This is a genomic window from Cellulosimicrobium sp. MI9406, from assembly GCF_040595865.1.
GTDB classification, from domain to species: domain Bacteria; phylum Actinomycetota; class Actinomycetes; order Actinomycetales; family Cellulomonadaceae; genus Cellulosimicrobium; species Cellulosimicrobium funkei.
In genome coordinates, this window is sequence record NZ_JALIZI010000012.1 from 57,672 (window position 1) to 102,673 (window position 45,002).

The window sequence follows — 45,002 nt, forward strand, 5'->3', positions numbered from 1 at the left end:
CGGCGGCGGGCGGCGCGGCGACGGTCTGCGCGCCGAGCACGACGGCCGCGGCTCCCACCGCGAGCCCGCCGAGCAGCGCGCGGCGCGACAGCGCGCCCGCGACCACGTCGCGGAACGTCTCGTTCGCGCTCTCGTTGGGGACCGGGTGCGAGCACGCGTCCGCGCACTTCAGCCGGCAGGTGACGGGGCTGCGCTTGCCGCGCGCGTGCGGCGCGACGGAGAGCAGGGGGCGATGCTCAGGGGCAGGCGTGATCGTCATCGGTCGTCTCCACGGGTCGGGGGGCCTCCCCGTCACCGGGGAGTCGGCCCGACGCTAGGAACGATCGATGACCGGCCGGCCACCGCCCGGAGGACACCGGGTGAACTCTCGGCGCCGGCCGGGTGCTCAGCCCTGCGACGCCCGGTGCTCGCGCAGCACCTCGGCCGCCTGCGGCAGCACGTCCGCGAGGTCGCCGACGACCGCGAAGTCCGAGATCTCGAACAGCGGGCACTCCGGGTCGTTGTTCACCGCGACGATCACCTGCGAGGCCTGCATGCCGCCGCGGTGGTGCGGAGCGCCCGAGATGCCCGCGCCGATGTACAGGCGCGGCGCCACGGTGACGCCCGTCTGCCCGACGAACTGGTCGTGCCAGCCCTCGTACACGGCGTCGCGCGTCGCGCCCACGGCGGCGCCGAGCGCGTCGGCGAGCTCGACGACGGGGCCGAAGTCGCCGTTCGTGCCGCGGCCCCCGGCCACGACGATCGCGGCCTCCCCGAGCGCGGGGCGCCCCGCGCCCGCGGACGCGTCGACCGTGCGGGACACGACGCGCGCCGCGGTCGCCGCCGGGGTCAGCTCGACGCGCAGCGCCTCGACCTCGGTCGCGACGGCGGCGTCCGCCGGCTGCGGCACGACCGAGTTCGCGCGGAGCGTCAGCACCGCAGGGTCGGTGAGGATCTCGCTGCGCACGTCCCACGAGCCCGCGAAGACGCGCTTGTCGGCCACGAGGTGGGTGCCGTCGTCGTGCAGCGCGGAGGCGTCGACGACGAGGCCGGCGCCCGTGAGGAACGCGAGGCGCGCCGCGGCCTCCTTGTTCGGGAACGACGACGTCAGCAGGACGGCGTCGGCGTGCGACGCGCGCGTGGCGGCGGCGAGGACCTCGGCGACGACGGGCGTCAGGTGCAGCGCGTCGCCGGTGACGACCTCCCCGCCCGACGACGGCTCGGCCTGGCGCACGAGCGCGACGCCGTGCGCGCCGAGCTGGGCGAGGACGCCGACGCTCGGCGCCTCGAGCGCGACGGCCTCCACGCGCCCGAGCGCGCGGCCGAGGGTGATCAGCTCCAGCACGGGCGTCCGCAGCTCGGTGGCCGCGGAGTCGAGGAGGACGAGGACGGTACGGGCCCCGGGGGTGCTCATGTGCGGACGCCTCTCAGACCAGGTCGTTGCGGATGAGGAACTCGGCGAGGGCGCGGCCGCCCTCGCCCTTGTCGACGACGATCTCGGCGTCGGGGCGCGGCGGCCGCGGCGACGCGTCGAGCACGCGCGTGCGGGCTCCGGCGTCGCCGACGAGCGCGGCGTCGACGCCGAGGCCGGCGAGGCTCCACGCCTCCACGGGGCGCGTGCGCGCCGCCATGATGAGCTTGAAGTTGGGCATGCGCGGGTCGTTCGCGTGGTCGGTGACCGACACGACGGCGGGCAGCGGCGCCTCGAGGACCTCCTCGACGCCGTCGAGCTCGCGCGTGACGCGCGCGGTGCGCGCGCCCGGCTCGCCCTCGACCTCGAGCTTCCCGGCCAGCGTGAGCTGCGGCAGGCCGAGCTCGGCCGACAGGAGCGCCGGGACGACGGAGCCCAGGCCGTCGAGCGCGGCCATGCCCGTCACGACGACGTCCACCGGGGCCTCGTCCGCGAGGCGGCGCACGGCGGCGGCGAGCACCCGCGCGGTGCCGAAGTAGTCGGAGCCCGCGATCGCGTCGTCGCTCACGCGCACGCCGCGGTCCGCGCCGAGCTGGAAGGAGCGGCGCACGGCGCCGTCGGCGTCCGGCCCCGCGACGGTGAGCACGACCACCTCGCTGGTCTCGCGCTCCGCCTCCGGCAGCGCCTCCTTGAGGCGCAGCGCGGCCTCGACCGCGTTCTCGTCGAGCTCGTTGAGCGTGCCCTCGTCGGCCCGGCGCACCACGCGGCCGTCCTCGAAGCCCCGGTCGGCGTGGATGTCCGGGACGTACTTCACGGCGACGACGATCCGCATCGGCTGCTCTCCCTGTGCGCTGGGCGGTCGGCCGGAGAGGTACCCGGCCCGCTCCGCCGAAGCCTACCGGCGGGCGACCGGAGGAGCCGGTGACACCCGCCACAATGGACGGGTGCACGAGCCGTCGCCCGACCCGAGACCCGCCCCGCCGACCGCGCCCGGGAGCGTCGACCGGCACGCCCTCGTCCCGCCGCTCGGGGCGCGCCCCGCCGGGGACGGCGTCGACGTCGCCGTGCTCGCGTCGCACGCGACCGCCGTCGAGCTGTGCCTCGTGGACGTCGTCGACCCGGCGCTGCCCGCGCACGACCCGGCGCGCTACCGCGAGCGCCGGGTCCCGCTCGCCGGGCCGGCCTACGGCGTCTGGCACGCGCACGTCCCGGGCGTCCGCCCCGGCCAGCGCTACGGCTTCCGCGTCCACGGCCCGTGGGAGCCCGCGGCCGGGCTGCGCCACAACCCGGCGAAGCTGCTCGTCGACCCGTACGCGCGGGGCCTCGTGGGCGAGCTCTCCGACGACCCGGCGATCCGCGGCCAGGTCGGCGACGACCCGTACGGCGCGCCCGACCCGCGCGACTCGCTGCCGTTCGTCCCGCACTCGGTCGTGGTCGCCGAGCCGGCCGGGACGCTCGCTCCCCGCCCCCGCGTCCCGTGGCGCGACACGGTGGTCTACGAGGCGCACGTGCGCGGCCTCACGCAGCGCCTGGAGGCGCTGCCCGAGCACCTGCGCGGGACGTACGCGGGCGTCGCGCACCCGGTGACGATCGAGCACCTGCGGAGCCTCGGCGTGACCACCGTCGAGCTGCTCCCCGTGCACGCGAACGTGCCGGAGCCGCACCTGCTCTCGAGCGGCCGCACGAACTACTGGGGCTACTCGACGCTCGGGTTCTTCGCGCCCCACGCCGCGTACGCGACGCGCGCCGCGCAGGACGCCGGGCCGGCCGCCGTGCTCGACGAGGTGCGCGGCATGGTGCACCTGCTGCACGAGGCGGGGATCGAGGTCCTGCTCGACGTCGTGCACAACCACACGTGCGAGGGCGGGGCTGACGGGTACCACCTGTCGTGGCGCGGCCTCGACAACGCCGGGTACTACCTGCACGACGGCGGCACGCCCGCGCGCCTCGCGGACGTCACCGGGACGGGCAACTCGCTCGACTTCCGCCGCCCCGCGGTCGTGCGGGCCGCGCTCGACTCGCTGCGGTACTGGGCCGAGGTCGTCGGGGTCGACGGCTTCCGGTTCGACCTCGCCGTGACGCTGGGCCGCGGCGCGACCGGGTTCGACCCGGACCACCCGTTCCTCGTCGCGCTCCAGACCGACCCGGTGCTGTGCGGGCTCAAGCTCGTCGCCGAGCCGTGGGACGTGGGCCCCGGCGGCTGGCGCACCGGCCAGTTCCCGCCGCCGCTCGCGGAGTGGAACGACCGGTTCCGCGACGCGGCCCGCCAGTTCTGGCTCGCGGACGCGCGCGAGGCGTCGCACGGGCGCCCGGGGCACGGCGTGCGCGACCTCGCGACGCGCCTCGCGGGGTCGGCCGACCTGTTCGGCCACTCGGACCCGCCGCTCGTGCGCGGGCCGGTCGCGTCGGTGAGCTACGTGACCGCGCACGACGGCTTCACGCTCGCCGACCTGGTCGCGTACGACCACAAGCACAACCTCGCGAACGGCGAGAACAACCGCGACGGCACGGATGACAACCGGTCCTGGAACCACGGGCTCGAGGGCCCGGTCACCCCGGACGCCACCGCGGGCGGCGTGCTCGACGGGCTCGGCGTCGAGATCGCCCCGCTGCGGCGCCGTTCGATCCGCAACCTCCTCGCGACGCTCGTGCTCGCCGCGGGCACCCCGATGATCACCGCGGGCGACGAGATGGGCCGCACCCAGCGCGGCAACAACAACGCCTACGTGCAGGACGACGAGACGTCGTGGGTGTCGTGGGACCTGTCCCCGTGGCGCAAGGACCTGCTCGCCACCGCGCGCCACCTCCTCGCGCTGCGGCGCGAGCACACCGCGCTGCGCCCCGACGCGTTCTTCACCGGCCGCCCGCGCCCGGCGGCGCCGGACGGCCCAGCCGGTGCGGTGTCCGGTGCGGGGACTGGTGCGGCAGCCGGCACGGGGACCGGTGCGGAAGGCGGCACGGGGGCCGGCACGGCGGCCGGTGGGGAAGGCGGCACGGGGGTCGGCACCGCGGCCGGCGGCGGGCAGGGCCCCCGCCCGACGGCGGTGCCCGACCTGGCGTGGTTCGACGCCGACGGAGGACCGCTGGACCACGGGGCGTGGCACGACCCGGGCGTCCGGACGCTCCAGATGCTGCGCACCGCCCCCGAGCCCGGCGACGCCGACGTGCTCGTCGTGCTCACCGGGGCGCTCGACCCGGTCGACGTGACGCTCCCGGGTCTGCGGGCCGCCGCAGGCGGCGAGCCCGAGCGCTGGGAGCTCGTGTGGGACTCCGACTGGGAGCACCCGGACGACCCGGACCGCTCCCCGGGCGAGAGCGCCGCCCGCCCGGGCGACGTCGTCGGGCTCGAGGCGCTGAGCCTGCGCGTGTACGTGTCCCCCACCCCGCAGAGGTAGAGCCGAGGTCTCCCGAGGTAGAGCCGTGGTCTCGCGAGGTAGAGCCGTGGTCTCGCGAGGTAGAGCCGAGGTCGCCGAGGTAGAGCCGTGGTCGCCCCTGCCCGCCGGGGTCTGGACACGTGCTCTACTCTTCCCGCATGAGTGACAGCGCGGTCGACTCCTCCCCCACCCCGCCCACGATCGAGGACCCCGAGGTCGTCGTCGTGGGGGCCGGGCTCTCCGGTCTCGTCGCGGCGACCGAGCTCACGGCCGCGGGTCGCCGGGTGGTCCTGCTCGACCAGGAACCGGCGGCGAGCCTGGGCGGTCAGGCGTGGTGGTCGTTCGGCGGTCTCTTCCTCGTCGGCTCGCCCGAGCAGCGGCGCATGGGCGTCACGGACTCCGCCGAGCTCGCGTTCGACGACTGGCTCGGGTCCGCGCAGTTCGCGCCCGGCGCGGACCGCGGCGAGGGCCCCGACCGCCACGGCTACGCGTGGGCGCAGGGCTTCGTCGGCTTCGCCGCCGGGGAGATGCGCGGCTGGCTGCACGACAAGGGCGTGCGGTGGTTCCCGCTGGTGCAGTGGGCGGAGCGCGGCGGGTACCCGGTGCGCTCGGGCGCCGACGGGTCCGCCGCCGGCGCGCACGGCAACTCCGTGCCCCGCTTCCACGTCACGTGGGGCACCGGCCCGGGCATCCTCGAGCCGTTCGTCCGCGCCGCCCTGGACGCGCGCGCCGCGGGCCTGCTCGACGTCCGGTTCCGGCACCGGGTCACGTCGCTCGTCGTGACCGACGGCGCGGTGACGGGCGTGCGCGCGCAGGTGCTCGCGCCGTCGGACGCCGGGCGCGGGGTGCCGTCCTCGCGCGACGTCGTCGGGGAGGTCGAGATCGCGGCGAGCGCCGTCGTCGTGACCTCGGGCGGCATCGGCGCGAACCACGAGCTCGTGCGCTCCCGCTGGCCGCAGACGGCGGGCCGGCTCCCCGCCCGCATGCTGTCCGGCGTCCCCGACTCGACCGACGGGCTCATGATCGGCGTCGCCGCCGACGCGGGCGCGGCCCTCGTGCACGAGGACCGCATGTGGCACTACCCGGAGGGGATCGCGAACCACTCGCCGGTGTGGACGGACCACGGGATCCGCATCCTGCCGGGACCGAGCTCGCTGTGGCTCGACGCCGACGGCAACCGGCTGCCCGCCCCGCTGTTCCCCGGCTTCGACGCCCTCGGCGCGCTCCAGCACGTCACCGAGCGCGGCGACGACCACTCCTGGTTCGTGCTCAACAAGGCGATCATGGAGTCGGAGTTCGCGCTGTCCGGCTCGGAGCAGAACCCCGACCTCACGGGCAAGGACGTGCAGCTCCTCGCCCAGCGGGTGCTGCCCGGCGCCGTCGGGCCGGTCGCACGGTTCGCCGAGCAGTCGCCGGAGTTCGTGTGGGCCGACACCCCCGAGGAGCTCGCCGCCCGGATGAACGCGCTCGTCGAGGCGACGCCGGGCTCGCGCGGGCACGTCGACCCGGCGGCCCTGGCGCGCGTCGTCCGCCTGCGCGACGAGCAGGTCCGCACGGGGCTGGGCAAGGACCCGCAGGTCGTCGCGACGGCGATGGCGCGCCGCTACCGCGTCGACCGGCTCATCCGCGTGTCGCCGCCACGGCCTCTGACGACGCCGAAGGACGGGCCGCTGCTCGCCGTCCGCCTCTCCGTGCTGACGCGCAAGACGCTCGGCGGCCTGTGGACGGACACCTCCGCGCGGGTCCTGCGCGCGGACGGGTCCGTGCTGCCCGGGCTCTGGGCCGCGGGCGAGGCGGCCGGGTTCGGCGGGGGCGGCGTGCACGGCCACCGCGCGCTCGAGGGGACGTTCCTCGGCGGGTGCCTCTACTCCGGCCGTGTCGCGGGCCGCGCGGTCGCCGCCGACCTGGGCTGACCCGGGTAGGGTCGGCGACCATGACCGTGCCCGACGACGCGTCCCCGGCCCCCGCGCCCGGCGCCCCCGCGGCGGTCGACCACCTCGACGCCCCCGCGTGCGAGCGCCTGTTCCGCCGCAACGGTCTCCCGCTGCTCGTCGAGGGGCACTCGCTCGACCGCGACGTGTTCGGGCGGTCGGCGCCGTTCCTGCTCGTCGTGCTGCTCGCCGAGCTCTCCGGCGCGGTGCGCTCGGTCTGGCCCGCGTGGGCGAACGCGCTCGCGCTCCTCGGCGCAGCGGCCCTCGTCGCGGCCGCGTACGCGGGGCTCAACGTGGTGCGCGGCCGGCCGTGGTCCACGCTCCCTCAGTCGGTCGGCGTCCCCGAGCTCGCGTTCTTCGTGCTCGTGCCTGCCCTCCTGCCGGTCGTGTTCGGCGGGCAGTGGGGCGACGCCCTGCTCACCGTCGTCGGCAACCTCGTGCTGCTCGGGGTCGTGCGGGTCGTCGTCGGGTACGGCGTGCTGTCGTCGCTGTGGTGGGGGCTCGCGCGCGTCACCGACGAGCTCGGCGCCGCCCTGCTGCGGCTCGTGCGCCTGCTGCCGCTGCTGCTCGTGTTCTCCCTCGTGCTCTTCTACAACGCCGAGGTGTGGCAGGTGTTCGACCGCACGCACGGCGTCGCCGACCTCGTGCTCGGCGCGTTCTTCGCGCTGCTCGTCGTGCTGTTCGTCGGGCTGCGCTCGCCCGCGGAGGCGCGCGAGGCGCTCGCGGAGACCGCCGCCCGCCACCCCGGGCACGAGCGCGCGGCGCGCTTCAGCCGCGGCCAGACGGCGAACCTCGCGACGATGATCGCGACGAGCCAGCTCCTCCAGGTCCTCGTCGTGAGCCTCGGCATGGGCGTGTTCTTCATGGCGCTCGGCACGCTCACGGTGACCCCCGAGGTCATGGCGCTGTGGGACGTCGACGGCGGCACCTGGCAGCGCACGCTCTCGCTCGTCGGCGGGGGTGGCGTCGGCGGCGCGGACCTCGTCGTGACGCAGACCCTGCTGCGCGTCTCCGTCGCGATCGCGACCTTCACCGGCCTGTACTACGCGATCTCCGTGCAGGTCGACGCCGTGTACCGGGAGGAGTTCGTGGACGGCATCGAGACCCAGCTCGCCGACGTGCTGCGCGCGCGCTCGCGCTACCTCGACCTCCTCGCTCCACCCCCACCCGCGGGATAGAGGCCAGGTAGACCGAGGTAGAGGTCAGGTACGCCGGAGTAGAGGCCAGGTTCACGACCACGCCTCTACCACGACGGACCAGGGCTCTACCTCGGCGAGGAAGGTCGCGAGCTGCCTGCGCGGCGTCGGAGCGCGAGGCGACGCGACTCCGCGAGACGACAGCCGACCGCAACCGGGTCGCCCAGGTCCGCCCAGGTGAAGCGCACGACCGTCCAGCCCGCTGCCACGAGCGCCGCCTCGCGGACGTCCTGTGCGCGCCGGACCTCTGCCGGGTCCCCGTACTCCCCGCCGGAGTACTTCACCGCCCCGTCGAACTCGATCACCAGCCGGGCGTCGAGCCAGGCCAGGTCGACGACGTACGTCCCACGCGACGTCACCACCGGTACCTGCGGGCGAGGTGCGGGCAGACCGCCGAGCACGGCCGCGAGCCGCACGAGCGTCTCCCCCGGGGACTCCGACCTCGGGTCCGCAAGCTCGAGAGCGCGCCGCGCCCGCACGACGCCGCGCTTGCCGCGCGACTCCTCGACGATCGAGTCGACCACGTCCCGATCCGCACCCAGGCGCAACGCGGAGTCCACCACGACGAGGCTGCGCTCGAGCGGCAGCGACCGCGCACAGTCGACCAAGGTGCGCTCGAGACTGGTGACAGGGACGCCGTCGAGGACTGCGCGGTCACGGACCGGTAGATCGGTCCAGTGCCGACGCACGGCTGCGTCCCGTTCTCTCGTCACGTTCGGGTGGCCGAGCTGGGTCAGGTGCGCGAACGGCGGGAGCCGCCAGGTCCAGCAGCCCCAGAGCAGAGCCGCGGTGTCGTGGCTCACCCAGAACGGCGTCACGAGCCGGTCGACCAGTCCGCGCACCTCGCCGAGCAGCCACTCCTCGCGCTCCGACGGCGCGGAGTGCGCCGAGGGGAGGTAGACGCCGCGCCGTACCCGCACGAGCTCACCGGCGCGTGCTCGCGCTGCCAGCTCCGCGCGGCGTCGACGCACGTAGGGCACAGCAGGCGGAACCCTCCGAGGCCCGTTGCTGTCCGCGGTGTAGCGACCGGAGGGGCGGGTCGGGACCAGACCGGCCCCGAGCCTGCGCCGTGCTGCTGGGTCGTGGCTGGTCGGGAAGCTGCCCGTCGTCTCGTCCATCGGCCCAGCGTGCCGGTCGCCACCCCGTCGCGGGGCGAGTACGGCAGATCTGTGGATGACGAAGGCGCCGCCCCTGCACGACGGTCCGCCGCCGTCGACCTCCGTCCATGGACGGACGAGCCGAGAGGGCCTGGCCGACGACGGCCAGGCCCTCTCGCCATCGCATGACGCATCCGCCTCGCGTGACCACACCTCTACCTCGCGTGACCGCACCTACCTCGCGCGACCAGGACGCTACCTCGTGCGACCTCGGCTCTACCTCACGCGACCACGCCTCTACTTCGCGTGACCTCGGCTCTACCTCGCGCGACCAGGGCTCTACCTCGCAGCCGGAGGTTGTATCTCGGCGGCGGGGGGTCAGGCGTTGGTGACGAGGCCCAGCTCGGCGACGCTCGGGAGGCCGTCGTGGGTCGGGACGACGCGGACGGTGTAGCCGAACGGTCCGGACGCGTCGAGCACGACCTCGCCCGCGAACGCGTAGCGGCCGGCCTCGTACGTCTCGGCCAGCGCGAGCGGCTCGGCCGTGAACTCCTCGATGACGTCGGCCTCGCTGACGCGACCGTGCACGACCTGCACCTGGACGTCCTCGGGGCGCAGGTCGCCGAGCGACACGTACGCGCGGACCGTGAGGCGGTCGCCGACCTGCGGCACCTCGCCGATGCCGGCCGAGTCGACGTGGTCGACGCGCACGCGCGACCAGCCGTCGCGCACGGCGTGCTTCCACTGCGCGAGCTCCCGGGCGGGCGCGAGCCCGTCGGCGGCCAGCGCGCGCCCGGCCGCGGCGGCCGGGGCGTACAGGCGCGTGACGTACTCGCCGACCATGCGCGTCGCCTGGACCTTGGGGCCGAGCGTCGCGAGCGTGTGCCGCACCATCTCGAGCCACCGGCCGGGCACGCCGTCGGCGTCGCGGTCGTAGAAGCGGGGCGCGACCTGCTGCTCGACGAGGTCGTAGAGCGCGGCCGCCTCGAGGTCGTCGCGACGGTCCGCATCCTCGACGCCGTCGGCGGTCGGGATGGCCCAGCCGTTCTCGCCGTCGTACCACTCGTCCCACCACCCGTCGAGGATCGACAGGTTGAGGCCGCCGTTGAGGGCCGACTTCATGCCCGACGTCCCGGACGCCTCGAGCGGGCGCAGCGGGTTGTTGAGCCAGACGTCGCAGCCCGGGTAGAGCGACTGCGCCATGGCGATGTCGTAGTTGGGCAGGAAGACGATGCGGTGCCGCACCTCGGGGTCGTCCGTGAAGCGCACGAGCTGCTGGATGAGCCGCTTGCCCTGGTCGTCCGCGGGGTGCGACTTGCCCGCGACGACGAGCTGGACCGGTCGCTCGGGGTGCAGCAGCAGCGCCTTGAGCCGCTCCGGGTCGCGGAGCATGAGCGTGAGCCGCTTGTACGTGGGGACGCGGCGCGCGAACCCGATGGTGAGGACGTCGGGCGAGAGGACGTCGTCGACCCAGCCGAGCTCCGCCGGGGTCGCGCCGCGCTCGCGCCAGGACTTGCGCACGCGGCGGCGCGCCTCGTCGACGAGCCGGCCGCGCATCTCGCGGCGGATCGCCCAGAGCTCGCCGTCGCCGACGGCGCCCTCCCCGTCGCCGCGCAGCCAGCGCGACGACGCGTGCTCGGCCGTGAGCTCGTCGAGCCCGAGCCGCTCGGCCTCGAGGGCCGCGAGCGCCGGGTCGACCCACGTGGGCGAGTGGACGCCGTTCGTCACCGAGGTGATCGGGACCTCGCGGGCGTCGAAGCCCGGCCACAGGCCCTCGAACATGCCGCGCGACACCTCGCCGTGCAGGAGGGAGACGCCGTTCGCCCGCCCGCCGAGGCGCAGGCCCATGACGGCCATGTTGAACACGGTCGGGTCGCCGCCGTCGTAGTCCTCGGCCCCGAGGGCGAGGACGCGCTCGACGGGCAGGCCGTCGACGGCCATGTCGCCGCCGAAGTACTGCGTGACGAGGTCGCGGCCGAACCGGTCGATGCCGGCGGGCACGGGCGTGTGCGTCGTGAAGACCGTCGCGGCGCGGACGGCCTCGAGCGCCGCGTCGAACGTGAGGCCCTGCTCGACGAGCTCGCGGATGCGCTCGACGCCGAGGAACCCCGCGTGGCCCTCGTTGGTGTGGTAGACCTCCGGCTCGGGCGCGCCGGTGAGGCGCGACCACAGGCGCAGCGCGCGCACGCCGCCCACGCCGAGCAGCAGCTCCTGCTGGAGGCGGTGCTCGCCGCCGCCACCGTAGAGGCGGTCGGTCACCTTGCGCGCGGCCTCGTCGTTGCCGGGCACGTTCGAGTCGAGCAGGAGCAGCGGCACGCGGCCGACGGCCGCGACCCACACGTGCGCGTGGAGCGTGCGACCCCCGGGCAGGGCGAGCGAGACGCGCGCGGGCGTGCCGTCGTCGTCGCGCAGGAGGGTGAGCGGCAGGCCGTCCGGGTCGAGCAGCGGGTACGTCTCGACCTGCCAGCCGTCGCGCGTGAGCGACTGCTTGAAGTAGCCGGCGCCGTAGAGGAGCCCGACGCCGACGATCGGCACGCCGAGGTCGCTCGCGCTCTTCAGGTGGTCGCCCGCGAGGATGCCGAGGCCGCCGGAGTACTGGGGAAGCACGGACGTGATGCCGAACTCGGGCGAGAAGTACGCGATCGCGGCCGGGAGAGATCCACCGCCCTCCGACGCCTCCGCGGCACGCTGCTGGTACCACAGCGCGTCGTCGAGGTAATGGCGCAGGTCGGCCGCCGCGGCACGCACGCGCTCGACGAAGGCGCCGTCGGCGGCGAGCTCCGCGAGGCGCTCGGGACCGAGCGCACCGAGCAGCGCGACGGGGTCGCCGTGGACCGCCGCCCACGTCTCGGGGTCGATACCGGCGAACAGGTCGCGCGTGGGCGCGTGCCAGGACCAGCGCAGGTTGTGCGCGAGCTCGTCCAGGTCGCGCAGCTCGGCGGGCAGCAGGGTGCGGACGGTGAACCGTCGGATGGCTCTCACGGGGACGAGACTACGCAGCCTGGCGCCGGTGCACACCCCCGCGCCGCAACCTGTGTGTAACGCTTGCATGAAATTTCACCCGGGTATCGTGCGCGACCCGTGCGCGACGCGCCGACCCCTCCCCCAGGTGCCTGGCCCCCGTGCCCCTCGATACGTTGTGCGTGTGACGTCGACCCCTCCGGCCCTCGCGCCGCACCGCCCCCGCGCCACCGGTGCCCCTCGCCCCCGAGGCGGCGCCCCCGCCCCCGCCCCCGCCGCACCCGTCGGACGCATCCCCGTGCTCGAGGTGTCGCCCGTCGTCGAGGGCGGCCGGTGGCCCGCCAAGGCCGTCGTCGGCGAGATGGTACCGATCGAGGCGACCGTCTTCCGGGAGGGCCACGACGCCGTCGCCGCGACCGCCGTCCTCGTCGCGCCCGACGGCTCCGAGCGCACGGCGCCCATGGTCGACGTCGCCCCCGGCCTGGACCGGTTCCGCGCCACGCTCCACCCGGACGCGGTCGGCGACTGGTCGCTGCGCGTCGAGGCGTGGAGCGACCCGTACGGCACGTGGGCGCACGACGCGACGGTCAAGGTCGCGGCGGGCGTCGACGTCGAGCTCATGCTCGCCGAGGGCGTGCGGCTCTTCGAGCGCGTCCTCGCCGACGCCGTCCCCCTCCCCGGGCGCGACGGCACGCCCGGCCTCCGGACCCCCGCGGACGAGCGCACGCTCGCCGACGCGCTCGCCGCCCTCGCCGACGCGACCCGCCCGGCCGAGGCCCGGCTCGTCGCCGCGACGTCGCCCGAGGTGCGCGGCGTCCTGGAGCGCGCCCCCCTGCGCGACCACGTCACGGCGTCGGCCACGTACCCGTTGCGCGTCGAGCGCCCGCTCGCGCTCGCGGGCGCGTGGTACGAGATGTTCCCGCGCTCCGAGGGCGCCCGGCGGCTCAAGGACGGGCGCTGGCGCTCGGGGACGTTCACCGCGGCCGCGCGCCGTCTGCCCGCGATCGCGGAGATGGGCTTCGACGTCGTCTACCTGACCCCCGTCCACCCCATCGGCACGACGCACCGCAAGGGCCGCAACAACTCCCTCACCGCGCTCCCCGGTGACCCGGGCAGCCCGTACGCCATCGGGTCGAAGGACGGCGGCCACGACGCGATCCACCCCGAGCTCGGCAGCGAGCGCACGTTCCGCGCGTTCGTCAAGGAGGCCCGGCGGCACGGGCTGGAGGTCGCGATCGACCTCGCGCTGCAGTGCTCGCCCGACCACCCGTGGGTCGCCGAGCACCCCGAGTGGTTCACGACGCGCGCCGACGGCTCCATCGCCTACGCCGAGAACCCGCCGAAGAAGTACCAGGACATCTACCCGCTCAACTTCGACAACGACCCCGAGGGCATCTACGCCGAGGTGCTGCGCGTCGTGCGCGTGTGGATCGACCGCGGTGTCACCGCGTTCCGCGTCGACAACCCGCACACCAAGCCGCTCGACTTCTGGGAGTGGCTGCTCGCCGAGGTGCGCGCGACGAACCCCGAGGTCGTGTTCCTCTCCGAGGCGTTCACCAAGCCCGCGATGATGCACACCCTCGCGCGCATCGGGTTCCACCAGTCGTACACGTACTTCACGTGGCGCAACACGCGCGACGAGCTCGCGGAGTACCTCACCGAGGTCTCGGGCGAGGCCGGCGCCTACATGCGCCCGAGCTTCTGGCCCACGACCCACGACATCCTCCCGCCGTACCTCCAGCACGGCGGCGTGGCGGGCTTCGCCGTGCGCGCGGTGCTCGCCGCCCTCGGCGCCCCCACCTGGGGGATCTACTCCGGGTACGAGCTCGTCGAGAACGTGCCGCGCCCGGGCGTCGAGGAGCAGATCGACAACGAGAAGTACGAGTACAAGCCGCGCGACTGGGCGCTCGCCGACGAGATCGGGATCTCGACGCTGCTCGCGCGGCTCAACGAGATCCGCCGCGACCACCCCGCGCTGCGCCAGCTCCGCAACCTCACGGTGCACCCGACGACGAACGACCAGGTGCTCGCGTTCTCGCGCCACCTGCCGGCCGAGCACTCGCCGACCGGCGAGGCGGACACGGTCGTCGTCGTGGTGAACCTCGACCCCCACTCCCCGCAGGAGTCGAACGTGCACCTGGACCTCGCGGCCCTCGGCCTCCCCCCGCTCGCGGACGGCCAGGACCCCTGGGCGCCGTCGTTCGTCGCGCACGACGAGCTGACCGGCGAGAGCTACGGCTGGGGGCAGGACGTGTACGTGCGGCTCGAGCCGCTGCGCCAGGTCGCGCACGTCATCCACGTGAGGGCCTCGTGACGCTCCCCCGGGACGCGGCCCCGGTCCCCGTGCGGGGACCCGCCGCCGGTCCCGCTCCCGTGCCCCCGCTCACCGCGCCCGTGCCCGTCGCGGCGCTCCCGCCGCGCCGCCAGCCGGCGCCGCCCGTCGAGACGCGCCCCGGGCTGTCCGACGACCCGGACTGGTACCGCACGGCGGTGTTCTACGAGGTGATCGTCCGCGCGTTCTCCGACTCCGACGGCAGCGGGACGGGCGACCTGCGCGGGCTCATCGACCGCCTCGACTACCTCCAGTGGCTCGGCATCGACGCGCTGTGGCTGCCGCCGTTCTACCCGTCGCCCCTGCGCGACGGCGGCTACGACGTGTCCGACTACACCGCGATCGCGCCGCAGTACGGCTCGACGTCGGACTTCGCCGAGCTCGTGAGCGAGGCGCACGCGCGCGGGATGCGCGTCGTCATCGACCTCGTCATGAACCATACGAGCGACCAGCACCCGTGGTTCCAGGCGTCGCGCGCCGACCCGGAGGGCCCGTACGGCGACTTCTACGTGTGGAGCGACGACGACACGCGCTACCAGGACGCGCGCATCATCTTCGTCGACACGGAGACGTCCAACTGGACGTTCGACCCGGTGCGGCGCCAGTTCTTCTGGCACCGCTTCTTCTCCCACCAGCCCGACCTCAACTTCGAGAACCCGCGCGTCGCCGACGCGATGCTCGACGTCGCGCGGTTCTGGCTGCAGATGGGGGTCGACGGGTTCCGCCTCGACGCGGTGCCGTACCTCTACGAGGCCGAGGGCACCAACTGCGAGAACCTGCCGCAGACGCACGAGTTCCTGCGCCGGGTGCGGCGGATGGTGGACACCGAGTTCCCGGGTCGCATCCTCCTCGCCGAGGCGAACCAGTGGCCGCGCGACGTCGTGGACTACTTCGGCACCGAGGAGGAGCCGGAGTGCCACATGTGCTTCCACTTCCCCGTCATGCCGCGCATCTTCTACGCGATCCGCGACCAGCGCGCGAACCAGGTCCTGGAGATCCTCGCCGACACGCCCGACATCCCCCCGGGCGCGCAGTGGAGCACGTTCCTGCGCAACCACGACGAGCTCACGCTCGAGATGGTCTCGACGGAGGAGCGCGCGTCCATGTACGGGTGGTACGCGCCCGACCCGCGCATGCGCGCCAACGTCGGCATCCGCCGTCGGCTGGCGCCCCTGCTCGACAACTCGCGCAAGGAGGTCGAGCTCGCGCACGCGCTCCTGCTCTCGCTCCCGGGCAGCCCGTGCCTGTACTACGGCGACGAGATCGGCATGGGCGACAACATCTGGCTGCCCGACCGCGACGCCGTGCGCACGCCCATGCAGTGGACGCCCGACCGCAACGCCGGATTCTCCACCGCGGACCCGGGCAAGGTGTACCTGCCGCTCGTGCAGTCGCTCGTGCACCACTACGGTTACGTCAACGTCGAGGCGCAGCTCGAGCAGTCGACGTCGCTGCTGCACTGGGTGCACGGCATGCTCAAGGTCCGGCGCCGCCACAAGGCGTTCGGCACGGGCGACTTCGTGGCGCTCGAGTGCGACAACGAGTCGATCCTCGCGTTCCTGCGGCGCACGCCCACGGAGACGATCCTGTGCGTGGCGAACCTCTCCGCGACCGCCCGGTCCGCGGCGGTGCACCTGCCGGGGCACGCGGGCGCGACGCTCACCGACGTGTTCGGCGGCGCGCACTTCCCGGCGGTCGGGGACGACGGGCGCGTCGTCATGACGTGGGGGTCGCGCGACTTCTACTGGCTCGTCGTCGGGGGTCCCGAGGGCACGACCCCCTGACGCCCGGCGAGATCGGGCGCGTCGTGGTCGGATGGAGCCTGCCGCCGTCGTGACCCGACGGCGGGCCCCCGGGCACCCCCGGGGCCACGACCTGCCGACGACCCGACGACCCAGCCACAGGGAGGCGCGCATGACGCTCCGACGGACGGACCTTCCCTCCTCGGAGCTCATGACGCTCCTCGACGCGTGGCTGCCGGAGCGCCGGTGGTACCCCGTCAAGGGCGTCGCGGTGCGGCACGTGCCGTGGCTGTCGTTCGCGCTCGATGTCCCGGCGACGGCCGGGCAGGACCCGGCGCGGGCCCCGCGCGTCGTCCTCCACCTGCTGCGGCTGCTCGGGGACGGCGTCGACCTCGTCGTGCAGGTGCCGCTCGTCCTCGAGCCGGTCGACGCGGCGCCCGCGGCCCCGGGCGACGTGCACACCCCTGGTGGCGCCGCCCCGTCCGCCGGTCCGGGGCGCGCGCCCGCCGCGCCGCTCGGGACGGTGCACGACGCGGGGGGCGGCGCGACCACCGGGACGGCGTGGCTCGTGCACGACGGCGCCGCGCACCCCGCGTGCTGGGCGGCGCTCCTGGCGGTCGCCCACTGGGAGACGACCCCCGCGGCCGGGGGCGCGGGCACCGACCCGCTCGACCTCGCGGGCGGGCGCGCCCTGAGCGTCGAGCAGTCGAACAGCTCGGTGCTGCTGCCCGGCGTCGCCGGCGGCACGATGCTCAAGGTCCTGCGGGCCATCGCGATCGGCCCCAACCCGGACGTGACGATCCCGCGCGCGCTCGCGGCCCAGGGGTGGGCGGGCGTCCCGCGACCGCTCGCCTGGCTCGAGGTGGGGTGGGACGCGACCGACGACCCGGCCGCTCCCGGGCACGCGCCCGACCCGGCGTCGCCCCGGTCGGCGCACCTCGCGATCCTCAGCGAGTTCGTCGACGGCGCGCGCGACGGCTTCGACCTCGCGTGCGCCTACGCCGGGCAGGGGTCGTCGTTCGCCGACCTCGCCGCCGACCTCGGCCGGGTCCTCGCCGACCTGCACGCCGCGCTCCGACGCGCGTTCGACGTGGGCTCCCCCGTCGACGCGCGCTGGCTCGTCGCCGACCTGCGGCGCCGCTCGGACGACGCTGTCGCGTCCTCGAGCGCGCTCGGCCGGCGCGCGACCGAGATCGCCGCGTTCTGGGACCGCACGGCGGCGCGCCTCGCGTCCGTCACGCGCGTCCCCGACGTCCTCCCGCGGCTCCAGACCGTCCACGGCGACCTGCATCTCGGGCAGGTGCTGCACGCCCGCCGGTTCGGCTGGAAGGTGCTCGACTTCGAGGGCGAGCCGCTGCGGCCGGTCGCGGAGCGCACCCGCCCCGACCTCGCCCTGCGCGACGTCGCCGGGATCGTGCGCTCGTTCGACTACGCGGCCGCCGTCGGGCGCGCTCCCGACGCCGCGTGGGCCGTCCAGGCGCGCGCCGCGTTCCTCGACGCGTACGAGCGCGCGGACACCGCGGGCGTCGACCACGCGACCTCGGAGGCGCTCGTCCGCGCGCTCACGCTCGACAAGGCGCTCTACGAGGTCGTCTACGAGTCGCGCAACCGTCCCGACTGGGAGCCCATCCCCCTCGCCGCCGTGGACCGCCTCCTCGCGGGCAACGCCTGACGTGCGCGGTCGCCCGACCGCACGCACCGGACCGTCCGGCGAGCCCGTCCTGTGAGGGTGCGCGGGACGTGGAAAGGTTGCCCCATGACCGGGCCCGCCGCTTCCGCCACCCCGCCCCCCGTCGTCGTGCCGCAGGACGCCCTCGCCGCGGCCGCGGGCGGGCGCACGTTCGACCCGCACGCCGTGCTCGGCCCGCACCTCGCGGACGACGCCGCGGACGCGCGGGCCGTCGTCCGCGTCCTGCGCGCGCTCGCGGACGAGGTCGTCGTCGTCACCGCCGACGGCGAGCACCCGGCGGTGCACGAGCAGGACGGGGTGTGGGCCGCCGTCGTGCCGGTGCACCAGGACGCCGACGGCACCCGGCACGCCCCCGACTACCGCGTCCGCGCCCGCTACGGGCACGAGTCCACGACCGTGGACGACCCCTACCGGTTCCTGCCCACGCTCGGCGACGTCGACCTGCACCTGATCCGCGAGGGCCGGCACGAGGAGCTGTGGCGCGCGCTCGGCGCGAACGTCCGCACCTACCCGAGCGCGCTCGGCGACACGACCGGCACGGCGTTCGCCGTCTGGGCGCCCAACGCGCGCGCGGTCCGCGTCATCGGCGACTTCAACGGCTGGGGACCCACGCACCCGATGCGCTCGCTCGGGTCCACCGGGGTGTGGGAGCTCTTCGTCCCCGGCGTCGTCGCGGGCGCGCGCTACAAGTACGAGATCCTCGGGCCCGACGGCTCGTGGCGCCAGAAGGCCGACCCGCTCGCCAAGGCGGCCGAGGTGCCCCCGGCGACGGCGAGCGTCGTCGTCGAGTCCCGGTACGAGTGGTCCGACGACGCGTGGCTCGCCGAGCGCGCGGCGCACGACCCGCACACGCAGCCGCTCAGCATCTACGAGGTGCACCTCGGCTCGTGGCGCCAGGGCCTGTCCTACCGCGACCTCGCGGAGCAGCTCACGGCGTACGTCGTCGAGCAGGGGTTCACACACGTCGAGCTCCTGCCCGTCGCCGAGCACCCGTTCGGCGGGTCGTGGGGCTACCAGGTCACGGGCTACTACGCCCCGACGTCCCGGTTCGGCCACCCCGACGACTTCCGCTACCTCGTCGACCGCCTGCACGCCGCCGGGATCGGCGTCGTCGTCGACTGGGTCCCCGCGCACTTCCCGCGCGACGAGTGGGCCCTCGCCCGCTTCGACGGCACGCCCTGCTACGAGCACGCCGACCCGCTGCGCGGCGAGCAGCCCGACTGGGGCACGTACGTCTTCGACTTCGGCCGCAACGAGGTCCGCAACTTCCTCGTCGCCAACGCCACCTACTGGCTCGAGGAGTTCCACGTCGACGCGCTGCGCGTCGACGCCGTCGCGTCCATGCTCTACCTCGACTACTCGCGCGGCCCCGGCCAGTGGCACCCCAACGTGCACGGGGGCCGCGAGAACCTCGAGGCCATCGCGTTCCTCCAGGAGGCCAACGCCACCGCGTACCGGCGCACGCCCGGCGTCATGATGATCGCCGAGGAGTCGACCGCGTGGCCTGGCGTCACCCGGCCCACCTCCGCGGACGGCCTCGGGTTCGGGCTCAAGTGGAACATGGGCTGGATGAACGACTCCCTGCGCTACGTCGCCGAGGAGCCGATCAACCGCCGGTACCACCACCACGAGATCACGTTCTCCATGGTCTACGCGTACTCCGAGCAGTTCGTGCTCCCCATCAGCCACGACGAGGTCGTGCACGGCAAGGGCTCGCTCTACGGGAAGATGCCCGGCGACGACTGGCAGAAGCGCGCCGGCGTGCGCGCGTTCCTCGCCTACCAGTGGTCGCACCCTGGCAAGCAGCTCCTCTTCATGGGCAGCGAGATCGGCCAGCACTCCGAGTGGAACGAGGGCCGGTCGCTCGACTGGGACGGCCTCGCCGCCGACCCGGGCCGGCAGGGCGTGCAGCGCGTCGTGCGCGACCTCAACGCGCTGTACCGCGCGACCCCGGCCCTGTGGGAGCTCGACCACGACCCCGCGGGGTTCGAGTGGCTCGACGCCGACGACGCCGACCACAACGTCCTCGCCTACGTGCGCCGCGGGCGCGACGGCGGCGAGGTCGCCGTCGTCGTGAACTTCGCCGGGACGCCGCACGAGGGCTACCGCGTCGCGCTGCCGTCCAGCGGCGCGTGGCGCGAGGTCCTCAACACCGACGCGGAGGTCTACGGCGGCTCCGGTGTCGGCAACCTCGGCGAGGTCGCGGCGGAGCCCGTCCCGTGGAAGGGGCGCGCGTACTCCGCGGTCCTGCGCGTCCCGCCGCTCGGCGCGCTGTACCTCGTCCCGTCGCCGAGGTAGAGGCCCGGTCCGCCGAGGTAGAGGTCTGGTCTACCGAGGTAGAGGCCTGGTCCGCCGAGGTAGAGGTCTGGTCACCCTGGGTGGTGGGTGGGGTGGTGGCGCCACCGCCCCACCCACCCGGCTTCGTCTCGCCTCATGCGGGGGGTCATGAACGACGGCGGCCGGTCACCTCACGGTGACCGGCCTCCGTCGTGCGTGCGCGGGTTCGTCGGTAGAGCGCGGGTGCGTCAGTAGAGGCTGATCGCGAGGCGCTGGCGGGCCTTGCCGACGCGGGGGTCGGTGGGGCCCACGACCTCGAAGTAGTCGAGGAGGCGCACGCGGAGCTTCTCCTTGCCGTCCGCGTCGGCCCCGGGCAGCAGGTCGAGGAGCCGGTCGAGGGCGTCGTCCACGTGCCCGCCGAGCAGGTCGAGGTCGGCGATGGCGAGCTGGGCGTCGACGTCCTGCGGTGCGGCGGCGGCCGCGGCGCGGACCGTCGCGAGGTCGGCGTCGCGGGTGCGCTGGAGGAGGCGGACCTGCGCGAGACCCGCGACGGCGAGCGCGTCGCGCGGGTCCTGCTTGATCGCCTTCTCGTAGGCCGCGACCGCGGCGTCGAGGTCGTCGCGCTCGATCGCGTCGTACGCCTCCTGGTGCAGCGGCGGGAGCTCGGGCTCCGGCTCGGAGGCGGGCTCCGCGGGGCGCTCGGGCTCGCCGTCGGCGCCCTGGGCGGGCGCACGACCGGTCACGCCGTTCGCCTCGGCCGCCTGGAGCACCTGGTCGAGCACGGCGCGCACCTGCTCGACGGGCGCGGCACCCTGGAACAGCGGCACCGGCTGACCCTGGAGGATCGCGACGACGGTCGGCACGCCCTGGACCTGGAACGCGGCCGTGATCTGCGGGTACGCCTGGGCGTCGACGCGGGCCAGGAGGAAGCGGCCGGCGTACTCGTCGGCCAGCGCGCCGAGGTCGGTGCCGAGCTGCGCGTTCGCCTGGTCCGTCGGGATCCACAGGAGCACGACGACGGGGTACTGCGCCGAGTCCTGGACGAGCTGACCGAACGTCTCGTCCGTGACGTCGACGACGTACCCGCCCGCGGCGGGCGCGCCGCCCTCCTCGCCGGGCGGGCGTGACTGCGGCCTGGTCAGCGCGGACAGGTCGACCGCGCCGCGCACGTCGAACGTGGGCTGGGTGGGTTCGCTCATGGTCGCAATCCTACGGAGCGTCAGGAGTTCGCGACCGACGTCGCGACGTGCTCGTTGCCCACCACGCGGATCTTCTCCTCCGAGCCCGCGGGCGGCACGTAGAGCGCGACGACGTCGACGTAGCCGACCTTCAGCACGTTCGTCGGGGCCGCGTCCCCGTACAGCGCCTTGATCGTCTCGGTGTCCGGCGGCACCTGCGCGCCCTCCTCGGCGGTCATCGACTCCTGCGAGGTCATGGCCCCGACCACGAGGGCGCCGCCGTCCGCGGTCCGGACCGCGCGCACAGGCTCGTCGGGGTTGGGCGTGAACGTCAGCGCGTAGGCGCCCGCGGCGGGCTCGAGCGCCGTCGTCCAGTCCTGCGCGCGCTTCGCGAGCAGGGCGCGGAACGAGTCCTCCTCGAAGGAGCCGGCGAACCCGGAGCCACCACCCAGGTTGAGCACGTCGGCGTACTGCGCGACGGCGTCCGTCGGCGTGACGAGCAGGCTCGAGTCGTCGGGAGCGACGTCCTCGCTGCCGATGCTCGGGTCCGCGAAGCTCGGCATGGTGACGCCCGGCAGGAGGCGGACCCAGGCCCAGAGCTGGTAGTCGCCGCGCGCGGTGTCCTGCTCCAGCACGGACAGGCGCGGCGTCTGCAGGTTCTCGGGCTGCACGCTCACGGCGAACGACGTGCGCGGCCAGGTCTGCGTCGTCGGGATGACGACCTGCTGCGCCTCCGTCGGGAGCTCGGTCACGAGGTCGGCGTTGCCGCGCGCGGCGGCGACGGCGAGCTGGCTCGTGCGGATCGCGAGCGCCGGGCCCGTGACGCGGCCCTCGAGCTGGGCCGCGTCGTTGGTCTCGCTCGCCGCCGCGAGCGCGGCGGCGACCGCGTCGAGGACGGCGGTCTCCTGCGCCTCGGTGAGGACGGGCGCGGGCGGGTCCTGCGTAGGGTCGGGCTCGGGCGTCGGGAGGGGTGCGGAGCAGGCGGCGAGCAGGAGCGCGCCGACCAGTCCCCCGGCCACCCCGCCGAGGTGACGACGGGCGCGGCGGGCGCGGGCCGTGTCGCGGGCGGTGCTGGTCATCGGGTGCTGTCCTTCGTCTCGTCCGGGTCGCTCTCGGGTGCGGGCGCCGGGGCGCTCTCGTCGCTGCCGGGCGTGAAGCCCCACGCCCGGCGCCAGGCGTCGGCGCGCGTGGTCGCACTGTCCTCCGTGGTCGGGTGCGCGCTCGCGTCGACGGTCGGCTGGGCCGCGGTGCGCGGGCGGCGCTCGCCGCGCGCGACGATCGGGATCTGGCCGGTGAGCCACGCGCGGCGCGGCTTCTGGGCGCGGGCCTGCTGCTGCGCGAGGCGGTCGGCCTCCTCGCGCTCGCGCAGCTCACGCCGCGTGAGCATGCGCACCTGGGCCGTGTCGGTCGGCACCTCGCCGTCGGGCGCGTCGCCGTCGTCCGACGACGTCCCCGCCGTCGTGCCGGCCGGCGCGACCGCCGGGGTCGCGGAGGTCGTGGTACCGCCCGACGGCCCGCGGCGGCGCGGGCGCAGGCTCGCCGCCCCGATGCCGAGGCCGAGGAGGATGAGGACGGCACCGCCGATGACGCCGGGCCACAGGAACGGCGTCTCGACCTGGCGCGGCCACGAGAGCTCGACGGTGGGGGCGACGGCGTCCTCGCCCACGCCGGCGGCGAGGAGCTGCCAGCGGCCGGGCTGGTCGGACCAGCGCAGGCTCGCCGAGCCGGCGCCCGTCGCCTCCTCCAGCCACATGTCGGAGCCGGCGGGGTCGACACCGACGACGGGGGCCTCCGCGGCCGCGTCGCCCTCGGCGGGCGTCTCGCCCTCCGCCGGGCTCTCGGCGTCGGCAGGTGCCTCGGCGTCGGCCGGGCTCTCGCCGTCCGCGGGTGACTCCCCGTCCGCGGGCGCCTCGCCCTCCGCGGGCTCGTCCTCCGCGACCGGTGCGTCGACGGCGCGCGTCGCGAGCGCGTCCCAGTCGGACAGGCCGGTGACCAGGCCGTGCGGGTCCTCGCCGACCCACCCGGTCACGTCGGCCTCGCGGCCGATCGCGAGGGTGACCTGCTGCTCACCGGGTGCTGTCGCGCGGATCGTCACGTCCTCGGCGACGAGGTCGAGGACCCCGGGCGCGGTGACGAGCACCGTGCCGTCGCCGGTGTACGCCGTGGTCGCCACGACCGTGTCGCTGTCCCGCCAGACGGTGGCGGACGCGACACCGAGGCCGACGGCGACCAGCCCTCCCACGAGCAGGAGGGCGGCGATGATTCGTTGCAGCACCGAGGTTCCCTTCGTCGATCGACGTTCAAGGATAGGTGCGAAACCCCTCGTGGATCGACCGAGACGCCTCGCCTGTGGATCCTCACGAACCGTTCACGTGCCCCTCCCGGGACGGTCTCACCGCTCCCAGGGAACGTCGTGCCCGGCGGCCGAGAGGGCCGCCGTTCCCGCGAGGGAGGACCGCGCGCGCAGCACTGCGACCATCGTCTCACCCCCACCAATCCGGGTATTCAGGACAGCGTGATCCCCGTATCCTGGTCGGAGCACGGCGGGGCCGTGGCACGACCGCCGCGCCCTCCCTCCCCGGGAGGGGACGCCGACCGGCGGCGGAAGCCGCGACGACTCAGCACCGGAGGTCATCGACGTGTCCGACGAGCGCACGCTCTTCCCCATCACGATGCGCGGGTACGACCGCGTCCAGGTCGAGGCCCAGCTCGCGAGGCTGGAGAAGGCCGTGGAGGACGCGCGGGCGCGCGTCGAGGCGGCGGACGCCCGCGCCATGCAGCTCACGAGCGAGCTCAACGACGCCCAGCGCCAGCTCCGCGAGGCGGACCGGCCGTCGTACGCGGGGCTCGGGTCCCGCATCGAGCAGCTCCTGCGCTCGGCGGAGGAGCAGTCGGCGGACATCCTGTCCCAGGCCAACGCCCAGGCGGCCGACATCATGGCCCGCGCGAAGCTCTCGGCGGGCCAGGTCCGGTCCCGCGCCGAGAACGAGGTCGCCGAGCTGCTCAACAGCGCACGCCTGGAGTCGGAGGAGATCCGCTCCACGAGCGCGTCCGAGGCCGAGGGCACGCTGCTCAGCGCCCAGCGCCGCGCGGAGGAGCTGGTCGGCTCCGCGGAGCGCGAGGCCGCGCGCATCCACAGCGCGCTCGCCACGGAGGAGAGCGAGCGCCGCGCGTCGCTCGAGCGCGAGCTCGGCACGCTGCGCGCGACGGCGGAGCGCGAGACCACGGAGCTGCGCGTCACGACCGAGCGCGAGGCCGCGGAGCTCCGCGCGCGCGTCGCGGCGGAGACGGCGGCGCAGCGCGAGGCCGCGGAGCGCGAGTCGGCCGAGCTGCTGGAGAACGCGCGTCGCGAGGCGCAGCGCCAGGTGGACGAGGCGCAGCGCAAGGCGACCGAGGCGGCGAACGCCGTCACGTCCGAGATGGAGACGCTGCGCGACCAGGCCCGCACCGCCCTCGCGGACGCCGAGCTCGAGGTCGTGCGTCGCCGCGAGGAGGCGGAGCGCGAGAACGCCGAGCGCCACGCCGCCGCCAAGGCGGAGACGGAGAAGCTCGTCGCGACGGCCGAGGAGCACGCCGCGGAGGCGGAGAAGCGTGTCGCCCACGCGCTCCAGCAGGCGGAGAAGGTCCGCAGCGAGTCCGACGCGTACGTGAAGGACCTCCTGTCGACGGCGCGCCGGAACGCCGACCAGGTCGTCGCCGAGGCCCGGGCGTTCGCCGACCAGACGGTGAGCGACGCGAAGGCCGAGGCCGAGCAGCAGCGCAACGTCGCCCAGCGCCAGCTCGAGGACCTCACGCGCCAGCACGACTCGATCAACACCTACCTGGACGAGCTCCGTGGTCTCCTCGGCAGCGAGAACGAGGCCACCAAGGCCCCCGCGAAGAAGGCGGTGCCCGCGGGGACGCCCGCCCAGCAGGCGCGCGCCGCGACGCTCATGACGGCCGAGTTCCCGGTCGTCCCGGACGAGTCCGGACAGCGGGTCGGGACGGTCGAGGCGCCGGCAAAGGGCGGCTCCGCGGCGTCCGCCGACGCCCGGCCCGCCGACACGAAGCCGACCGACACCAAGCAGGCCGGCCCGAAGTCGAGCGGCACGAAGACGGCCGACGCGAAGCCCGACGCCCCCGCCTCGGCCTGACGCCGTGCCGGCCACCGCGGGCGAGTCGGGTCCCTCGGGGTCCGCTGCCGACGACTGGCGTCGGCAGCGGACCGAGGCCGCCGCGCACCAGCAGCGCGAGCTCGACCGGCAGCGCGCCCGCGAGAGCGACGCGGCCCGGGCCCTGCTCGCCGACTTCGTCGCGCGGGCGCGGGCACGGGGCCTCGCTCCCGAGCCGCTCCGCGCCCGCGCGTTCGACGGCACCGCGACGTACCGCACCCCGCTGCGCGGGTGGTACCTGCGCCGCAACCACAGCGTTGCCGTCGGCGAGGACGGCGAGTTCTACGTGCTCTCGGTGCCCGGCGGCGTGCGCGCGCGCCTGCGGGGCGTCGCGGTCGAGCCGTCCGACCCGCCGCTCGTTCTGGGCAAGGGCGGCCGGGACGGCGAGTCCATCGACCTCGCCGACGCGCTCGCGCTCGTGCTCGACGGGCGCTGACCCGCGGTCAGCGGCTCAGACGGTCGCCCGCGCCAGGAGGTCCGCGAGCGCGTCGGCCACCGCGGCGGGGTCCTCGACCGCGCTCATGTGGCCCGCGCCCGTCACCTGCACGAGCTGCGCGGTCGGCGCCGCGGCGACCATGTGCTCCGCCTCCGCCACCGGCGTGACCTGGTCCTCCTCGCCCACGACCACCGCGACCGGCCCCGCGAAGCCCGCGAGGACGGACGTGCGGTCGGGGCGTGCCGCCATCGCCCGCTGCGACCACGCGACGCCGTCGGGCCGCTGCGCACGGATCCACTCCTCGAGCCGCGCGGTCAGGTGCGGGCGCGCGGCCTTGCTCGTCTCGCCGAGGAGCACCCCCGGCATGCCGAGGACCGGCTCGACGGTCTGCGTGCTCTCCGCCTCGTCGGCGATGCGCAGGCGGTTCGCGCGCGCGTCGTCGGAGTCCGCGGTGGACTTGGTGTCCACCAGCCCGAGCCCCGCGACCAGCTCCGGCCGGCGCTCCGCGAGCGCGAGGGCCACGTAGCCGCCCATCGACAGGCCCGCGACGACCGCGCGCGTGATCCCCGCCGCGGCGAGCGCGTCCGCGGTCGCGTCGGCCGCCGCCTCGATCGACGGCGGCTCGCCCCGCAGCGGGCTCGCGCCCAGACCAGGGAGGTCGACCGCGACGACGGTGTGCTCGCCCGGCAGGGCCTCCGCGACGTCCGCCCACATCCGGTGGTCGAGCGGGAAGCCGTGCAGCAGCACGAGCGGTGTCCCGTACCCCTCGCGCAGCGTGAAGGTCTTGAGCGGTGCCGTCGTCACGTGGTCCTCCTGGGGTCGGTCGGGTGCGCGCGGCCGCGCGCCGCGGCGGTGGGTCAGTCGACGACGCCGTCGGACCGGCTCGCGTCGTAGCTCGCCTGGTCCGAGTCGGCCGTGTCGCGGTCCGCGGTCGCGCCGGCCTCGCCGTCCCACGTGGTCGGCAGCGGGAGCGGGAAACCGGGACGCACGTGCCCCACGATCTCGTCGAGCACGCGCCGCACGGACGACTCCCCCACCCACAGGTGCTTCGCGCCCTCGACGCCGATCACCTCGGCGTTCCGCACGCGCGCGAAGCGTCGGCGCGCCTCGTCGGGGCGCAGGTAGTCGTCGAGCTCGGGCACGAGGACCACCAGCGGCTTGCCGAACGCGTCCCAGCGGTCGAGGTCGTCGTCCGTCGCGCGGTGCAGCGGGGGCGAGAGCAGGATCGCGCCCTCCACCGCCGGGTCCGCGCCGTGCTTGAGGGCGAGCTCCGTGCCGAACGACCACCCCACGAGCCACCGGTTCGGGAGGTCGTGGAACTCGGCGAACTCGATCGCCGCCGCGACGTCGAAGCGCTCGGCCTCGCCGCCGTCGAACGCACCCTCGCTCGTCCCGCGCGGGGACGACGTGCCGCGCGTGTTGAACCGCAGCACGGCGAGGTCCGCGAGCGCCGGCAGACGCCACGCCGCCTTCCGGTAGACGTGGGAGTCCATGTACCCGCCGTGCGTCGGCAGGGGGTGCAGCGTGACGAGGGTCGCGACCGGGTCGCGGTCCGCGGGGAGCGCCAGCTCGCCGACGAGCGTGAGGCCGTCCGCGGTGTGCAGCTCGACATCCTCGCGCCGCGCGGGCAGGACGCTGAGCGACCGGATGGGGGTCGGCTCCGTCGAGGCTCGGGCGGGATCGGGCGCGGTCTCGGGTGCGGTGCTCATCGTCCCGAGCCTAGTGCGTCTACCGCGGCCGACGGCGGCCGCGCGCCTCCCAGCACGACCTGTGCCAGTGGCGACGGTGGTCGAGCGCGGTCTCGGCCCCGAAGAAGGAGTCGTCCTGCCACGCCACGACGTGCCCGGTGCCGGGCGGGATCTCCTGCTGGCAGCCCGGGCAGAGGTAGGTCTTCGCACCGCCGCGCACCGTGCGGACCTGCCACTCGCCGTCGGCTCCCGACTCCCGGCGCGCACCGCCGAGGGCGCGGTCCAGGTCGAGGGGCGCGGGCTCCGCGCCCCAGGGTCGCTTGCGGGACGGTCGACGGGACGGCATGGGCCCATTCTCCCCCGCGGCACCGCCGGGGACCTCCTCGCGGGGCGCTCGCCGGACCACGGAGCGCCGGGCGGCACCGGCCCCGCGGAGCGGCAGGGCACCGGGCCCACGACTCCCAGCGGGCGTCCAGCCGCGACCGCTAGAGTGTCCGAGCCGGTGCTGCACCCGGCGTCCGACCGCGAGGTGGCCCGTCCCCGGGCGCCGACGACCGCCGTCGTGCGGGTGCGGCCCAGACCCGACGGCCCCGCCGTCCCCCCGACCGAAGGACCCTCCTCGTGAAGCACCGCACCCTGCGCGGCGTCGCCGCGCTCACCCTGGGCGCCGCCCTCGTCCTCTCCGGCTGTTCGTCGGAGGGCGGCGGTTCCGACGACGAGACGTCGGCGAGCCCGTCCGCCTCCGACGGCGCGACGTCGTCGCCCGAGGACGTCGCGGCGCTCGAGGCCGTGACGGTCACGGGCGACCCCGGCAGCGAGCCGACCGTCGAGTTCGAGGCCCCGCTCGAGGTCTCGGGCCCGGTCGCGCTCTCGCTCGGGGACGGCGACGGCGACGAGATCGCGAAGGGCCAGGAGGTGACGCTGCACCAGGCCGCGTACTCCGGCACGGACGCGTCCAAGCTCGGCTCCACGTGGGAGGACGACTCGGCGCAGCAGATCGTCCTCGACGACCAGGTGTACCCGCAGCTGCTCGAGGCGCTGGTCGGCAAGAAGGTCGGCACGCGCTTCCTGTTCGCCGCACCGGGGCAGGACGGAAGCGCCGTCCTCACCGTCGCCGAGGTCACCGAGGTCCGGGACGCCCCGGTCGCGCCGGACCCCGCCGACGTGCCGGACCGCGCCGAGGGCGAGGCCGTGACCCCGGCCGAGGGGCTGCCCGTCGTCACGCTCGACGACACGGGCAAGCCGTCCGTCGAGATCCCCGAGGGCTACACCGCGCCGACCGAGCTCGTCGTGCAGCCGCTCATCAAGGGCACAGGCCCGGAGGTCACCGAGGACCAGACGGTCATCGCGCACTACACGGGCTGGAAGCTCGACGGCGAGCAGTTCGACTCGTCGTGGGACCGTGGTGAGCCCTCCACCTTCCCGCTGAGCGGCGTCGTCGCCGGCTGGACCCAGGGCCTCTCCGGCCAGACCGTCGGGAGCCAGGTGCTCCTCGTCATCCCGCCGTCGCTCGGCTACGGCGAGAAGAGCGACACGAACACGAACGAGCTCGCGGGCGAGACGCTCGTCTTCGTCGTGGACATCCTCGCGGCCTACTGAGCCGACGCCGCGTCACGGAGGGCCGCACCCCGCTCGGGGTGCGGCCCTCCGTGCGTCCGGGGCGTGTCGGGCGGGGCGTGGGCGGGTCGTAGGCTCGACGCATGACGGACGCCTCCACGACCTCGGTCCCACCCGTGCCCGACGACGCCCCCACGCCCCCCTCGGCCGCCCCGCCCGAGCGCGAGGTGCTCACGTGGGAGACCTTCGGCGTGGCCTCGCGCGAGCTCGCCGAGAAGGTCGTCGCGAGCGGGTTCCGCCCCGAGGTCGTCGTCGCGGTCGCCCGCGGCGGTCTCCTGCCCGGCGGCGCGGTCGCTTACGCGCTCGGGACCAAGGGCGTGGGCACGCTCAACGTCGAGTTCTACACCGACATCGGCCAGACCCTCACCGACCCGCGGGTGCTGCCGCCCCTCATGGACACGTCCGACCTGCCGGGCGCGCACGTGCTCGTGGTCGACGACGTCGCCGACTCCGGCCGGACGCTCGCCCTGGTCATGGACATGCTCAGCACCCACGGGGCCGAGGCCCGCTCCGCGGTGCTCTACACGAAGCCGCGCACGATCATCCAGCCGGACTACTCGTGGAAGGACACCGACCTCTGGATCACGTTCCCCTGGTCGGCCGACCCGCCCGTCGAGGGCGCGCAGTCCCGGCCGAACGACTGAGCGGACGGCCGTCGTCGGTCAGCGGACGCGGAAGGGCGCGAGCGTCGCGCGGACGGCGTCCGCCGCACCCCAGTCGGGGTCGAACTGCGCGACGACGGCCAGGTGCTGCCGGAGCTGGACGACGGGCAGGCGCTCCCGCCAGTCGTCGTCGAGGCCGGTGAGCTCCGCGTAGAGCCCGAAGAAGGCCCCGGCCTCGGGCGGGGGCGCGGTCGTCCACACGTGGGCCAGGTCGACCTCCGGCCACGTGTAGGAGACGGCCGGGTCGATCAAGGCCGGGCGTCCGTCGGCGGTCGCCATGACGTTCGACGCCCACAGGTCGCCGTGCGTCAGGCGGGCCGGACCTCCCGGCAGCACCTCCGGGAGCCGCGCGCACAGACGCTCGAGCGCGGCGCGGTCCGCGGCGTCGAGGGCGGCGTCGACCCGCGGCTCGTCGAGCCAGCGCAGCAGGCGGTGCTGCGCGAAGAAGTCGAAGCCGTCCTCCGTCCAGGTGTTCACCTGCCGACGGCGACCGAGCCAGCCGTCCCGGTGCCAGCCGAAGCGCTCGCTGCGGGTCGTGGTGTGCACGTGCGCCAGCGAACGGGCGAGGTCTTCCCAGAAGGCCGGCGTCGAGGGCCGCGGGGCGAGCGCGGACAGCACGAGCAGGTCCGGGCCCGCGTGGACGACGTCCGGGGTCTCCAGCCCGGCGGCACGGAGCGCAGCCAGGCCCTCGGCCTCGACCGTGAAGACGTCGTCACCCGGTGCGTCCGTGTCGAACGCCTTGACGAACAGCGGCGCGCCGTCGACGCGCCGGGCCAGGCCAGCCGTCGCGGCGAGCCCGCCGCTCACCGGCTCGACCGAGGTCACGTCGTCGAGCCCTGCGGCGCGCAGCCGCTCCCTGAGCATGCCCATGGCGGGACTATGCCAGACGCCGAGGGCCCGGACCCGCGGCTCTGCGCGGACCCGGGCCCTCGGCGCGAAGGCGGACGAGGGTCAGAAGTCCCAGTCGTCGTCCTCGGTGTTCACGGCCTTGCCGATGACGTACGACGAGCCGGACCCGGAGAAGAAGTCGTGGTTCTCGTCGGCGTTCGGCGACAGCGCCGAGAGGATCGCCGGGTTGACGTCCGTCTCGTCCTTGGGGAAGAGCGCCTCGTAACCGAGGTTCATGAGCGCCTTGTTGGCGTTGTACCGCAGGAACTTCTTGACGTCCTCGGTCAGCCCGACGCCGTCGTAGAGGTCCTCCGTGTACTGCACCTCGTTCTCGTACAGCTCGAAGAGCAGCTCGAACGTGTACGCCTTGAGCTCGTCGCGCTCCTCCGGGGAGAGCTTCTCGAGACCCTTCTGGAACTTGTAGCCGATGTAGTACCCGTGCACGGCCTCGTCGCGGATGATGAGGCGGATGAGGTCGGCCGTGTTCGTCAGCTTCGCGCGCGACGACCAGTACATGGGCAGGTAGAAGCCGGAGTAGAAGAGGAACGACTCGAGCAGCGTGCTCGCGACCTTGCGCTTGAGCGGCGAGTCGCCCTTGTAGTACTCCATGACGATCTCGGCCTTGCGCTGGAGGTTCGGGTTCTCCTCCGACCAGCGGAACGCGTCGTCGATCTCACGCGTGGAGCACAGCGTCGAGAAGATCGACGAGTAGCTCTTGGCGTGCACCGACTCCATGAACGCGATGTTGGTGTACACCGCCTCCTCGTGCGGCGTGATCGCGTCGGGGATGAGCGACACCGCGCCGACCGTGCCCTGGATCGTGTCCAGCAGCGTCAGGCCGGTGAACACGCGCATCGTGAGCTCCTGCTCCTGCGCGGTGAGCGTGTTCCACGACTGGATGTCGTTCGACACCGGCACCTTCTCGGGCAGCCAGAAGTTCCCGACGAGGCGGTCCCACACCTCGAGGTCCTTCTCGTCCTCGAGACGGTTCCAGTTGATCGCGCTCACGCGATCGATGAGCTTGAGCTTCCCCGTGGGCGACATCTGCCTTCTTCTCTCCTGCTGACCCCGGACCGACCGGGACGACTTCGTGGGACCGGACCCCGCGCCGTCGGCCACGCCTCTCCGGGAGGGTGGCCGACGGCACCGGGCATCGAGGCAACCGGTGGCTGCCTCAGGCGACTACAGCATGCAGCTGACGCAACCCTCGACCTCCGTGCCCTCCAGGGCCATCTGACGGAGGCGGATGTAGTAGAGCGTCTTGATGCCCTTGCGCCACGCGTAGATCTGCGCGCGGTTGACGTCGCGCGTCGTGACCGTGTCCTTGAAGAACAGCGTGAGGCTCAGACCCTGGTCGACGTGCTGCGTCGCGGCGGCGTACGTGTCGATGATCTTCTCGTAGCCGATCTCGTACGCGTCCTCGTAGTACTCGAGGTTGTCGTTCGTCAGGTAGGGCGCCGGGTAGTAGACGCGCCCGATCTTGCCCTCCTTGCGGATCTCGATCTTCGACGGCACCGGGTGGATCGAGGACGTCGAGTTGTTGATGTAGGAGATCGAGCCCGTCGGCGGGACGGCCTGGAGGTTCTGGTTGTAGATCCCGTGCTCCATGACCGAGGCCTTGAGCGCCGCCCAGTCGTCCTGGGTCGGGATGTGCACGCCGGCGTCGGCGAAGAGCCGGCGCACGCGCTCGGTCGCGGGCTCCCACACGCGGTCGGTGTACTTGTCGAAGTACTCCCCCGTCGCGTACTTCGAGTCCTCGAAGCCGCCGAACGCACGCCCGCGCTCGATCGCGAGGCGGTTCGACGCCGCGATCGCGTGGTAGGCGACCGTGTAGAAGTAGATGTTCGTGAAGTCGATGCCCTCCTCGGACCCGTAGTGGATCCGCTCGCGCGCGAGGTAGCCGTGGAGGTTCATCTGGCCGAGACCGATCGCGTGGCCGGACTCGTTGGCACGCTTGACCGAGGGCACCGACTCGATGCTCGTCTGGTCGGAGACCGCGGTGAGCGCGCGGATCGCGGTGTCGATCGTCTTCGCGAAGTCGGGCGAGTCCATCGTCTTGGCGATGTTCAGCGAGCCGAGGTTGCAGGAGATGTCGCGGCCGACGTGGTCGTACGAGAGGTCCTCGTTGAACGTCGACGGCGTCGAGACCTGGAGGATCTCCGAGCACAGGTTCGAGTGGGTGATGCGGCCCTTGATCGGGTTCGCCTTGTTCACCGTGTCCTCGAACATGATGTACGGGTAGCCGGACTCGAACTGGAGCTCGGCGATCGTCTGGAAGAAGTCGCGCGCCTTGATCTTCGTCTTGCGGATGCGCGAGTCGTCGACCATCTCGTCGTACTTCTCGGTGATCGAGATGTCGGCGAACGGCTTGCCGTAGACGCGCTCGACGTCGTACGGCGAGAAGAGGTACATGTCCTCGTTCTTCTTCGCGAGCTCGAACGTGATGTCCGGGATCACGACGCCGAGCGACAGCGTCTTGATGCGGATCTTCTCGTCGGCGTTCTCGCGCTTGGTGTCGAGGAACCGCATGATGTCGGGGTGGTGCGCGTGCAGGTACACGGCACCGGCGCCCTGGCGCGCGCCGAGCTGGTTCGCGTAGGAGAACGAGTCCTCGAGCAGCTTCATCACGGGGATGACGCCGGACGACTGGTTCTCGATGTGCTTGATGGGCGCGCCGTGCTCGCGGATGTTCGACAGGAGCAGCGCGACGCCGCCGCCCCGCTTGGAGAGCTGCAGCGCGGAGTTGATGCCGCGCGCGATGGACTCCATGTTGTCCTCGATGCGCAGCAGGAAGCAGGACACGGGCTCGCCGCGCTGCGCCTTGCCGACGTTGAGGAACGTGGGGGTCGCGGGCTGGAAGCGGCCCGAGATGACCTCCTCGACGATGTCCAGCGCGGCCTGCTCGTTGCCGTCGGCGAGGCCGAGCGCGACCATGCAGACGCGGTCCTCGAAGCGCTCGAGGTAGCGCTTCCCGTCGAACGTCTTGAGCGTGTACGACGTGTAGTACTTGAAGGCGCCGAGGAACGTCTCGAAGCGGAACTTCTTCGCGTAGGCGAACTCGAACAGCGACTTCACGAACTCGCGGTCGTACTTCGCGAGGACGGCCGGGTCGTAGTACTTGTTCTCGACGAGGTAGTCCAGCTTCTCCGCGAGGTCGTGGAAGAAGACGGTGTTCTGGTTGACGTGCTGCAGGAAGTACTGCCGCGCGGCCTCACGGTCCTTGTCGAACTGGATCTCGCCGTTCGGGCCGTAGAGGTTGAGCATCGCGTTGAGCGCGTGGAAGTCGAGCTGGGTGCTCGCGAGCGGCACCTCGGTGACCGTGCCACCGCCTGCCACGCTCACGCCGGAATCCGTGACTGTCGTTGCCAAAATCGTCCCAATCCGTCGCGGACGCGCGCGGCGTCCTCGGCTGTTCCCAGGAGTTCGAAGGCGTACAGGTAGGGCACCTGGCACTTCGCGGAGATGATGTCGCCGGCGATGCAGTAGGCCTCGCCGAAGTTGGTGTTGCCGGCGGCGATGACGCCGCGGATCAACGACCGGTTGTGCACGTCGTTGAGGAACTTCACGACCTGGCGCGGGACGGCACCGCCCTCGTTGCCGCCCCCGTAGGTCGGGACCATGAGCACGTACGGTTCCTCGACGCGCAGGAAGCCCTCGGTCGGACGCAGCGGGATGCGCTGGACGTCCATGCCGAGGGCCGGCAGGTCGAGCCGCTGGACGAACCGGTGCGTGTTCTCGCTGACGCTGGAGAAGTACACGAGCGACCCCACGGGGACGCACCTCCGTCCTGCCCTGCTCCGCCTGCTTCCGTACGGGTTTCCGGGCGCCTCGCGGCGCTCCGGGGAGGCCGGTCAGGCGACGACCGGCGAGACCTTCTGCGCGAGGGCGGTGATCTGGTCGGGGCGGAACCCGGACCAGTGCTCGTCCCCGGCGACGACCACGGGAGCCTGCAGGTAGCCGAGCCCGCGCACGAGCTCGAGCGCCTCGGCGTCCTGGGTGATGTCCACGACGGAGTACTCGATGCCCTTCTTGTCGAGAGCGCGGTACGTCGCGTCGCACTGGACGCAGGCCGGCTTGCTGTAGACCGTGACGCTCATGGGGGTGGCTCCTCGTCTCGCGCTCTCGTCCGGGACGGTCCTCGGGGAGGGAGAAACATCTCTGACCTCGAAGGACACCGGTGGAACTACGTCTGTGTGATTCGCCAGGAGGCCTCCGGCCCCCTGGGTGTGCAACCACTATACCTAGTGGTCGAGACCGTGCCACTGCACTAGATGTCGTGGTGGAACTTCACCCCGGCGGGTGTGCTAGGCGCCATGGATCCATGGTCCCAGGACCCTCCGACACTCCCCCGGAGTGCTCGTCCACAGCCCGTCGTCCACCGATCCGACCGGCCCGGAACGGCGTCTTCCCGCGGACGGCACGACGCCGTCCACAGGGTGGGGACGACGTCGGTCCACACCCTGTGCGGAGCGCCGGCACCCCGCCGCGCGGGCTCCTGCGGGGCGACTCCCCACCGGCCGGCACGTCGACAAATCCCCCCAATCCGGACGGCCGATCTGTCGAACTCGTCGGCGTGTCGCACCGTCGGCGTGTCGTACGCCATGCCCGACAGCCACGCCGCAAGTCACCCGGAGCAGGTGATCCCCGCAGGAAGGCGCACGGAGGACGATCGGCACGTCGGAGGTCCGCGACGGCGCCGAGGAGGCGGTCGAGATGCACCCTGAGCACGCAGCAGTGCGCCGCGACGACGCGGAGCGGGCGGCATGAGCGCGGCGGAGGCCGCCGCCGAGGGGCCGGCGGTACCGACGACGAGGGCCAGGGCGCGCGCCGCGGTCCCGGCGAGCAGCTACATCTCGTGGATCGCGCTCGCGATGATGACGACGAGCTCCGTCGCGAGCCTGCGCGCCGCGCCGACCATGGCCGTGTACGGGCTGGCGTGCGTCTTCCTCTACCTCCTGCCCGCCGTGGTGTTCCTCCTGCCCACGTCGCTCGTCTCGGCGGAGCTCGCCTCCGGGTGGAGCGGCGGCGTCTACAAGTGGGTGTCCGAGGGGATCTCGAAGCCGATGGGCTTCCTCGCGGTGTGGTGCCAGTTCGCGATGACGATCTTCTACTACCCCAGCCTGCTCGGCTTCGTCGCGAGCACGCTCGCCTATGTCATCAACCCGAGCCTCGCGAGCAGCGGCGTGTGGACGGCGATCGTCATCGTCGTCGTCTACTGGTCCGGCGTCTGGGTGTCGTCCCGCGGCACCAAGGGCGTGGCCGGGCTGGCGAGCGGCGGTCTCATCATCGGCACGCTCGTCCCGGGCGTGCTCCTCGTGACGCTCGGCGTCGTGTTCCTCGGGCAGGGCAACCCGTCCGCCGCCCCGATGGACGCCGAGCACCTGCTCCCCGCGTGGGCCGGGCTGTCGAGCCTCGTGCTGATCGTCAACAACTTCCTGTCGTACTCCGGCATGGAGATGAACGCGGTGCACGTGGGGTCGCTGCGCAACCCGGCGCGCGAGTTCCCGCGCTCGATGTTCCTCGCGATGGGGATGGTGCTGCTGATCTTCATCCTCCCCGCGCTCGCGATCAGCTGGGTCGTCCCGGCCGAGCAGCTCTCCCTCACCGCGGGCATCATGCAGGCCTTCGACGCCGTGTTCGCCTACTTCGGCTCCCAGTGGCTCACCCCGATCATCGGGATCATGCTCGTCACGGCGTCGGTCGCCGGCATGCTCACGTGGCTCGCCGGCCCCTCCAAGGGGCTCCTGCTCATCTCGCGCCAGGAGGGCTACCTCCCGCCGTTCCTCCAGCGGCTCAACAAGAACGGCGTCCAGCAGAACATCCTCGTCACGCAGGGCGTCGTCACGACGCTCATCGCCCTCGGCTACGCGCTCATCCCGAGCGTGTCGAGCGCGTACTGGATCTTCTCGGTCATCACGACGCAGGTGTACCTGATCATGTACCTGCTCATGTTCGTCGCCGCCGTCCGCCTGCGCCGTCAGCAGCCCGACCACGCGCGCGGGTACCGCGCCCCGATGCTCGGCGTGCTGTGCGGCGTCGGATTCGTCGCGTCGCTCGCCGCCCTGCTGGTGGGCTTCGTCCCGCCGTCGCAGTTCGGGTCGGGGAGCCCCGGCTCCTACCTCGTCATCGTCGCCGGCGGGGCCCTCGGCCTGGGCCTCCTGGTGCCGTACCTCTTCTACCGGTCACGCAAGCCGTCGTGGAGGCTCCCGGACACGACGACGCAGGAGTCGGAGGCGAGCGCGCCATGAGCGAGGTCACGGAACGTCAGCCGCGCCGTGAGCGCCGGACCATCTACGTCGTCGCGGCCGTGGTCGTCGTCGCGCTCGTCGTCGTCGCGCTGGTCGCGCGCGGCTCGCAGGAGACGACGACGGAGGCCGAGCAGAAGGCCGATCAGCTCCTCGTGGCGTTCGCGGCCGCGGGCGTGCCGACGCCGGACGTGGAGCAGGTCGTGCGCGTCCTGGGCGACGACGGCGGGGCCACGTGCGAGGACCCGGGCGGCGCGCTGAGCCGTGCGACGCTCCTGGGGCAGCTCGTCAACGGGGCCGCCGGGCCGGGCATCCGGCCGGTCGTCGCCGACAACCGCGTCGTCCGGGGGCAGCTCCTCGTCATCGAGATCTACTGCCCGGACGAGCTCGCGGGCTTCCGGGACCTCGTGGACGGCCTGCACCTCGACGACACGGTCCGGGGCTGACCGCGCTCAGTCCGCCGACCGCGCGCCCACGGGCGTGGCCGACGTGGGCAGGGTGTGCGTCACCGCGGCGGCCGCCGAGGCGGCATCGTGCACCGTGCCGCGCTCGGCGCGGTACCGCCGGCCCATGACGACCGCCATGACGACCCCGAGCGCGCTGGTCCCCGCCATGACCCACGACGCGGTGCCGAGGCCCGCGGCGAGGGAGTCGGCGGTCGAGGCCCCCGCGGCGGTGCGGTCGGCGACGACGGCGGCGTAGATCGAGGCCACGACCGCCGTCGCGACGGCGGCGCCGACGTAGCGCGCCATGTTCGACACGCCCGACGCCGCACCGACCTCGTTCGCGGAGACGCACGCCGTGGACGCCGAGGACGCGGGGCCGTTGGACAGGCCCATGCCGACGGCGATGGCGATCAGCGGGAGGACGAAGGCGCCGTACCGCCAGTCGGCCTGGACGACGCCGACGACGCCGAACCCGACCGCCGTGAGCAGGAACCCGAGGCCGATGACCTGCCGGCCGCCGACCTTCGCGGCGAACCCTGGGACGAGCGGGGCCACTACGACGAGCCCCGCGGTGGCCGGGAGCGTCGCGAGCCCGGCCTCGAGCGGGCTGAGGCCCAGGGTCGCCGGGTCCTGGAAGTAGATGCTCAGCAGGTACATGAGCCCGTTGATGGTGCCGGAGCCGATGAGGATGGCCACGGTCGCGCCGACGAGCACCCGGTTGCGCAGGAGCGCGAGGTCGAGGAGCGGGACCGCGACGCGGCGCTCGACCACGACGAACAGGCAGCCCGCCACGACGGCGACCGCGAGGCTGCCGAGGGTCGCGAGCGAGCCCCACCCCCAGTCGCTGCCCTTGCTCAGCGCGAGGATGAGGGGCGCGAGGGTGAGCGCGACGAGGACGGTGCCCGCGTAGTCGATCGAGCGCGAGCGGCCGGGATCGCGCGACTCCGCCACCACGACGTACGTGAGGACGACGCACGCGGCGGCGACGACGGCGTCGACCCAGAACAGCCCCTGCCACCCCGTGAGGTTGACGAGCAGCCCGCCGAGCAGGGGCCCGGCCGCGGCGCCGACGGCGGACGCCGCGCCCCACAACGAGACCGCCCGGAGCTGGGCGTCGCCGCTGTTCGCCACGGAGAGCAGGCTCAGGCCGCACGCCACGATGGTCGCCCCGGCCGCGCCCTGGACGAACCGACCGGCGATGACCATGCCGCCCGACGGCGCGAGCGCGATGAGCACGCAGGACGCGACGAACAGCAGGAGCCCCAGCTGGAAGACCCGCTTGCGCCCGAAGACGTCCCCGAGGGCCCCGGACGTGACGATCACCGCGGCCCCGACCAGGGAGTACCCGGTCACGGCCCACTGGAGCGTCGTGACGCTCGTGCCGGTGTCCTCGCTGATCGCGGGGAGCAGGATGCTCACCGCCGACGTGTTCGCGTTGACCACCAGCGTCGACAGGCACGCCGCGGCGAGGACACCACCGGTCCTGGCCCTGACCTCGACATCGCTCATGGCTGCGACGCTAGGCAAGACCGCCGGGGTGCGCCTCACCCCGTCCGGGCGAGGCGCGGCGGGACCGCCGACCCGCGCGCGGCGAGGGCCCGCCCGGTGCGACCGGACGGGCCCTCGCGGGTGGAGCGGTGCGTCAGGCGGTCTCGTCGGCCGTGGGGAGCGCGTTCGACGTCGCGAGCCGGCGGTACCAGTGCGCGGAGTCCTTCCACGTGCGCTCGAGCGTGTCGTAGTCGACGCGGATGATCCCGAAGCGGCGCTCGTACCCGTAGCCCCACTCGAAGTTGTCGAGCAGGGACCACGCGAAGTACCCGCGCACGTCGGCGCCCGCGTCGATCGCGGCACCTACGGCGTCGACGTGGTCGTGCAGGTAGGCGACGCGGCGGTCGTCGTGCACGCGGGGGGTCCCGTCGGCGTCGACCGTGACCTCGTCGGCGAACGCGGCGCCGTTCTCGGTGACCATCATCGGCTGGTGCGGGTACGTCGTCGCCACGGACACGAGCAGCTCGGTCATGCCGGCGGGCTCGATGTTCCAGCCCATCGCGGTGTACGGGCCGGGCTGCTGGACGAACTCCACGTCGTCGACGCCGATCCACGGGCTGTGGCTCGACGCGCCGTGGCCGTCGTTCTCGGACCGCTCGCCCTCGCCGGAGAAGTGGCGCACGCGCACCGTCGAGTAGTAGTTGACGCCGAGGATCGACAGCGGCTGGCGCACCGTCTCGAGGTCGCCCTCCTGCACGAACGACCAGTCGCTCACGTGCGCGGTGTCGGCGAGCAGGTCGGCGGGGTACTCGCCGTCGAGCATGGGTGCGAGGAACGCGCGGTTGGCGAGCGCGTCGATCTTGCGCACCGCGTCGAGGTCCGCGGCCGACGACGGGTCGTCGGGCCGGATGACGTGCAGGTTGAGCGTGACGGACGTCTTCGCGTCCTCGCCGAGCTCGTCGCGGATCGCCTGGACGGCGAGGCCGTGCGCGAGGTTGAGGTGGTGCACGGCCGCGAGCGCCGCGGCGGGCTCGGTGCGGCCGGGCGCGTGCACGCCGGAGCCGTAGCCGAGGTAGGCGGAGCACCACGGCTCGTTGAGCGTCGTCCAGGTGTCGATCCGGTCGCCGAGCTCGCGCGCCATGTGGCGGGCGTACTCGGCGAACGCGTACGCGGTGTCGCGGTTCGCCCAGCCCCCGGCGTCCTCGAGCTCCTGCGGGAGGTCCCAGTGGTAGAGCGTGACGACGGGCTTGACGCCCTTCTCGAGCAGCGCGTCGACGAGGCGCGAGTAGAACGCGACGCCCTCGGGGTTGAGCGGGCCGGTACCGCCCGGCTGGACGCGCGACCACGAGATGGAGAACCGGTACGCGCCGAGGCCGAGGTCGGCGATGTGCTGCACGTCCTCCTGCCACCGGTGGTAGTGGTCGTCCGCGACGTCGCCCGTGTCGCCGTTGAGCGTGCGGCCCGGGGTGTGGGAGTACGTGTCCCAGATGGACGGTGTGCGGCCGCCCTCGGCGGCGGCGCCCTCGATCTGGTAGGCGGCGGTCGCGGAGCCCCAGAGGAAGTCGGTCGGGAACGTGCGGCGGCCCGACGACGCGGGCGCGGCCTGCGCGTCGACGGCGACGGGGGCGGTGGTGTCGGTGGTCACGAGGGTCCTCGCTGGTCGGTCGTCGGACGACGTGGTCCGCGACGGTGGTCGGGTCGGTGGCCGGCGCGACGACGCCGGGCGGACGCGCCATGGGAGCGCTTCCATGGTGCGTCCGCCCAGGATACGTCCTCAGCCGAGGTCGAGAGTCACGCTCGTCGCGCCGTGCGCCTCGGCCGTCGCCGCGCCGGCCCGCACGGACCAGGCCGCGGGGGCGTCGTCGGACGAGACGGTGAGGGTCGCGCCCGACCGGCGCACCCGGAACGTGGCCCCGGGCGCGCCGTCCGACGGCGGGACGACCACGAGCTCGTCGTGCCCGTCGGGCAGCTCGAACGCGTGCAGCGTGACGCCGTCGGCCCAGGCGTAGTCCGGCCGGTCGGTGCGGGCGCCGACCGGCAGGACGGTGCCCGGGCGCACGAGCACCGGGAGCGAGTCGAACCCGTGGGTCTCGGTGACCCAGCGCGGGCCGGTCACGGTCTCGCTCAGGGCGGGGCCGTCGTCGGGCTGGACGAGACGCGTCCACGTGCCCTCCGGCACGTAGTACTCCACGCGGCCGTCCGCGCGGAACACCGGCGCGACGAGGAGCGCGTCGCCCAGCAGGTACTGCGTGTCCGCGGTGTACCCGGCGCGGTCGTGCGGGAGCTCGAGCACCAGCGGCCGCATCATCGGCACGCCGTCGGTGTGCGCCTCCTCGGCCACCCGCCCGAGGTACGGCATGAGCGAGAGCTTGAGGTGCGTGAACTTGCGCGTCACGTCGACGGCCTCGTCGTCGAACGCCCACGGGACCCGGACCGAGCCCGAGCCGTGCAGGCGCGAGTGCGACGACAGCAGGCCGAACGCCGTCCAGCGCTTGAACACGCCCGGGTCCGGCGTGCCCTCGAAGCCGCCCATGTCGTGGCTCCAGTAGCCGAAGCCCGACATCGACATCGACAGGCCGCCGCGCAGCGACTCGGCCATCGACGCGTACGTCGAGTCGCAGTCGCCGCCCCAGTGCACGGGGAACTGCTGGCCGCCCGCCGTCGCGGACCGCGCGAACAGGACCGCCTCGCCCTCGCCGCGCTTGCGCTCGAGCAGCCGGAAGACCGCCTCGTTGTAGAGCTGGGCGTAGTAGTTGTGCATCTTGCGCGGGTCGGAGCCGTCGTGCCACGCGATGCCGTCGACGGGGATCCGCTCGCCGAAGTCGGTCTTGAAGCAGTCGACGCCCTGGTCGAGCAGCCCCTCGAGCTTGCCCACGTACCACGCGGTCGCGTCGGGGTTGGTGAAGTCCACCAGCCCCATGCCCGCCTGCCACAGGTCCCACTGCCACACGGACCCGTCCTCGCGCTGCACGAGGAAGCCCTGCTCCGCGGCCTCCGCGAAGAGGGGCGAGCGCTGCGCGACGTACGGGTTGATCCACACGCACACCTTGAGCCCGCGGTCGTGCAGGCGCCGGAGCATCCCCTCGGGGTCGGGGAACGTGCGCGGGTCCCACTCGAAGTCGACCCACTGGTACTCGCGCATCCAGAAGCAGTCGAAGTGGAACACCGACAGCGGCAGGTCGCGCTCGGCCATGCCGTCGATGAAGCCGTTCACGGTCTGCTCGTCGTAGCTCGTCGTGAACGACGTCGTGAGCCACAGGCCGAACGACCACGCCGGCACGCGCGCAGGGCGGCCCGTCAGCGCCGTGTACCGGCGCAGCACGTCCTTGGGCGTCGGGCCCTGGATGACCAGGTACTCCAGCGACTGCCCCTCGACGGAGAACTGGACGCGCGTGTTCACCTCGGAGGCGACCTCGAACGAGACCTTCTCCGGGTGCTCGACGAACACCCCGTAGCCCTTGGTCGTGAGGTAGAGCGGCACGGACTTGTACGCCTGCTCGCTCGACGTCCCGCCGTCCTCGTTCCATATGTCCACGACCTGGCCGTTCTTGACGAACGGGCCGAACCGCTCCCCCAGGCCGTACACGAGCTCGCCCGGCTCGAGCGCGAGCTGCTCGTGCGTCCACGCGCCGCCGTCGTCCGACGTGACGTGCCCGACCGACTTCGGCAGCGAGGAGGTCAGCACCTCGCCGTCCGCCTCGAAGTCCACGCGCCAGCGGTCGCCCCGGTGCACGCGCACGGCGAGGTCCTTGGACCGCAGGACGGCGACGTCGTCGTGCACCTCGATCTCGGGCCGGAACCCGGGCTCGCCGGTCACCTGGAACGCCGGGCCCCGGCGCACCGCGCCCTGGTGGTGCTCCACGCGCACGCGGATCACGCCGGGCGCGGGCGAGGAGTACGTCGTCGTGAGCATCGGGCGGTTGAGGGTGTCGCCACGGCCGCGGATCTTCGCCGTCGGCGCGTACACGGTGAGCGTGCCGGCCGCCTCGTCCGCGCGGACGTCGTCGACCTCGACCGCGTAGAGCGGGTGCATGCCGGGTCGGACCTGCCAGTACCCGTCGGTGAACTTCATGGGTGGTGCTTCCTTCGTCGGTGCGTATCGGTGTCTCGGGGCGTCAGGCCGGAGGCCTCACTTGACGGCGCCGGCCGTCACGCCGCGGGTGAGGGTGCGCTGGAAGATGAGGAAGAAGATCAGCGCGGGGATCAGCGAGACGAGCGCGCCCGCGTTGGTCGTCGGGGCGTCCATCATCCGGTCGCCCTGGAGCGACGCGAGCGCGATGGGGATCGTCTGGGTGTCGTTGGTCGTGAGCATGACCAGCGGGATGAAGAACTCGTTCCACGTCCAGATGAAGAAGAAGATCATGAGGACGCCGAGCGTCGGCCGGACGATCGGGTACACGACCTGCCACAGGATGCGCCAGCGGCCGGCGCCGTCGAGCTGCGCCGCCTCGAGGAGCGCGGGCGGGAACGTCCCGAGCACGGACGAGAGCAGGTACGTGCCGAACGCCGCCTGGATGACCGTGAAGATGATGATGATCGACCACTGCGAGTTCGACAGGCCGACCTTCTGCGCCATGTCGAACAGCGGGTAGATGAGCGCCTCCTGCGGCAGCATGTTCGCCACGAGGAACAGCGTGACGATCCACAGCCGGCCCTTGATGCGGCCGACGCCGATCGCGTACGCGCTGAGGAGCGACAGGAGCGTGCCGAACACGGCGACGAGCGCCGAGATGAAGACGGAGTTCCAGAGCTTCTGCGGGAAGTTCGTGCGCGTCCAGAAGTTCTGCACGCCGTCGAGGTAGAGCTCGCTCGGGATGCTCAGCGGCCCGTCCTGGGAGTACTCGGCCGGGGACTTGAACGCGTTGAGCACCATGATGACGAACGGCGACAGCATGACGAGCGCGACGAGCACCGCCGCGGCGAGCACGAACCAGCGGCCGATCCCGCGGCGGTAGCGCTCGTCCTGCCGCGTGGCGCGCAGGGCGCGGCGGGGGCGGGACGCGCCGGCGCCCGGCGCCACGGCGTCCGCGGGGGTGGTGGTGACGGTGGACATCAGCGGCCCTCCTGCTCACGACGCTCGGCGCGGCTCTGCAGCGCGAGGATCACGACGGCGACGACGATGATGACGAGGGTGAGCACGGTCGCCACCGCGGCGCCGTAGCCGACCTTCGACTTGTCGAAGAAGTTCAGGTACGAGTAGTAGCTCGGGACGAGCGTGGAGCTCTCGGGGCCGCCGCGCGTGAGCACGTAGATGGGCCCGAAGACCTTGAGCGCCGCGACGGTGCAGGTGAGCGTGACGACGAACGTCTCGGGACGGATCTGCGGGATCGTGATGGCCCCGAAGCGCCGCCACCAGCCGGCGCCGTCGAGCTCGGCGGCCTCGTAGAGCTCGGGGTCCACGCGCTGGAGCGCGGACATGAAGATGACCACCGGGTAGCCGATCTGCACCCAGATGAGCACGAGCATGACGCTCGGCAGCGCGGTCGAGGTGTCGCCCAGCCAGTTCGGCGGGTTCACGACCCCGATCCCGCGCAGCATGACGTTGAGCGCGCCGGTCTGGGCGTTGAGGATCCAGTTCCACAGCACGCCGGCCACGGCGACCGGGAGGATCTGCGGCAGGTAGTACGTCGCGCGCAGGAACGCCGCGACGCGGGGCCCGAACCGGCGGCCGAGGTAGTCGAACAGCACGGCGGCGAGCACGAGGCCGACGAGGGTCGGCACGACGACCATCGCGAGGATCATCGCGATGGAGTTCTGGAACGAGGTCCAGAACGCCGAGTCGTGCATCAGGTCGGCGTAGTTCCCCAGCCCGTACCAGCGCATCGGCGCCATGCCGCCGCGCCACTTGAACAGGCTGTAGTAGACGTTCATCGCGAACGGGTAGCCGATCACGACGACGAACGCCACCGCGCCGGGCAGGAGGTAGGGCAGGTACGGGAGCCAGGCGGGCCGGCGACGACGGCGTGCCGCGGTCGCGCGCGGCGCCTCGCGCGCGGGTCCGGGCCCGGCCTCGGGCACGGTGTCGGTGCGGGTGGTCATGACGGTCTCTTTCGCGGGAGGTCCTCGGGCGGTGCTCGGGTGGTGCCCGGGCGGTTCCGCTCAGCTGTCGAGCAGGTCCGCCTTGCCGTCCACGTAGGCGGACTCGAGGCCGTCGAGCACCTCGGTCGGCGACTTCGACTGGTTGATGAGGGACTGGAGCTCGCTGACGATCAC

At 73.6% G+C, this 45,002-nt stretch carries 34 protein-coding genes (1 of these 34 only partly in view); 13 read left to right on the forward strand and 21 right to left on the reverse strand.

Features of this window, described 5'->3' with window-relative positions; translation table 11 throughout:
* From MT994_RS18980 to MT994_RS18990, 3 genes are all read right to left on the reverse strand, one after another.
* A protein-coding gene (locus tag MT994_RS18980) for a PhoX family phosphatase (RefSeq protein WP_194520999.1) crosses the window boundary here: on the reverse strand, positions 1-259 show its beginning. The gene continues 1,874 nt to the left of window position 1, outside the view; only the first 259 of its 2,133 coding nucleotides appear in the window; its start codon is at positions 257-259; the stop codon falls past the left edge of the window.
* A gap of 126 nt (positions 260-385) precedes the next feature.
* A complete protein-coding gene (locus MT994_RS18985) occupies positions 386-1,393 on the reverse strand; it encodes an electron transfer flavoprotein subunit alpha/FixB family protein (RefSeq protein WP_137281226.1) in 1,008 nt (335 codons plus the stop codon).
* A gap of 13 nt (positions 1,394-1,406) precedes the next feature.
* Positions 1,407-2,222: an electron transfer flavoprotein subunit beta/FixA family protein gene (locus MT994_RS18990; RefSeq protein ID WP_354807547.1), complete on the reverse strand. Its 816-nt coding sequence runs from the start codon at positions 2,220-2,222 to the stop codon at positions 1,407-1,409.
* 112 nt (positions 2,223-2,334) lie between these two features.
* Between MT994_RS18990 and glgX the strand changes: the two genes are divergently transcribed.
* The 3 genes from glgX to MT994_RS19005 all read left to right on the forward strand — a co-directional run bounded on the left by glgX (position 2,335) and on the right by MT994_RS19005 (position 7,873).
* Positions 2,335-4,785, forward strand: coding sequence for a glycogen debranching protein GlgX (glgX, locus tag MT994_RS18995; protein ID WP_354807549.1), 2,451 nt, complete (start codon positions 2,335-2,337; stop codon positions 4,783-4,785).
* Positions 4,786-4,922: 137 nt separating this feature from the next.
* Positions 4,923-6,677: an FAD-binding dehydrogenase gene (locus MT994_RS19000; protein ID WP_354807550.1), complete on the forward strand. Its 1,755-nt coding sequence runs from the start codon at positions 4,923-4,925 to the stop codon at positions 6,675-6,677.
* Between the two features lie 20 nt (positions 6,678-6,697).
* The gene (locus MT994_RS19005) at positions 6,698-7,873 is read left to right on the forward strand and encodes a hypothetical protein (RefSeq protein ID WP_354807552.1); all 1,176 of its coding nucleotides are present in this window, start codon (positions 6,698-6,700) and stop codon (positions 7,871-7,873) included.
* A gap of 86 nt (positions 7,874-7,959) precedes the next feature.
* Here MT994_RS19005 and MT994_RS19010 read toward each other — a convergent pair whose 3' ends face one another.
* Together MT994_RS19010 and glgP are read right to left on the reverse strand one after the other, a co-directional pair.
* Complete coding sequence (locus MT994_RS19010; RefSeq protein ID WP_354807554.1) at positions 7,960-8,871, reverse strand: DUF559 domain-containing protein; 912 nt, start codon at positions 8,869-8,871, stop codon at positions 7,960-7,962.
* 495 nt (positions 8,872-9,366) lie between these two features.
* A complete protein-coding gene (gene glgP, locus MT994_RS19015; RefSeq protein ID WP_086150736.1) occupies positions 9,367-11,970 on the reverse strand; it encodes an alpha-glucan family phosphorylase in 2,604 nt (867 codons plus the stop codon).
* Between the two features lie 277 nt (positions 11,971-12,247).
* Between glgP and MT994_RS19020 the strand changes: the two genes are divergently transcribed.
* The 4 genes from MT994_RS19020 to glgB all read left to right on the forward strand — a co-directional run bounded on the left by MT994_RS19020 (position 12,248) and on the right by glgB (position 20,011).
* Positions 12,248-14,263 (forward strand): alpha-1,4-glucan--maltose-1-phosphate maltosyltransferase, encoded by a 2,016-nt coding sequence (locus MT994_RS19020; RefSeq protein WP_354807574.1) that lies wholly within the window; start codon positions 12,248-12,250, stop codon positions 14,261-14,263.
* Positions 14,260-16,065, forward strand: coding sequence for a maltose alpha-D-glucosyltransferase (treS, locus tag MT994_RS19025; protein ID WP_340697605.1), 1,806 nt, complete (start codon positions 14,260-14,262; stop codon positions 16,063-16,065). The genes MT994_RS19020 and treS overlap by 4 nt, the downstream gene beginning before the upstream one ends.
* Before the next feature lie 130 nt (positions 16,066-16,195).
* Complete coding sequence (locus MT994_RS19030; protein ID WP_194521006.1) at positions 16,196-17,695, forward strand: aminoglycoside phosphotransferase; 1,500 nt, start codon at positions 16,196-16,198, stop codon at positions 17,693-17,695.
* An 84-nt stretch (positions 17,696-17,779) separates the two neighbouring features.
* Positions 17,780-20,011: a 1,4-alpha-glucan branching protein GlgB gene (glgB, locus tag MT994_RS19035; protein WP_354807556.1), complete on the forward strand. Its 2,232-nt coding sequence runs from the start codon at positions 17,780-17,782 to the stop codon at positions 20,009-20,011.
* A gap of 227 nt (positions 20,012-20,238) precedes the next feature.
* Here the strand turns inward: glgB and MT994_RS19040 are convergent, their stop codons facing one another.
* Genes MT994_RS19040 through MT994_RS19050 form a run of 3 tightly spaced genes read right to left on the reverse strand, consistent with a single transcriptional unit; the run spans position 20,239 to position 23,443 of the window.
* Positions 20,239-21,189 (reverse strand): tetratricopeptide repeat protein, encoded by a 951-nt coding sequence (locus MT994_RS19040; protein ID WP_354807557.1) that lies wholly within the window; start codon positions 21,187-21,189, stop codon positions 20,239-20,241.
* Between the two features lie 20 nt (positions 21,190-21,209).
* Positions 21,210-22,247, reverse strand: a complete 1,038-nt coding sequence (locus MT994_RS19045; RefSeq protein WP_086150741.1) for a hypothetical protein — start codon at positions 22,245-22,247, stop codon at positions 21,210-21,212.
* A complete protein-coding gene (locus MT994_RS19050) occupies positions 22,244-23,443 on the reverse strand; it encodes a hypothetical protein (RefSeq protein WP_354807559.1) in 1,200 nt (399 codons plus the stop codon). The genes MT994_RS19045 and MT994_RS19050 overlap by 4 nt, the downstream gene beginning before the upstream one ends.
* 364 nt (positions 23,444-23,807) lie before the next feature.
* Here MT994_RS19050 and MT994_RS19055 point away from each other — a divergent pair, with 364 nt between their 5' ends.
* Both MT994_RS19055 and MT994_RS19060 read left to right on the forward strand, forming a co-directional pair.
* Entirely contained in the window at positions 23,808-25,301 is a 1,494-nt protein-coding gene (locus tag MT994_RS19055; protein WP_354807560.1) for a hypothetical protein, read from the forward strand.
* Between the two features lie 4 nt (positions 25,302-25,305).
* On the forward strand, positions 25,306-25,755 hold the full coding sequence (locus MT994_RS19060) for a hypothetical protein (RefSeq protein WP_354807561.1): 450 nt from the start codon (positions 25,306-25,308) through the stop codon (positions 25,753-25,755).
* Between the two features lie 15 nt (positions 25,756-25,770).
* Here MT994_RS19060 and MT994_RS19065 read toward each other — a convergent pair whose 3' ends face one another.
* From MT994_RS19065 to MT994_RS19075, 3 genes are read right to left on the reverse strand one after another with little or no spacing between them, the layout of a single operon-like run.
* The gene (locus MT994_RS19065) at positions 25,771-26,559 is read right to left on the reverse strand and encodes an alpha/beta fold hydrolase (RefSeq protein ID WP_354807562.1); all 789 of its coding nucleotides are present in this window, start codon (positions 26,557-26,559) and stop codon (positions 25,771-25,773) included.
* Positions 26,560-26,612: 53 nt separating this feature from the next.
* The gene (locus tag MT994_RS19070; protein WP_228485021.1) at positions 26,613-27,464 is read right to left on the reverse strand and encodes an alpha/beta hydrolase; all 852 of its coding nucleotides are present in this window, start codon (positions 27,462-27,464) and stop codon (positions 26,613-26,615) included.
* 19 nt (positions 27,465-27,483) lie between these two features.
* Complete coding sequence (locus tag MT994_RS19075) at positions 27,484-27,789, reverse strand: hypothetical protein (protein ID WP_031317088.1); 306 nt, start codon at positions 27,787-27,789, stop codon at positions 27,484-27,486.
* Between the two features lie 275 nt (positions 27,790-28,064).
* On the opposite strand from MT994_RS19075, the gene MT994_RS19080 reads away from it, so the two are divergent.
* Positions 28,065-29,042 carry an FKBP-type peptidyl-prolyl cis-trans isomerase gene (locus MT994_RS19080; RefSeq protein ID WP_021480855.1) on the forward strand — a complete coding sequence of 326 codons (978 nt, stop codon included), beginning with the start codon at positions 28,065-28,067 and terminating at the stop codon, positions 29,040-29,042.
* Positions 29,043-29,143: 101 nt separating this feature from the next.
* Positions 29,144-29,704: a phosphoribosyltransferase gene (locus tag MT994_RS19085; RefSeq protein WP_354807564.1), complete on the forward strand. Its 561-nt coding sequence runs from the start codon at positions 29,144-29,146 to the stop codon at positions 29,702-29,704.
* Positions 29,705-29,722: 18 nt separating this feature from the next.
* Here MT994_RS19085 and MT994_RS19090 read toward each other — a convergent pair whose 3' ends face one another.
* The 5 genes from MT994_RS19090 to nrdH all read right to left on the reverse strand — a co-directional run bounded on the left by MT994_RS19090 (position 29,723) and on the right by nrdH (position 34,707).
* Positions 29,723-30,592, reverse strand: a complete 870-nt coding sequence (locus tag MT994_RS19090) for a fructosamine kinase family protein (RefSeq protein ID WP_354807565.1) — start codon at positions 30,590-30,592, stop codon at positions 29,723-29,725.
* An 81-nt stretch (positions 30,593-30,673) separates the two neighbouring features.
* On the reverse strand, positions 30,674-31,654 hold the full coding sequence (gene nrdF / locus MT994_RS19095; protein WP_021480852.1) for a class 1b ribonucleoside-diphosphate reductase subunit beta: 981 nt from the start codon (positions 31,652-31,654) through the stop codon (positions 30,674-30,676).
* Positions 31,655-31,792: 138 nt separating this feature from the next.
* Entirely contained in the window at positions 31,793-33,946 is a 2,154-nt protein-coding gene (gene nrdE / locus MT994_RS19100; protein WP_198163219.1) for a class 1b ribonucleoside-diphosphate reductase subunit alpha, read from the reverse strand.
* Positions 33,947-33,948: 2 nt separating this feature from the next.
* Complete coding sequence (gene nrdI, locus MT994_RS19105) at positions 33,949-34,380, reverse strand: class Ib ribonucleoside-diphosphate reductase assembly flavoprotein NrdI (protein ID WP_021480850.1); 432 nt, start codon at positions 34,378-34,380, stop codon at positions 33,949-33,951.
* 81 nt (positions 34,381-34,461) lie between these two features.
* Positions 34,462-34,707 carry a glutaredoxin-like protein NrdH gene (nrdH, locus tag MT994_RS19110; RefSeq protein WP_021480849.1) on the reverse strand — a complete coding sequence of 82 codons (246 nt, stop codon included), beginning with the start codon at positions 34,705-34,707 and terminating at the stop codon, positions 34,462-34,464.
* A gap of 666 nt (positions 34,708-35,373) precedes the next feature.
* Between nrdH and MT994_RS19115 the strand changes: the two genes are divergently transcribed.
* Together MT994_RS19115 and MT994_RS19120 are read left to right on the forward strand one after the other, a co-directional pair.
* Complete coding sequence (locus MT994_RS19115; protein ID WP_034653520.1) at positions 35,374-36,858, forward strand: APC family permease; 1,485 nt, start codon at positions 35,374-35,376, stop codon at positions 36,856-36,858.
* Entirely contained in the window at positions 36,855-37,301 is a 447-nt protein-coding gene (locus MT994_RS19120) for a hypothetical protein (RefSeq protein WP_354807566.1), read from the forward strand. Before MT994_RS19115 ends, MT994_RS19120 begins: the two co-directional genes overlap by 4 nt.
* A gap of 6 nt (positions 37,302-37,307) precedes the next feature.
* On the opposite strand, the gene MT994_RS19125 is transcribed toward MT994_RS19120, so the two are convergent.
* From MT994_RS19125 to MT994_RS19145, 5 genes are all read right to left on the reverse strand, one after another.
* Complete coding sequence (locus MT994_RS19125) at positions 37,308-38,810, reverse strand: MFS transporter (protein WP_354807567.1); 1,503 nt, start codon at positions 38,808-38,810, stop codon at positions 37,308-37,310.
* A 133-nt stretch (positions 38,811-38,943) separates the two neighbouring features.
* Positions 38,944-40,434, reverse strand: a complete 1,491-nt coding sequence (locus tag MT994_RS19130) for a GH1 family beta-glucosidase (RefSeq protein WP_354807568.1) — start codon at positions 40,432-40,434, stop codon at positions 38,944-38,946.
* Positions 40,435-40,563: 129 nt separating this feature from the next.
* Positions 40,564-42,861 (reverse strand): alpha-xylosidase, encoded by a 2,298-nt coding sequence (yicI, locus tag MT994_RS19135; protein ID WP_354807570.1) that lies wholly within the window; start codon positions 42,859-42,861, stop codon positions 40,564-40,566.
* Positions 42,862-42,918: 57 nt separating this feature from the next.
* The gene (locus MT994_RS19140) at positions 42,919-43,842 is read right to left on the reverse strand and encodes a carbohydrate ABC transporter permease (RefSeq protein ID WP_354807571.1); all 924 of its coding nucleotides are present in this window, start codon (positions 43,840-43,842) and stop codon (positions 42,919-42,921) included.
* Entirely contained in the window at positions 43,842-44,660 is an 819-nt protein-coding gene (locus tag MT994_RS19145) for a sugar ABC transporter permease (protein WP_354807576.1), read from the reverse strand. Before MT994_RS19145 ends, MT994_RS19140 begins: the two co-directional genes overlap by 1 nt.
* Positions 44,661-45,002: the final 342 nt, after the last annotated feature.

What these genes read in the sequence shown, in the direction of transcription:
- MT994_RS19000 (WP_354807550.1), top strand. Translation starts at nt 4,923, where the DNA reads ATGAGTGACAGCGCGGTCGACTCCTCCCCCACCCCGCCCACGATCGAG.
- MT994_RS19075 (WP_031317088.1), bottom strand. Translation starts at nt 27,789, where the DNA reads ATGCCGTCCCGTCGACCGTCCCGCAAGCGACCCTGGGGCGCGGAGCCC.
- MT994_RS18985 (WP_137281226.1), bottom strand. Translation starts at nt 1,393, where the DNA reads ATGAGCACCCCCGGGGCCCGTACCGTCCTCGTCCTCCTCGACTCCGCG.
- yicI (WP_354807570.1), bottom strand. Translation starts at nt 42,861, where the DNA reads ATGAAGTTCACCGACGGGTACTGGCAGGTCCGACCCGGCATGCACCCG.
- MT994_RS19045 (WP_086150741.1), bottom strand. Translation starts at nt 22,247, where the DNA reads ATGACCAGCACCGCCCGCGACACGGCCCGCGCCCGCCGCGCCCGTCGT.
- MT994_RS19140 (WP_354807571.1), bottom strand. Translation starts at nt 43,842, where the DNA reads ATGTCCACCGTCACCACCACCCCCGCGGACGCCGTGGCGCCGGGCGCC.
- nrdH (WP_021480849.1), bottom strand. Translation starts at nt 34,707, where the DNA reads ATGAGCGTCACGGTCTACAGCAAGCCGGCCTGCGTCCAGTGCGACGCG.
- MT994_RS19090 (WP_354807565.1), bottom strand. Translation starts at nt 30,592, where the DNA reads ATGGGCATGCTCAGGGAGCGGCTGCGCGCCGCAGGGCTCGACGACGTG.
- MT994_RS19125 (WP_354807567.1), bottom strand. Translation starts at nt 38,810, where the DNA reads ATGAGCGATGTCGAGGTCAGGGCCAGGACCGGTGGTGTCCTCGCCGCG.
- MT994_RS19145 (WP_354807576.1), bottom strand. Translation starts at nt 44,660, where the DNA reads ATGAACGTCTACTACAGCCTGTTCAAGTGGCGCGGCGGCATGGCGCCG.
- MT994_RS18990 (WP_354807547.1), bottom strand. Translation starts at nt 2,222, where the DNA reads ATGCGGATCGTCGTCGCCGTGAAGTACGTCCCGGACATCCACGCCGAC.
- MT994_RS19030 (WP_194521006.1), top strand. Translation starts at nt 16,196, where the DNA reads ATGACGCTCCGACGGACGGACCTTCCCTCCTCGGAGCTCATGACGCTC.
- MT994_RS19005 (WP_354807552.1), top strand. Translation starts at nt 6,698, where the DNA reads ATGACCGTGCCCGACGACGCGTCCCCGGCCCCCGCGCCCGGCGCCCCC.
- MT994_RS19115 (WP_034653520.1), top strand. Translation starts at nt 35,374, where the DNA reads ATGAGCGCGGCGGAGGCCGCCGCCGAGGGGCCGGCGGTACCGACGACG.
- MT994_RS19085 (WP_354807564.1), top strand. Translation starts at nt 29,144, where the DNA reads ATGACGGACGCCTCCACGACCTCGGTCCCACCCGTGCCCGACGACGCC.
- MT994_RS19040 (WP_354807557.1), bottom strand. Translation starts at nt 21,189, where the DNA reads ATGAGCGAACCCACCCAGCCCACGTTCGACGTGCGCGGCGCGGTCGAC.
- nrdF (WP_021480852.1), bottom strand. Translation starts at nt 31,654, where the DNA reads ATGTCGCCCACGGGGAAGCTCAAGCTCATCGATCGCGTGAGCGCGATC.
- MT994_RS19120 (WP_354807566.1), top strand. Translation starts at nt 36,855, where the DNA reads ATGAGCGAGGTCACGGAACGTCAGCCGCGCCGTGAGCGCCGGACCATC.
- glgB (WP_354807556.1), top strand. Translation starts at nt 17,780, where the DNA reads ATGACCGGGCCCGCCGCTTCCGCCACCCCGCCCCCCGTCGTCGTGCCG.
- MT994_RS19070 (WP_228485021.1), bottom strand. Translation starts at nt 27,464, where the DNA reads ATGAGCACCGCACCCGAGACCGCGCCCGATCCCGCCCGAGCCTCGACG.